Source organism: Alphaproteobacteria bacterium, from assembly GCA_016699305.1.
GTDB lineage: Bacteria > Pseudomonadota > Alphaproteobacteria.
Genome location: CP064970.1, coordinates 1,837,771 through 1,895,441 on the forward strand (window position 1 = coordinate 1,837,771; position 57,671 = coordinate 1,895,441).

Annotated in this window: 51 protein-coding genes, 1 tRNA gene, 1 pseudogene and 1 CRISPR repeat array (2 of these 54 only partly in view); of the genes and pseudogenes, 19 read left to right on the plus strand and 34 right to left on the minus strand. The window is 56.5% G+C overall.

Annotation, left to right across the window (positions count from 1 at the left end):
* On the plus strand, nt 1–247 hold the 3' portion of the coding sequence (locus IPI58_08770) for a hypothetical protein (protein ID QQR68907.1). Its footprint begins 128 nt before the window's first position; only the last 247 of its 375 coding nucleotides appear in the window; the start codon falls outside the window, past its left edge; its stop codon occupies nt 245–247.
* 129 nt (nt 248–376) lie between these two features.
* Here the strand turns inward: IPI58_08770 and IPI58_08775 are convergent, their stop codons facing one another.
* The 6 genes from IPI58_08775 to IPI58_08800 form a co-directional block, all read right to left on the minus strand.
* The gene (locus IPI58_08775) at nt 377–1,357 is read right to left on the minus strand and encodes a hypothetical protein (protein QQR68908.1); all 981 of its coding nucleotides are present in this window, start codon (nt 1,355–1,357) and stop codon (nt 377–379) included.
* Complete coding sequence (locus IPI58_08780) at nt 1,299–1,700, minus strand: hypothetical protein (GenBank protein ID QQR68909.1); 402 nt, start codon at nt 1,698–1,700, stop codon at nt 1,299–1,301. The genes IPI58_08775 and IPI58_08780 overlap by 59 nt, the downstream gene beginning before the upstream one ends.
* Nucleotides 1,701–1,831: 131 nt before the next feature.
* Nucleotides 1,832–2,629, minus strand: a complete 798-nt coding sequence (locus IPI58_08785; protein ID QQR68910.1) for a hypothetical protein — start codon at nt 2,627–2,629, stop codon at nt 1,832–1,834.
* Nucleotides 2,613–2,789 (minus strand): hypothetical protein, encoded by a 177-nt coding sequence (locus tag IPI58_08790; protein ID QQR68911.1) that lies wholly within the window; start codon nt 2,787–2,789, stop codon nt 2,613–2,615. Before IPI58_08790 ends, IPI58_08785 begins: the two co-directional genes overlap by 17 nt.
* 11 nt (nt 2,790–2,800) lie before the next feature.
* Nucleotides 2,801–3,799 (minus strand): virulence protein RhuM/Fic/DOC family protein, encoded by a 999-nt coding sequence (locus IPI58_08795; protein ID QQR68912.1) that lies wholly within the window; start codon nt 3,797–3,799, stop codon nt 2,801–2,803.
* 3 nt (nt 3,800–3,802) lie between these two features.
* On the minus strand, nt 3,803–4,228 hold the full coding sequence (locus tag IPI58_08800; GenBank protein ID QQR68913.1) for a tyrosine-type recombinase/integrase: 426 nt from the start codon (nt 4,226–4,228) through the stop codon (nt 3,803–3,805).
* Between IPI58_08800 and IPI58_08805 the strand changes: the two are divergent.
* A pseudogene (locus IPI58_08805) lies at nt 4,214–5,356 on the plus strand (IS3 family transposase). The gene IPI58_08800 and the pseudogene IPI58_08805 overlap by 15 nt on opposite strands.
* 44 nt (nt 5,357–5,400) lie before the next feature.
* Here IPI58_08805 and IPI58_08810 read toward each other — a convergent pair.
* The 11 genes from IPI58_08810 to IPI58_08860 all read right to left on the minus strand — a co-directional run bounded on the left by IPI58_08810 (nt 5,401) and on the right by IPI58_08860 (nt 19,104).
* Complete coding sequence (locus tag IPI58_08810; GenBank protein QQR68914.1) at nt 5,401–5,961, minus strand: ATP phosphoribosyltransferase regulatory subunit; 561 nt, start codon at nt 5,959–5,961, stop codon at nt 5,401–5,403.
* Between the two features lie 37 nt (nt 5,962–5,998).
* Nucleotides 5,999–7,621: direct repeats of the CRISPR family, unit length 32 nt; unit sequence GTTTCGATCCACGCCCCCGCGAAGGGGGCGAC.
* A 188-nt stretch (nt 7,622–7,809) separates the two neighbouring features.
* Nucleotides 7,810–8,100, minus strand: a complete 291-nt coding sequence (cas2, locus tag IPI58_08815; protein ID QQR68915.1) for a CRISPR-associated endonuclease Cas2 — start codon at nt 8,098–8,100, stop codon at nt 7,810–7,812.
* Nucleotides 8,101–8,111: 11 nt separating this feature from the next.
* The gene (cas1c, locus tag IPI58_08820) at nt 8,112–9,146 is read right to left on the minus strand and encodes a type I-C CRISPR-associated endonuclease Cas1 (GenBank protein QQR68916.1); all 1,035 of its coding nucleotides are present in this window, start codon (nt 9,144–9,146) and stop codon (nt 8,112–8,114) included.
* Entirely contained in the window at nt 9,143–9,820 is a 678-nt protein-coding gene (cas4, locus tag IPI58_08825) for a CRISPR-associated protein Cas4 (GenBank protein ID QQR68917.1), read from the minus strand. Before cas4 ends, cas1c begins: the two co-directional genes overlap by 4 nt.
* Nucleotides 9,821–9,823: 3 nt before the next feature.
* Nucleotides 9,824–10,777 carry a type I-C CRISPR-associated protein Cas7/Csd2 gene (gene cas7c, locus IPI58_08830; GenBank protein ID QQR68918.1) on the minus strand — a complete coding sequence of 318 codons (954 nt, stop codon included), beginning with the start codon at nt 10,775–10,777 and terminating at the stop codon, nt 9,824–9,826.
* Nucleotides 10,774–12,549 carry a type I-C CRISPR-associated protein Cas8c/Csd1 gene (gene cas8c, locus IPI58_08835; protein ID QQR68919.1) on the minus strand — a complete coding sequence of 592 codons (1,776 nt, stop codon included), beginning with the start codon at nt 12,547–12,549 and terminating at the stop codon, nt 10,774–10,776. Before cas8c ends, cas7c begins: the two co-directional genes overlap by 4 nt.
* Nucleotides 12,546–13,211, minus strand: a complete 666-nt coding sequence (gene cas5c, locus IPI58_08840; protein QQR68920.1) for a type I-C CRISPR-associated protein Cas5 — start codon at nt 13,209–13,211, stop codon at nt 12,546–12,548. Before cas5c ends, cas8c begins: the two co-directional genes overlap by 4 nt.
* 11 nt (nt 13,212–13,222) lie before the next feature.
* A complete protein-coding gene (gene cas3 / locus IPI58_08845) occupies nt 13,223–15,442 on the minus strand; it encodes a CRISPR-associated helicase Cas3' (protein QQR70095.1) in 2,220 nt (739 codons plus the stop codon).
* A 223-nt stretch (nt 15,443–15,665) separates the two neighbouring features.
* Nucleotides 15,666–16,763, minus strand: coding sequence for a Fic family protein (locus IPI58_08850; protein QQR68921.1), 1,098 nt, complete (start codon nt 16,761–16,763; stop codon nt 15,666–15,668).
* Between the two features lie 496 nt (nt 16,764–17,259).
* Nucleotides 17,260–18,444 carry a hypothetical protein gene (locus tag IPI58_08855; protein QQR68922.1) on the minus strand — a complete coding sequence of 395 codons (1,185 nt, stop codon included), beginning with the start codon at nt 18,442–18,444 and terminating at the stop codon, nt 17,260–17,262.
* 195 nt (nt 18,445–18,639) lie between these two features.
* A complete protein-coding gene (locus IPI58_08860) occupies nt 18,640–19,104 on the minus strand; it encodes an Hsp20 family protein (protein QQR68923.1) in 465 nt (154 codons plus the stop codon).
* Nucleotides 19,105–19,319: 215 nt separating this feature from the next.
* Between IPI58_08860 and IPI58_08865 the strand changes: the two genes are divergently transcribed.
* A complete protein-coding gene (locus tag IPI58_08865; protein QQR68924.1) occupies nt 19,320–19,802 on the plus strand; it encodes a peroxiredoxin in 483 nt (160 codons plus the stop codon).
* Nucleotides 19,803–19,868: 66 nt separating this feature from the next.
* Here IPI58_08865 and IPI58_08870 read toward each other — a convergent pair.
* From IPI58_08870 to IPI58_08885, 4 genes are all read right to left on the minus strand, one after another.
* Nucleotides 19,869–19,944 (minus strand) — tRNA-Ala (locus IPI58_08870).
* A gap of 56 nt (nt 19,945–20,000) precedes the next feature.
* A complete protein-coding gene (gene rpsD, locus IPI58_08875; protein ID QQR68925.1) occupies nt 20,001–20,615 on the minus strand; it encodes a 30S ribosomal protein S4 in 615 nt (204 codons plus the stop codon).
* Between the two features lie 134 nt (nt 20,616–20,749).
* Nucleotides 20,750–21,649: a polyprenyl synthetase family protein gene (locus IPI58_08880; GenBank protein QQR68926.1), complete on the minus strand. Its 900-nt coding sequence runs from the start codon at nt 21,647–21,649 to the stop codon at nt 20,750–20,752.
* A gap of 35 nt (nt 21,650–21,684) precedes the next feature.
* A complete protein-coding gene (locus tag IPI58_08885) occupies nt 21,685–21,939 on the minus strand; it encodes an exodeoxyribonuclease VII small subunit (GenBank protein ID QQR68927.1) in 255 nt (84 codons plus the stop codon).
* Between the two features lie 148 nt (nt 21,940–22,087).
* On the opposite strand from IPI58_08885, the gene IPI58_08890 reads away from it, so the two are divergent.
* Both IPI58_08890 and IPI58_08895 read left to right on the plus strand, forming a co-directional pair.
* Nucleotides 22,088–22,564: a hypothetical protein gene (locus IPI58_08890; GenBank protein ID QQR68928.1), complete on the plus strand. Its 477-nt coding sequence runs from the start codon at nt 22,088–22,090 to the stop codon at nt 22,562–22,564.
* 14 nt (nt 22,565–22,578) lie between these two features.
* Nucleotides 22,579–23,652 (plus strand): Ppx/GppA family phosphatase, encoded by a 1,074-nt coding sequence (locus IPI58_08895; GenBank protein ID QQR68929.1) that lies wholly within the window; start codon nt 22,579–22,581, stop codon nt 23,650–23,652.
* 87 nt (nt 23,653–23,739) lie between these two features.
* Here IPI58_08895 and IPI58_08900 read toward each other — a convergent pair whose 3' ends face one another.
* The 4 genes from IPI58_08900 to IPI58_08915 form a co-directional block, all read right to left on the minus strand.
* Nucleotides 23,740–24,009, minus strand: a complete 270-nt coding sequence (locus tag IPI58_08900; protein ID QQR68930.1) for a hypothetical protein — start codon at nt 24,007–24,009, stop codon at nt 23,740–23,742.
* A gap of 78 nt (nt 24,010–24,087) precedes the next feature.
* On the minus strand, nt 24,088–24,567 hold the full coding sequence (locus tag IPI58_08905) for a glycine zipper 2TM domain-containing protein (GenBank protein ID QQR68931.1): 480 nt from the start codon (nt 24,565–24,567) through the stop codon (nt 24,088–24,090).
* A gap of 130 nt (nt 24,568–24,697) precedes the next feature.
* Nucleotides 24,698–25,090: a hypothetical protein gene (locus IPI58_08910; GenBank protein QQR68932.1), complete on the minus strand. Its 393-nt coding sequence runs from the start codon at nt 25,088–25,090 to the stop codon at nt 24,698–24,700.
* A gap of 60 nt (nt 25,091–25,150) precedes the next feature.
* On the minus strand, nt 25,151–26,149 hold the full coding sequence (locus IPI58_08915) for a TerC family protein (protein QQR70096.1): 999 nt from the start codon (nt 26,147–26,149) through the stop codon (nt 25,151–25,153).
* 126 nt (nt 26,150–26,275) lie between these two features.
* Here IPI58_08915 and uvrA point away from each other — a divergent pair, with 126 nt between their 5' ends.
* Nucleotides 26,276–29,173, plus strand: a complete 2,898-nt coding sequence (gene uvrA, locus IPI58_08920; GenBank protein QQR68933.1) for an excinuclease ABC subunit UvrA — start codon at nt 26,276–26,278, stop codon at nt 29,171–29,173.
* A 348-nt stretch (nt 29,174–29,521) separates the two neighbouring features.
* Complete coding sequence (locus IPI58_08925) at nt 29,522–30,853, plus strand: CZB domain-containing protein (GenBank protein ID QQR68934.1); 1,332 nt, start codon at nt 29,522–29,524, stop codon at nt 30,851–30,853.
* A gap of 21 nt (nt 30,854–30,874) precedes the next feature.
* Here IPI58_08925 and IPI58_08930 read toward each other — a convergent pair whose 3' ends face one another.
* Nucleotides 30,875–32,350: a UDP-N-acetylmuramate--alanine ligase gene (locus IPI58_08930; protein ID QQR68935.1), complete on the minus strand. Its 1,476-nt coding sequence runs from the start codon at nt 32,348–32,350 to the stop codon at nt 30,875–30,877.
* A gap of 368 nt (nt 32,351–32,718) precedes the next feature.
* On the opposite strand from IPI58_08930, the gene rplK reads away from it, so the two are divergent.
* The 4 genes from rplK (at nt 32,719) to IPI58_08950 (ending at nt 36,432) form a co-directional block, all read left to right on the plus strand.
* Nucleotides 32,719–33,147: a 50S ribosomal protein L11 gene (gene rplK / locus IPI58_08935; protein ID QQR68936.1), complete on the plus strand. Its 429-nt coding sequence runs from the start codon at nt 32,719–32,721 to the stop codon at nt 33,145–33,147.
* Nucleotides 33,148–33,149: 2 nt separating this feature from the next.
* A complete protein-coding gene (rplA, locus tag IPI58_08940; protein ID QQR68937.1) occupies nt 33,150–33,854 on the plus strand; it encodes a 50S ribosomal protein L1 in 705 nt (234 codons plus the stop codon).
* Between the two features lie 97 nt (nt 33,855–33,951).
* Nucleotides 33,952–34,149 (plus strand): DUF1192 domain-containing protein, encoded by a 198-nt coding sequence (locus IPI58_08945; GenBank protein ID QQR68938.1) that lies wholly within the window; start codon nt 33,952–33,954, stop codon nt 34,147–34,149.
* A gap of 165 nt (nt 34,150–34,314) precedes the next feature.
* Nucleotides 34,315–36,432, plus strand: a complete 2,118-nt coding sequence (locus IPI58_08950; protein ID QQR68939.1) for a hypothetical protein — start codon at nt 34,315–34,317, stop codon at nt 36,430–36,432.
* Nucleotides 36,433–36,468: 36 nt separating this feature from the next.
* Here the strand turns inward: IPI58_08950 and IPI58_08955 are convergent, their stop codons facing one another.
* Both IPI58_08955 and IPI58_08960 read right to left on the minus strand, forming a co-directional pair.
* Complete coding sequence (locus IPI58_08955) at nt 36,469–36,870, minus strand: ABC transporter permease (protein QQR68940.1); 402 nt, start codon at nt 36,868–36,870, stop codon at nt 36,469–36,471.
* Nucleotides 36,800–38,596 carry a thermonuclease family protein gene (locus tag IPI58_08960; protein QQR68941.1) on the minus strand — a complete coding sequence of 599 codons (1,797 nt, stop codon included), beginning with the start codon at nt 38,594–38,596 and terminating at the stop codon, nt 36,800–36,802. Before IPI58_08960 ends, IPI58_08955 begins: the two co-directional genes overlap by 71 nt.
* A gap of 132 nt (nt 38,597–38,728) precedes the next feature.
* On the opposite strand from IPI58_08960, the gene IPI58_08965 reads away from it, so the two are divergent.
* Genes IPI58_08965 through polA form a run of 4 tightly spaced genes read left to right on the plus strand, consistent with a single transcriptional unit; the run spans nt 38,729 to nt 45,111 of the window.
* A complete protein-coding gene (locus IPI58_08965) occupies nt 38,729–39,370 on the plus strand; it encodes a DUF2497 domain-containing protein (protein ID QQR68942.1) in 642 nt (213 codons plus the stop codon).
* 45 nt (nt 39,371–39,415) lie between these two features.
* Nucleotides 39,416–42,100, plus strand: a complete 2,685-nt coding sequence (locus IPI58_08970) for a valine--tRNA ligase (protein ID QQR68943.1) — start codon at nt 39,416–39,418, stop codon at nt 42,098–42,100.
* Nucleotides 42,101–42,142: 42 nt separating this feature from the next.
* On the plus strand, nt 42,143–42,367 hold the full coding sequence (locus tag IPI58_08975; protein ID QQR68944.1) for a zinc-finger domain-containing protein: 225 nt from the start codon (nt 42,143–42,145) through the stop codon (nt 42,365–42,367).
* The gene (gene polA, locus IPI58_08980; GenBank protein QQR68945.1) at nt 42,364–45,111 is read left to right on the plus strand and encodes a DNA polymerase I; all 2,748 of its coding nucleotides are present in this window, start codon (nt 42,364–42,366) and stop codon (nt 45,109–45,111) included. Before IPI58_08975 ends, polA begins: the two co-directional genes overlap by 4 nt.
* Before the next feature lie 80 nt (nt 45,112–45,191).
* Here the strand turns inward: polA and IPI58_08985 are convergent, their stop codons facing one another.
* From IPI58_08985 to IPI58_09000, 4 genes are read right to left on the minus strand one after another with little or no spacing between them, the layout of a single operon-like run.
* Nucleotides 45,192–46,124: a hypothetical protein gene (locus tag IPI58_08985; GenBank protein ID QQR68946.1), complete on the minus strand. Its 933-nt coding sequence runs from the start codon at nt 46,122–46,124 to the stop codon at nt 45,192–45,194.
* A 6-nt stretch (nt 46,125–46,130) separates the two neighbouring features.
* Entirely contained in the window at nt 46,131–48,254 is a 2,124-nt protein-coding gene (gene mdoH / locus IPI58_08990) for a glucans biosynthesis glucosyltransferase MdoH (protein QQR68947.1), read from the minus strand.
* A 46-nt stretch (nt 48,255–48,300) separates the two neighbouring features.
* The gene (locus tag IPI58_08995) at nt 48,301–48,801 is read right to left on the minus strand and encodes a hypothetical protein (GenBank protein ID QQR68948.1); all 501 of its coding nucleotides are present in this window, start codon (nt 48,799–48,801) and stop codon (nt 48,301–48,303) included.
* On the minus strand, nt 48,789–50,456 hold the full coding sequence (locus tag IPI58_09000; protein QQR68949.1) for a glucan biosynthesis protein: 1,668 nt from the start codon (nt 50,454–50,456) through the stop codon (nt 48,789–48,791). The genes IPI58_08995 and IPI58_09000 overlap by 13 nt, the downstream gene beginning before the upstream one ends.
* A gap of 236 nt (nt 50,457–50,692) precedes the next feature.
* On the opposite strand from IPI58_09000, the gene IPI58_09005 reads away from it, so the two are divergent.
* Nucleotides 50,693–51,481 (plus strand): enoyl-CoA hydratase, encoded by a 789-nt coding sequence (locus IPI58_09005; protein QQR68950.1) that lies wholly within the window; start codon nt 50,693–50,695, stop codon nt 51,479–51,481.
* Nucleotides 51,482–51,546: 65 nt separating this feature from the next.
* Here IPI58_09005 and IPI58_09010 read toward each other — a convergent pair whose 3' ends face one another.
* Together IPI58_09010 and IPI58_09015 are read right to left on the minus strand one after the other, a co-directional pair.
* Nucleotides 51,547–53,007 (minus strand): hypothetical protein, encoded by a 1,461-nt coding sequence (locus tag IPI58_09010; GenBank protein ID QQR68951.1) that lies wholly within the window; start codon nt 53,005–53,007, stop codon nt 51,547–51,549.
* Nucleotides 53,008–53,139: 132 nt separating this feature from the next.
* Nucleotides 53,140–53,892, minus strand: a complete 753-nt coding sequence (locus tag IPI58_09015; GenBank protein ID QQR68952.1) for a hypothetical protein — start codon at nt 53,890–53,892, stop codon at nt 53,140–53,142.
* A 657-nt stretch (nt 53,893–54,549) separates the two neighbouring features.
* Between IPI58_09015 and serS the strand changes: the two genes are divergently transcribed.
* From serS to rpsP, 3 genes are all read left to right on the plus strand, one after another.
* The gene (gene serS / locus IPI58_09020) at nt 54,550–55,788 is read left to right on the plus strand and encodes a serine--tRNA ligase (protein ID QQR68953.1); all 1,239 of its coding nucleotides are present in this window, start codon (nt 54,550–54,552) and stop codon (nt 55,786–55,788) included.
* Between the two features lie 224 nt (nt 55,789–56,012).
* On the plus strand, nt 56,013–57,392 hold the full coding sequence (ffh, locus tag IPI58_09025; GenBank protein QQR68954.1) for a signal recognition particle protein: 1,380 nt from the start codon (nt 56,013–56,015) through the stop codon (nt 57,390–57,392).
* A 42-nt stretch (nt 57,393–57,434) separates the two neighbouring features.
* Nucleotides 57,435–57,671: the 5' portion of a 30S ribosomal protein S16 gene (gene rpsP / locus IPI58_09030; protein QQR68955.1), read on the plus strand. Its footprint extends 132 nt past the window's final position; only the first 237 of its 369 coding nucleotides appear in the window; the start codon lies at nt 57,435–57,437; the stop codon falls past the right edge of the window.

Consider the following 57,671-nt stretch of genomic DNA (forward strand, 5'->3'; position numbering starts at 1 on the left):
TGATGGAAAGGTGTTAGATTTAACATTACGAAAGAGTGTACATAAAGAATCCTTTTTTTGTTTTACAGTTGTGGATTGTGAATTCGGTAATGTATCTTTGATTGAAGATAAAAACGTGTATGACAGGGATACTCTACGAAATATCCTTGCACAATATTCTAAGGCCATGGGGATAGTATTCGAGATAAATCCAAGCTTAGAAGAATTAATTGATGTTTTGATAAAAGACGTTGGTTACACTAAATAGATTGCTGGATGGCCAGGTGGCGCAGATCAGCCTGAATGGCGCGGCTTTGATCACGGGGATCACCTATCAGCCATTCGGGTATTACCCGAATGGCTGGGTGGCTGTATCAAGCCGCGGTTATCCAACATCCTATGGCCAGAATTTTCTCCCAGAAATCCAATCCTCAAATCCGTTTTCGCGCATAACTTCGGCGATGGCATCAAGGATCAGGCGTTTGGATAACTGCTTTTCGCCCAAGCGGTCTGTGTATGTGATTTGACTGGTATGCTGTTTGGTTATTTCATCAGCAATCTGGTGATGGTATTTATCCGCAAAAAATGTGGTGATTTTTGATCGTACGAACGCTTTAAGACTTTCCTTCTGCTTTTGTCGCGGGTCATTTTGTGCCCTCGTTAACCCGGCACTTTGCTTCGCTTGATTTTTTCCAGCAAAGACATAGTCAGGCCACACGAATGTAAAATCTGCACGAGTCGACACCATGCATTCGGCAAGGTTGACGACAGTCATTTTGGGATTGGTTGTCTTTGACGGATTCCTGGCAAGGGAAAGCACAATGCCCGATCCGTTCATGGACTGGGATATGGAAGCATAGGCTTGCTTCGCCTTCTCTTGATCGGACAAAGACCGCGCCAGATAAACCTCAAACCGCTCTTGCCTCTTGGTCAAATGTCCGAGAAAGAGCGCCGTGGATGAAATAGCTTCTCTCTCTCCATCCGTTCCTGCCATGTTCTGGACCCATAGCCCAAGACTGTTCCAATCGGCACGCCATCGCCTGAGTTCTTCATCGCTGGGCTGAAAAGTGATTCCGCAGCAGGGGCATAGGGCCGAAGTCATCTTACCCTTTGCACCCTTGCGGCGCACAATTGCCGTGGCATCGCATGAAATGCAGGCAACTGAGTTCGTGTGCTCTTCCGATAACAGCCCGTGTTTCATAAGGCCGGGAAGATATGGCTTGGCGTCCAAACCAATGTCAGCCTTTGCAAGGAATACCGGATCATCCCCAGCAACATCCAGCTGCCTCAGCATATCTATGAGAAATCTCGGCCATCGTTTAGGCGGCTTGCGTGGCTGCGCCGTCGGTTTCGCTGTCGCTGTCGTCTTGTTCTTCATTGCCGCAAGCCCTCAACAATTTGATCTCGCGGAAGAACCGCTTGATGTTCTCATCCGTTTCGTCATGGCCAAGGCCCGTGTCGCCGGAACTGCTTATGGTGACTTTCACGGAAACGTCTTTCTTTTCTGCCGTGTCCCAGTACACGACGAACAGCGCCGCTTGGGTTGCTTCTACATAGCTGCGATGCCACCAGCCGCCGGGATCGGGGTTGATGTTGATGCGGCTGTTGGCGCAATCCCGAATTTCCTGAACCCAATCGCGCGGCTGTTCCTGTTCCAGATGGTTCTTGGGAATTCTGATATTCAGCGATGTTTCCCAGAAAGGATGCTTTGTCCTTTGCACCCTTAATGAACCAACAAAAGCCTGTTTGACCCCGGTATCTGACATGGGGACTGACAAAGGCTTTCCCGCGATCACGCGATCAAGGAGGGCTTGCAGGTCAAAGACTTCGTTTTTCGGTGGGCGGGCGTCTATTACCTTTTGGGGCTGGCCCCTACCTTTTTTCCATAGATAACTTCCGCGCAGACCTGATGCATTTTCAGGCGTATTTCCGGCGTGTCTGCGATGGCGTCGATGGTTTTGTGGCGTGTGTCAAAGACATATACAAGGCCCAGCGCTAATCGCGGATGTTTATCCACCGGCTTGTTCTCACCATTTTCATATTCGCGCTGATAGGACGGAAGATCGTCAAATTCCAGCATGAGGAAAATCTTGCTGCCATGGCTGAATGAGCGGGCATCGCTGTAACGGCTGCCCCTGTCACGATGGATGCGGGCAAGCAGATTGGTCTTTAACGCATCCAGCGTCTTCGTATCAGGCGCTTGAACGTCACCCCCTGTGTAATCATTTCTGCAAGAGCAATACATTTTGCTTTGCTGCGTGTGCAGGCTCATGACGAAATAATCGCCGACAAGTTTTTCCTGCTCCATGTAAAGGAGAACGACCTGTTCAGCTTCCGATTTTCCTGCGTCAATTTTTGCCCAATCGACTTGCGCCTCGTGATGGCCGGACAAGAAGGGGCGTAGGCTGGTGAATGCGCTGCGCTCTTTATGGAAGAAATGGGCGACTCTGAGAGCGCGAATGCAGCGGGGATGATCGGAAATCGCATCGGTGACCGCTTGAAGAGTGTCTTTTTTCTTTTTATTTTTGCGGATGCTTTGCAAATCCGGTTTTGGCTCATCGCAAAATTTAGCAACCAGAAGATCTATCGTTTGATCCGAGAGCTGGCGCAGAACGCGCTGGATTTTGAAATCTTTAAGCAGGTCTTTCATCGGGCGATGCCTCTTCTGGTGCAACCTCGACAATCTTCCCGTCTTTCCAAATCACGAGTTTGGTGTTCGTTTGACGCGCTTTTTCAATGGCAGCACGAGCGATGGCCGGGAAGCCCATGTCGATTTTCTGAATTGTTTCATCGGGGGATGGTTCGATCATTCCTTATCCTTCTAGGACATACTGCAAAGGTTCGAATGCGAAGGGGCCAGCATATTCATGATCAGACGGATCATGGTTTCTTTCTGGTCAGGGGCCGATTCTGCCACAAGAAGAGCCAGCGCGGCCAAGCCTATGTCATTGATAACGGGTTGGCCGTTACGCATAAAAGCGCGGTTGCGATGGAGAAAATCGATAAACAGACAGGCGGCGCTGCGCTTGTTCCCATCTGAGAACGGATGGTTTTTGATCACAAAATAAAGAAGATGGGCGGCCTTTGCTTCAATCGTGGGATAAGCAGGTTCGCCAAGAACACTTTGCTGCAAATTGCCAAGAATGGCTTCAAAAGATTCCCCTCGCTCTCGTGCGAACAGATCGCTCGCCTGCCCACGTGCGGCCAGGTCAGCTTTCAGGGTTGCCAGAATGATGCGGGCTTCAGCCAAGGTTGGAAGGGTGCCGCCGCCGGTGCCTGCTGGATCGGTAAGGGTTCCTTCGTCATAACGTTGGAGCAGTAAAAAGGTTTGGGTATAGCGGCCCAGTATTTCAACCAGTCCGCGCCCTTCATCGGCGGTGAGGGCGGACGTTCTGGTCGTGTGCTGGACAAGCCGCAATGCGGCCTCTAATTCGCGGGCGTTGTTCTCAAGGCGTTGGCGATTAAGGGTATAGCCTTTTGTCAGATGTTCATTCAGCACTCGTGTGGCCCATTGACGAAAGCGTACACCACGTTTTGAATTCACCCTGTAAGCAACGGAGATGATAACATCCAGATTATAGAGCTTTACCTTACGTTTAACCTGTCTTTTGCCTTCAGTTTGAACTACCGAGGATTCCTCGGTAGTTGCCGTCTCTAACAGTTCGCCAGCTTCGTATATGTTGGCGATGTGCAGACTTATATTATCCGTCGAGGTCTCGAGCAGGTCGGCCATCTGACGCTGAGTTAGCCAGACGGTCTCGCCTTGCAAGCGCACTTCTACATCGTGCCCCTCTTGGGCATATATCACGATCTCGCTCATGCCTTAATGCCTTCTTCCGGCAGCCATCATTGCCTGAGTTGCTTTCTCTACGGATTCGCGCACGGGATCGAGATTGAGTCGAGCGTAAATTTGCGTCGCTTGCTGCGATTTATGCCCCAGTGACTTGCCGATGATGAACCCGCTTGCGCCTGTGGATGCCTGCCAGCTTCCCAGTGACCGGCGCAGATCATGAATGCGTAAATCCTTAATGCCAGCCCGCGCCAACACACGCTGCCAAGCCCGCTTAGGGTCGGTGAAATGGCCAGATTTGCTGGTTTCGACCGGAAAGACCCATTCGCTGTTGGTTCCAAGGCGTCGCCGGTCAAGTACCTTGACCTGCTCCCCGAGAATCCATCCAAGATGAAGTAGAGTCCGCACAGGAGCCCCCCTGAGGGGGAAAAGAAGGAGCGGAAGATGAAGAAGCGTCATACGGAAGAACAGATTATCGGGATATTGCGAGAGCAAGAGAGCGGAGGGAAGACGGAGGAGGTATGCCGCCGTCACGGGATCAGTCCAGCGACGTTTTACAAGTGGAAAGCGAAGTTTGGCGGGATGGACGTCTCTGAGGCGGTTCGGCTTCGAAGTCTTGAGGCAGAGAACGGTCGCTTGAAGAAGCTGCTGGCGGAAGCGATGCTGGACAACGCGATGCTCAAGGACATTGCCTCAAAAAAATGGTAACGCCCGCTGTGCGGCGACAGGTCGTGAATGAGCTTCGAGAGGGATACGGAGTGAGTGAGCGGCGGGCGTGCAAGGTGTCGGGCCAGGATCGCAGCGTGCAACGCTACCGGGCGCGGCGGCGTTCAGATCAGGAGGCTCGCGCGCGTTTGCGGGAACTGGCCGGCCAGAGGCGACGGTTTGGCTATCGCCGGCTGGGCGTGTTATTGGCGCGAGAGGGCCTGCGCATGAACCAGAAGAAGCTATGGCGGCTGTATCGGGAGGAAGGTTTGACGGTACGCCGCCGCAAGGGGCGCAAACGGGCCTTGGGGACGCGCCGGCCTCTGACGGTGCCACAAGGTCCCGGTCAGCGGTGGTCGTTGGACTTTGTGTCGGATGCGCTGACCGATGGGCGGCGCTTCCGGATATTGTGTGTGGTGGACGATTTCAGCCGGGAGTGCCTGGCCCTGGTGGCCGGTACGTCCCTCTCCGGACATCGTCTGGCGCGGGAGCTGGATCGTCTGATAGCGACCAAGGGCAAGCCCTGCCTGGTCCGTCAGTGACAACGGCCCGGAGATGGTCAGCCATGCCATGTTGGCGTGGCAGCAGGAACGTCAGGTGGAATGGCACTACATCGCTCCGGGCAAGCCGCAGCAGAACGGCTTTGTCGAGAGCTTCAACGGCAAACTGCGCGACGAATGCCTGAACGAAACATTGTTTCATAACCTACGCCATGCGCAAGAAGTGCTGGACGCATGGCGCGAAGACTATAACGAGGTCCGGCCTCACTCGGCCCTGGCGGGCCAAACCCCCGCCCAGGTCGCGCAAGCCGCCCAATCACAAGGGGTAAGGGGGCATGCCCCCTTACCCCTTGCATCCCAGCCCGTCATGAGGCTCTCATGACATCATGGACTCTACTTCCTGATGGTAGATATTTGGGGGGCAGGTCACATGCCTTGGCGACGCAGCATTTGAGATGCGGCAATCTGCATCTGCTGGGTAATGCCGGGCGTGTAGGCGACCATCACCTGTGTTGGCGTTGGGGCGCGTTTAGGCAAGAGGTCGGCGGCGATCATGATGGCCATAAGTCGAGATAAGCCAATTGAGATGCCAACGCCGGGAAGCTTCGCATTTACCATATCGCCAACAAGATTCTCATAACGTCCGCCGGAGCAAACGCTGGCCTTAATTGTGCCGCGTTCCAATTCCGTCTCAAAAACGTTGCCGGTATAGTAAGCTAATCCGCGCGTGATGGACATGTCCAAATGGACACGTGTGTTGGCCGGAACGTCACCCAAATTACGACTAAGCTGCGCTAATTCCTCAAGCCCTTCATCCAGCAGAACATGCTTGACGCCCAAGGCTTGCACTTGACGAAGAACGTCTTCGCCAACTCCATTCACTTTACTAATATCAATGCATTTAGCAATGGCGTCATCGCTAAGATGTATTTCGTCACGCAACATTGTGGAAACACCATCTACGCCAATCTTCTCGGTTTTATCCATGACCCACCACTTCCTGCGTGGACAGGCCGCCTTGGTTGTTTCGATCCACGCCCCCGCGAAGGGGGCGACAATGCGGGGGGCTGGTGCATGTGGTTGATATTATGTTTCGATCCACGCCCCCGCGAAGGGGGCGACGGTCTCCCATGGGATGGATCAGGCCACGAGGGCCAGTTTCGATCCACGCCCCCGCGAAGGGGGCGACCGCGCCGAATAAAGTACAAATCGCGGTAAAGATGTTTCGATCCACGCCCCCGCGAAGGGGGCGACTTAAAGCCTCAGTAATAGACATCGTTCTATCAACGTTTCGATCCACGCCCCCGCGAAGGGGGCGACCGGCGGCAGCCAAACGACGAGAGTAGTCAAGCTTGTTTCGATCCACGCCCCCGCGAAGGGGGCGACACAATCCGCCGTCAGATGCCGTTCTTCTGCGAGAGTTTCGATCCACGCCCCCGCGAAGGGGGCGACGCCACGCGCCAAATCCACCGCCTACAGCCTCTTCGTTTCGATCCACGCCCCCGCGAAGGGGGCGACGCAACAAAGAAACATGTTGACTAATGCGGAAAAGCGTTTCGATCCACGCCCCCGCGAAGGGGGCGACCCCATTCCTTGGTCAAATTTCAGGGTGTTTTATTTCGTTTCGATCCACGCCCCCGCGAAGGGGGCGACCGCAGCGGCAATCCGTTGATCGTGCTGCCAACGGGTTTCGATCCACGCCCCCGCGAAGGGGGCGACCATTGCCTCGCGGAAACCTGTCGATACGTTTTCGTTTCGATCCACGCCCCCGCGAAGGGGGCGACCCCATCACCGTCTCGCGTTTGAGGCTTGTGATGGGTTTCGATCCACGCCCCCGCGAAGGGGGCGACAGTTATATTGACTGTTCTATTGATGGTTATGGGTGTTTCGATCCACGCCCCCGCGAAGGGGGCGACGCACTTGTTCGAACGCATCGCGCTCTTCTTTCGAGTTTCGATCCACGCCCCCGCGAAGGGGGCGACCACTAGCCAAACATTGAGCTAGATTGATCTTATCAGTTTCGATCCACGCCCCCGCGAAGGGGGCGACCGATGAGATCCGCTTGGTGAGCCGGTACGATATTGTTTCGATCCACGCCCCCGCGAAGGGGGCGACACTGTGGCCTTTGGTCGCTGTTGTGTTTATGCCAGTTTCGATCCACGCCCCCGCGAAGGGGGCGACCAGGCCCAGCTTAAACGGCAGATTACCGTTACCGAGTTTCGATCCACGCCCCCGCGAAGGGGGCGACGAGCAGGCAGATCATTGGTATCCTGCCTGGGGAAGTTTCGATCCACGCCCCCGCGAAGGGGGCGACTTTTGCGTAATGGACAACGAGGACCTATTCGGAGGGTTTCGATCCACGCCCCCGCGAAGGGGGCGACAGTATCGTTTCGCGCCTATTATGATAGCAGCACCAAGTTTCGATCCACGCCCCCGCGAAGGGGGCGACGAGCGAGCAACAAGCAGCCGCCCCCGCCGTTGAGGTTTCGATCCACGCCCCCGCGAAGGGGGCGACTAGATGCGCGACTTTATCAACTGCACATTTGACAGTTTCGATCCACGCCCCCGCGAAGGGGGCGACTCCCCACTTTCCCAACCGAGACCAGACCCATTGTGTTTCGATCCACGCCCCCGCGAAGGGGGCGACGGGGTCATGCTAACACTCTGGCATTGCTTATTAAAGTCAGTGAATAGCGCGAAATGGCATTTTTCGGATAGAAAAAATCAATCTTTTGTCCTCCTGACATGTTTCTTCTTTTAATTACAAATCTTTATTGGCTGCGCGAACCTGCCGGGATTTTTTCACATGCTTGGGGTTCGCGCGTCCTAAGAAATTCAAATAATCATGGGACCGTTCAAATCTGTGCTGGGCTTGGCCCCCACATGCTCCACGCGACGGAGCCAATTGGATCCTAGATAATAGTACCTTAAGCTATCGAGTTGAGCGTTAAAGATGGTCTCCAATTTGTGTTTTAAAGCTGTCCATTGTGCGGGATCCACTTCGATTTCAAAAACGGAATGTTGAACACGTTGCCCATAATTCTGACAGGCCCTGGAAATGCGACGCAAACGCTTGGCACCATCGGCATCGGTTGTGCACACGTCATAGGTCACTAATACCATCATGCAGCACCCGCCTATTTCCAGAACCATGGTGGGTATGCGTCAATATCGCCCCTTAAATGCCTGGCCAGCAACTGCGCTTGCAGGTATGGCACCAGACCTAAGGGCGCATCCTCCTCAAGAAAAAGATGCTTCCGCTCCTCCTTTTTACGATCCTGCCAAGCCGTCAAGGCTGTCTTGCGGGCTTCATCAGTCAAGAAACACGCTCCTCCATCACGCGTTTCAAAATCCTTACTTCTCAACTGCCGCCGATTGATTAACGAAAGAACCAGACGATCCGCAAATATGGGGCGTAGCTCCTCCATCAAATCCAGCGCAAGACTGGGACGTCCTGGACGATCCCGATGCAGAAAACCAACAGCGGGATCAAGCCCCACGCTTTCAAGCGCGCTTCTGCAGTCATGCGTTAGTAGTGTGTAGAAGAACGACAACAAAGCATTGGTGGGATCAAGCGGTGGACGACGCGATCGTCCTTTGAACGCGAATTCTAGATCGGGAGACCGGATAAGGTTATTAAACATGCTGAAATATAATCGAGCCGCATCCCCTTCAGCACCGCGCAACACATCGAGACCAAGAGCATGCTGATTGATGTATGACAAACTGTGTGCCATTTGGCGCGTGGTTTGCACCAGATCATTTTTCGTCGCGTCGTCATAAACATCGTTGTAATCCCGTAGGGCGCGCATCAGAACAGCCCGTTGATTGGCGATCTTGCCCATGACCAGACTTTTCACAATATCTTCCGGTGTGTCGGAGATTTTATATTGGGCGCGGCGTAACAAAACGTTACCGCTGACGGGGCCTTCGACACGCGCCTGGAAACGGCCGTTGCGATCCAGGAAGACGAGTGTGATGCCATGGTTGGCGCACGCCTCCATAAGGGGCGGTGAAACATAGATGCCGCCAAACACGACAATTGAGGACAGCATATGCAAAGGAGCGCGGCCTAACGTTTTTCCTTCGTTTTCCGCAAGGAAATTTTCTCCATCCTTACGCAGGCTGCACCCTTCCGTCGTCACATAGATGGTATTGAGAAGTTTCTTCATGCGGAAAATTCCTCCGTTTCTAACACCACATCCGCCATGCGTTTGCGCCAAGCCTTGGCAGGTTTGGCAACATCTTTGGGACGGCACAAGTCGTATAGCGAACACGCACGGCAGCGCTGAGTATGTGGTGTCGGGGGCGGCGTCAGCCGGGATGCAAAAATGGCTTTGAGCTGGGTAATGGTCAGTAAGGTTAGGTCGCGTAACTCAGCATCGAAAGGCACAACCACCCGGCGTTTTGTCTGTGCATAGAAAAGGGCACCTTCAGCCACAACTTGCCTTGTCATGTCTTCAAGGCATAGGGCTTGGGCACATAGTTGAACTTCATCGGCACGGTGAAGTTTGGCCTTGCCGCGCTTAAACTCAACCGGATACGGAATCTCGCCCATGTCAGTTGAGCGAAACTCTACAAGATCGGCGATCCCTGCCATGCCAAGTTTTGCCGAGGCCACAGGCAGTGCGGCGACCCGGCGTATCCCCTTAATCTTACGCTGTCCTGGCTGATCGGTCACATCATGCAAAACGCGCCCCTCGGCCGTGAAACGGTTTTCAGACCACAGCCGCTCCAGGTGGATAAGGGCGGCTTGCCGAAGGCAATACACGGCATGCTGCAAGGCCGAAATGGGGATGGGCTCGGTTTCCCAGGAGTCACCATCCCCCGTTCCTGCGCCAGCCATAGGCTAGATGCGCTCGATGATAGTCACTCCTTCGGGCATATTTGTCTTGTCGATCTCAACCTTATAATCGCCATAACTGCGGGCGGGCGGCTGATGATCCAATCCCGAATCCCCAATCGCTCGAAGTGCGCCGCCGACATTGCGCCCGACATGAACGCGATCAAACAACGTATGTGCTGGCGCATTACCCAGGGCGCAATCATGCTTGAACACGATCAGCTTACGCACACACATTTCACCACGTGCGGCCGAGCGATCATGTTCGAACATGTTTTCTACCGACTCGAACAGTACTTTCAGATCATCCTCGGAAAAACCGGTGCGCTCGGCCAATTTGGCCGATACGAACCCATGCGCCCGGTATAAACCGTAAGGCACAATGTGCTTGCGGCCCATGGTGCGGTTATCCGTGCGGTCATTTTCGTCACCGCCTTGCTGGCGTTCGGCTTTTTCCTTCTCATTGGTTGCAGCCATGCGCGTGATGGAGATTTCTTGGGGCACAATCGGCTCAACAGACTGCGCAAAGGACAGTTGCACAGGCCCGCGCACTTGCCCACAGTTAATCCCCGTACTCATCACGGCACCGAAGCTGCGTACATCAAAGAAATTCTTGCACATAAAAAGCCGCAGTTCCTTGGCCTCTTGATCGTCCTTTGGATTCAGCTTTTTCTCTTTTTCTGCTTTATCGTCATTGGGACGCAATGCCTTATAGGCCTCACGATGCTTTTCGTTCAGGATCGAACCATCTTGAACATAGATATTGAAGCCCTGTTGATCGGCTCGCGCCATCTCAACATAATTACGCACCTTACGCTTTAGGCATACATCGGAAACAAGCCCATGGCCGGTTTCTGGATCCAGCCTTGGCATGTTCCCGGCATCTGGGTCGCCGTTGGGATTCCCGTTGGTGACATCAAAAAGAACCACAAAGTCGTGGCGGTTGTTGAGATGGGTCATGGGGTTGGCTCCTTCATTGTTTCGTTAGGCTGCTTGGGTTTATAGAACTCGCTGTGCTGGTGGTAGTAGCCAAGAGCGAACAAGGCCTGTTCTCCGGCAGAGAGCGCTGTCGGATAGGGATCTTCTGCGGGTGACATCAGCGCGAATATCTCCGCAACCTGCTTTTCAAGATATATTTTGTGTCCTGGCGGCTTCTGCTTTCTAAGTTTGGCAAGATGTCTGGCCGATCCCTGATCCAGCAAAGCGAAGACTTTGCGTGGTTGCGCTGAAGCTGCGCTGTAGAACTTGTCTTTGACGGTTGCGTTGAGATTATCTCCAAGGGCTTCCGACTGAATACGCTCATAGAACGCGAACAGCCGTCCCAGCAGATAACCTTTGTTTCTGTTGTCGGGATCAAGTGCCACAGGGGCCTCCTTTGATTTGAAGTTACGCACAAGAACAGCCTTGAGCATTGCGATGCGCCGCGTGTTGATTTCCTTATCCGCACGGATGCGCATCAGCACATTTGTTAGAAGAGCCATGGGGTAGGCCGTCCCCGTCAGAATGGACCGCATCCACTCTCCCGCAATATGCGGTGGCACATTTTTCGACTTTCGCTGCACCGCCAATTCCAAAAGATAGTGCCACAAACTGGAAACGTCATTCCGGCCCGATGGCTCAATGCGCATATCCGCCAGGAACTTTTGATAGTTTTCAACAAGCGTGCCGAAATCATCCTCAAACCAATATCGGATGGATATACGGGCCGCATTGGGTGCCAGACCGAGAACGAAAAACCGCACACCTTCGCTTAGCTCTGGTGCTGTTTCAGTCAGGGGCTTGCCCTGCCGAATGTTTTCCAAAATGGGCTTGATTTCATCTCTAGCCACGACGGCTGTATCCACCTCAAACAAAGATGCCGCCACGTCTTCAGCCTCTTCCGCTACTTTCGCGTTCGAGGCATCGGCCCAAAATACGGTGGAAGCATCCCCGATCTGGATACGGTTATGACTGCCTTTTTCTAGATACTTGTTCAGTGCCGTTGTATAGGCAAAGGTCGCCGCTTCGGAAATGGGGGCATTGTCGCCCTTTTGATGGCCGTAGGATTTGAAGGCGTCCTCGTTGAAACATACAATCGAGCCGCCAGATGATTGGCCACCCCACACACCTTTGATGCTCGGGTGCAATCGGGCGATCGAGCCTTTTTCGCCCGACACCAGACACACCGCCTTTGTCTTATCTCCTTCAGATAACAGTTTCGCCCATGCTTGCCGCGCCGCCGGGTGGTCATGCAGGTAGATTTCGGATAATCTGTCGTTCTCTAAAGTAAAAACGATATTTTGGTCCAGCATGGCGCTTTTAAGATCATCTGGCCAATCGGCCTGCTGGAATCTCTCGGGCGTCCATTGTCGCAAGAACGCGCATAAAGCCTGAAGCCCTTCGTCGCCAGAGTTCTTCAATGCCTCCATATGGAAATCCGTAAAAGCCTGATGCTCGGCCTTGGACCGCTTGTCTTCCTTCGCCGTCACTCCCAAAACATAAGATGTTTTATCCCACAGAAACTTCGGCTTGATTCCAGAGGCACTTTTGTAGGGCTGGGGAACATACATAAATCGGGGAACCGGCTTCTTGCCTGATTGATCGCGAAGATCGCGCGGCGCACTTGCCATCGAACCGTCCGGATTCAAGGAAATGACAAAACTGACTTTCTCGTTGGAATATCCAAAGACGGGCACCTGATGATGGATGGCCAGTCTTTCATAAGCCCGGTTCAGTGAAGCCAGAATAGTCATCGGCAAATCTCCGACGAATTGGGTGCCGGAACCCTTACCACGCCCGCATCCAGCTTGGCCCGGAAGAACATGGAGGCGCGATCCCCGGCATGATTGATATCCCACAGCATAAAGCCAAGGTCGCGGGTCTCGCTGATCGCTGGCGGAATGGAGTCCTCGGGCTCTAGCAGGGAAAACCGTGCTGGAAATTCGCGCGTTCCCAAACAGGGTTGATGAAAACATTGGCCCTTGCGCGCGCGGCGATGAAAGATATCCAGATGTTTGCCGGGCGTATCTTCCGCGCCTTTGCTCGACGTAAAATCGAAATGCGCCTCGATGACATAGGCAACATCAACAAGGAGAGTCGAAGCGCGTTGCTGACGATCCTCATCGACAGCAAGATGTAGCCCTTCCAGACTGCCGCGTTTCATGGCCGTCTTGACCTTGCCTTCTTGAATTTTATGCCCCACTTCATTGCGGCGAATGGATTGGAAACGGATGGGCCTTAGCACATGAATGGCGTCAATCACCCAAGTGATGGCAGGTTTCCAGTGAATGGCCTCCAAAATCCCCCGCGCGGCTGAAGGAGTCATCACGTCATAAGATACGCGCTCCACCTTCATCTCGGGCCGCGTGAACAAGGCGCGATCACCACTGACGTGAAGCCTGATACCTTGGGTCATGGTCCGTCTCCCTAAAAGATCGTCTCGTTCAACACATCGGCATCTTCCCATATCAAGCCGATTTCCGGCTGATACAGGCTGGCATCTGTCAGCACCGCGAACTGAGTGCCCCATAAATCTTCCCGATGCAGTTGTACGCGCCCATTCCGCTGGAGATTTTCAAAATCCCGTGGCGGAACCTGAACAATAAAAGTTTGAAGTTCACGGGCCGCTTTTCCCGCCGATGCATCGGAAGAATTCAAGCGACCCAAAATATCCGCAACCGCAGGATCCCCGGGGATGATGATGGGACGTAAGCCGCTTTCGATCATTTGGAATGCCTCAGCCACGGTTCTATAGGCGCATGAAGGACGGCCCTCGCTGATGCTGAACTGTTCCAGAATCTTTTTCTGGTCCAGTTGGCCAGCACCCTTACGCCAAAAAACTTCCGAAAAGTAATCATTAATCGCATCGCGTGACAACCAGTAATTGTGTTTATCGGCAATCGCTGCGAAATCAGCCGCCAATTGCGCAATCTCAGGCGGGGGCTTATGCTCTGCAGACTTAAAGACAGTTACGATGCTTTCTTCATGTGAATGTTTTCCTTCCCGGTTACATCGGCCTGCTGCCTGCGCGATCTGATCAAGACCGGCCTCGGCCCGCCATACACACGGAAAATCAATATCCACACCCGCTTCGATCAGAGACGTGGCGATCAGTCGGCATGGAGCATCCGCTTTTAACGTATCTTTGACGCGCTGTAATATCGCGCGTCGATCTCTGGCGCATTGCCGTGTGGTCAAATGCACCACGCCGTCAAGCCCCGCTTCAGTAGCCATGCGGTGCAGTCTCAAAGCGTGCTTGCGTGTGTTGACGATAACTAAGCCTTGCTGGTGATCGCGTAGAGCCGCGATCAAATGAGCGTCACTCCATTCCCCTTCCCGAGTGATGGTGACACGTTTGAGTTGACTAAAAAGTCCATCAGGATCAGGAGCCAATTCCCGTCCCTCCAGATCAAGGCCGCCATGCTTGAATGTGCGTTTGTCGAAAGCGGGCTGAGTTGCGGTACACAGCACAACACTGACCTTGTAATTTTTGGCCAATTCATCCAGTGCCGCCAAACATGGGCGAAGATAACGCAGCGGCAGAGTTTGAACTTCATCAAGAATAAGGACGCTATGGGCCAAATTGTGCAGTTTGCGACAACGAGACGGACGATTGGCAAAGAGACTCTCAAACAACTGGACATTGGTTGTTGCGATCACCGGTGCGGCCCAATCTTCCATGGCCAGGCGCAGCTTGTCGCGTTGTTCATAATCCGCGAAGCGATCTTCCTCAATTGAAGCGTGGTGTTCCAAAACATGGCCTTCACCCAGAACATCCCTGAAGATGGTGGCGCTTTGATCAATGATGGAGGTAAAGGGTATGGCATAAATAATACGGCGCAGATTATGGGCTTTGGCATGATCCAGGGCAAAGCCCAGCGAAGCCAGAGTCTTGCCGCCACCAGTAGGTACCGTCAGCGTAAACAGGCCAGGGTCCATCATCGCCTTGGCTCGAACATGTTTTAATATATCCTGTCGCAAGTTGTTTATCGGTCCGGGGCGTTCCTGTAACTTGGACATATGCGCGTCAAACCGGCAGATCAGTTCATCAGCACATTGACGAAGATCCGGCCACGCGCGATCAATTGTTTTCTGCGCGTGTGTCGCATGGAACCGCTCGGTATCTTTGAAATCCGCGTCCACCAAACACGAAAAAATCATCCGACCGAGAAACGCCAGCTGAAAAGCCGCGCAAGTTTTGTCTTTTGATAGGTGGGGAAGACCAACCCATAAAGGGCCAACTTCATTTTTTATTTCGTGCTGCCATGCCTCGTCCAAAATCTCTGCATCACTTTTTAGACGCCGCCGCAATTCATCGGGGTCAGCAAGTCCCGCATGATGCCCAGCGATCGCGTAAGACAGCAGTTCCGCGATGACTAAGTCGCTTTGACCTTTTGTGCGGTTTCGTATCTCCCTTGCGCCGGCCGTTGAGTGGTCAACGCGCTCTTGTGAACCAGACAGACGACCCTGAAACTTAGATGTATATTTCCCAAGGTCATGCCATAGACCGGCCATCATGCCGGCATTTTCCGCCCCGAACTCTCGGGCAAATTCGGCCGCCAATGCCCCGGTTGCTTGCAGGTGATCTTGAAGCGTGTGCCATTGAGACTTGTCTGGCTGATCAACCAGACTGTGCGCATAAAACATGAAGCGTCTCCCAAAGGGTATGTTTGTTTGCAGTGTCTCATCCAAAGTATGCTTTTTGTCAAATCCACGCGGGGCGCGGCGTCGCTTCATCGCCTTGGAACGCGACGGCGTGTTTGTGCGGGCTAGATAGAAAGGTGTCTGGCAGACATTTTTGATGCAGACAAAAGACGCCGATTTGAGGCAAAATCCCATCATGCTCGCAAGAGATGGGCGGATGATCCCGCTACGGTGCCTTGACCCTATCCTTGACTCTATAGCGCGTGGCGCGGCTTTCTCCGGTGCGATCCAAGCGTTTAAGATCGACAAGTTTCTTGATGATCGCCTCGATCGTGCGCGGCGGGAAACCAAGAGCCTCCACAGCCATCTTGCGCGTGAAGGTTTTATCGGCAAGGCCGTTCGCCCACTGCCACAGGGCAAGTTGTTTTTCCGAGAGCGTATCCTCGATCCTGTCGCCTTCCAAAAGGGCCAGAGCCTTCTGGGCCTGCAGTCGCATGATGGCAAAGAAGAACGTCAGCCACGGCGTCATGTTCTCGGCATCCGACTTCCGTGTGCTCTGCGTTTTATTGAGCGCAAGATAGTAATCGACCTTGTTGTCCTCAACGAGGCGTTCATGCGATACGACTTTCGCAAAGTCGTATCCTTGGCGCAAAAGCATAAGGTTTGTCAGCAGGCGGCTCGTGCGCCCGTTGCCATCTTGAAAAGGATGAATGGCCAGATATTCGAACAGAAAATTGGCGGTCAGGATCAACGGGTGCTTAAACTTTGCTTCGGTGGCCCAGTTGTACCAGTCGCATAGTTCGTGCACTTCCTTGGGGGTCAGATGCGGCGGCGTGGGATCGAAAATGATGCCCACCAGATTGCCGCTTTGATCCTTGGCCTCGACGCGGCTCGGGCCGAACTTGTATTGCCCCAAATGGCCGCGATCCTTGTCTGAGTGACGCAGCATATCGCGATGCATCTGGAGGATCGTGGACTCCTTGACGGGAATGGCGTCAAAGTCCGTGAAGATCGTCTGCAAGACTTCGATGTAGCCCGCCACTTCCTGCTCGTCGCGGGTCTTGAACTTTTTGATGTGCATATTGCGGTAGAGCGCTTCGACTTGCGCATCGGTCAGGCGGTTGCCTTCGATACGGTTTGACGCGCCCGCCGAGGTGACGATGACCGACTGTGTCAGGCGCTCAATGGTTTGCGGGATCAGCGTATCCGTGATGCGCCAAACTTTTTTGACGGCGTCAATCTCGGCAATGGCTGAAAAGACGGTCTCGGCATCGGTGGCCGATAACGCCAATCTCTTGCTCAGACGGAAATCTGCCCAGTTCATGAATGACCCCATATGGCCTATGTGAGATTATGTGAGTAAATGTGAGAAAAATCAAGGAATGCTAACAAAACAAAGACTTGCAACATTGCAAGTCTTTGAAATCTTTTGAGTCCTTCCTGGCGGAAAACCTATATGGGCGCGGGCGCAGCGTGGGAGTTTTCTAGCGTCTGCGCGCAAAAACGGGTTACAGGCCGGACGGTTACATGCGCGCCGCATCACGCAAGGCCGCGTGTTCCCAATAGATTGACGGTTTTCTTCCATGTAACCGCAGCATGTAAAATGCCGACCGGAGCATGTTTGCCATTCACGGCCTCTCACGGCCTCCGGCAGTCGTTCTAACCGTGCCGTTGCTCCGGTCCATTCGCGCCCGAATCGCATAATCCTTCATCAACGCCTCTATCGCCCACGCATCTTGAACTCCTTGGCGTGCTTTTCTTTCGTGTCTTTGACGCTCTATGCCCCTTTCCTCTACTTTAGGGGCGAAACTCAACCTCAGCTACTGTCTCAACGTGGGGCCAGCACCCCGAGCGACTCGATGAATGCGCCTCGTGTCCCCGTCAGTGCGACTCTGCCGAGATGTCGAAATGGTCGAAACATTGCCTGCTTGTGCTGCTTGCTGCACTGCGCATTGTTCCCGCTTAAAACGCTCAGCCGCTCTTTGACGGCGTTCCACTTGATCCTTGAGAGCTTTTGCCGCATCGGCGATGACGTTTTTCTTCTGTTCTTCGGTCAGAAGGTGATTGTCTCGAACGATCAGGCCAAAGCCGCGGCACATTATTCGCTGCTTTTGTATATTTGAGTCATCGTAGCAGCGACCTAGGAACAACTCCTTCAATTCCACCATCTTATCTGCCCGTCTTTGTGCCAGAGACTTTTCATGAGCCTTCTCTGCTTCTTGCTTGGCCCGATTCTGCTGGACCTCGACTCCTTGAACTTCTCGAAAGATGGGAACAATGCTCTTATGGGTGAATTCAATGATCCGTGCACTCGCTTGGGATTGATTTCTGTCCATTTTTCCCGCCGCGTTTCGTGTCACATAACGAGCACGGAAGGCGTCCATGACGGTCTGCAGCACATTTTCAGCCGCAGGGACACCCAGTGTTTGCTGATATATTTGGACCACATGTCGCAGACCATTCCCCATCATGCGATCAAGCTGATTCATTCCATCGCCGCCTTGCCGGATCGCCTGTTCCGTCTTTCGCTCGTACAAATCCACGAAAGCCTCGGGGCTAAGCTTGAGGGTTTCCTGCGCCTGCCTGAGATTTTCTTGCTCATGGGCGGCGTCGATCTGGACGATCATCGCCTTGGACGATGATTTATTCTGATAGGTCAAGCGGTCGATGCGGTGCGCGAAACGCTCCTTCATGCTTGGGTCCAAGACCATGGCATCGCGTACGCAAGCGGCCACATCATTATAAACGCCCCTTCGAATATCCAGCGATGTCCGGCCCGGTCCTTTGGCGCGTGCTCGTTCCAAATAGGCCAACGAGCCATGCACCATCTGCTCGATCATCTCCACGCCCTTTTCGGGGCGGCCCAACATGGTCGCTGCACCCATGGCGCGTCCCAAAGTCCGGCGCATATCTTTCTTATGCGCGCGCAATGCGACTCGGGCCAAGCGGTCGCTGTGCGGGAAGATGTCCGATATCCCCACCAAAACTCGTGTCATCAAGTTCATGGTCGCTTGCTCCTTAATGCTCCGACATTTCTGCCGCTAATGTGGCAGAAATGGAAGATATTGTGAACACATACACGCATATACCATTATGCGCTGGAATCACCCCCGCTAAGAATAGCGGCATTTTATGTATGAATCGTAATTATTTTTATTTGCATGGGCGTATTGGAGATGATGTTAAGCGTCCATTCGTTTCTATAACTTGTCTCTACGCGCTTCCTCTATCGCCTTGCTCAAAGGCGTGCTGGGGCCTTTATGAATTGGCACGTTGGTGACTTTGGGCTGCGGGATGGGGCGGTCTAGGTCAATATGCAGCAGGCCGTTATCCAATGTGGCCTCGGCGATCAGAATACCCTCGGCCAGCATAAAACAGCGTTGGAAGGGCCGTGCGGCGATGCCTCGGTGCAGATAGACGCGATCTTCCGGACATTCGGGGTGCTTGCCGCGGATGATCAGCTGATTATCCTCGGCCTGAACGCATAAATCATCCAGCGAGAACCCCGCCACGGCCAAGGTGATGCGCAACCGCGTTTCGCTGAGTTGTTCGATGTTATAGGGCGGATAGCCATCGCTGGCCTTGGCCACGCGCTCGAGACTGCGTTCGAGGTGATCAAAGCCAAGCAGAAAGGGGCTGCTGAATAAAGAAATGCGTGTGGACATGGTTTCCTTCGGATTCTTGGTCAAGGGCTGTTTTTTGAAGATCATCGTCAGCCTAGGGCAAAATGCAGTAGGCCGAGGCTTGGCGTCAAGGGGCTGTATGTCCGGTGCGTTGCTTGCCAGATGGGACAAGAGGGGTTAATGAAGAAAGGGAACAATCCTCGTCCCTTTTGCAGGGATGAGCGGTATCGCTTTCATCAAGCAAAGGAGCCAAAGTCATGACCATCAAGATCGGTGACCGAATCCCCTCGACCATATTGAAATGCCTCACGGAAGACGGATTACAAGATGTCCGCACCGAAGAGCTGTTTGAGGGTAAGACAGTGCTGTTCGGGGTTCCTGGTGCATTCACGCCGACTTGCTCGGCCAAGCATCTGCCCGGCTACATCATTAAGACGGATGAATTCCGTGCCAAGGGCGTCCGCGCGATCATGTGCTTGTCGGTGAACGATCCCTTTGTGATGCAAGCCTGGGCCAAGAGCGCCCAAGCGGACGATAAGATCACCATGCTGGCCGATGGCAACGGCACTTTGACCAAGGCGTTGGGGCTGGAGATGGACGGGACGCCCTATGGCCTTGGCATCCGTTGCCAACGTTTTGCCCTGGTCGCTCAAGATGGAGTGGTTACCCAATTGGCGATCGAACAACCAGGCGGCTTTGAAGTCTCAAGCGCCGAGGCGGTATTGAAGCTGGTGGGATAACTTTCTCTAAGTCAGGTCACTCAACGAAAAAGGCCGGTCCTGCGTGGGCCGGCCTTTTGGTTATCTTGGTGGAGCCGAGGAGGATCGAACTCCCGACCTCTACAGTGCGATTGTAGCGCTCTCCCAGCTGAGCTACGGCCCCACGGGCCACAGCGGAAACGTGTTCTCTCCGCTGCGACCGTATTGTACTGACCCAGATTAACGCGAATAGAACTCGATGACCAGATTGGGCTCCATACGCACGGGATAGGGGACCTCGTCCATGGCGGGGGCGCGCACGAAGCTGCCTTTGCCCTTTTCGCCGTCCACCTGGATATAGGCGGGCACGTCGCGTTCAGAGGACTTCAGAGCTTCCATGACAAAGGCGAATTGCTTGGCCTTGCCGCTGATCTCGATCTGATCGCCTTCGCGCAGGCGATAGCTGGGCACCGTGACGCGGCGACCATTGACCCGCACATGACCGTGATTCACGAACTGGCGCGCGGCGAAGACCGTCGCCACGAACTTCATGCGATAGATCACCGCATCCAAACGCCGCTCCAACAGCTGCAGCAACAATTCGGCGGTGTCGCCGCGCAAACGCTCGGCCTCTTGATAGATTTTGCGGAATTGCTTTTCGCCGATATTGCCGTAATAGCCCTTTAACCGCTGCTTGGCCATCAACTGAATGCCGTAATCGGTGGGCTTGCCACGGCGCTGCGTGTGCTGGCCGGGACGATATTCGCGCTTATTGACTGGACTGCGCGCACGGCCCCAGATATTCGCGCCTTGGCGTCGGTCGATCTTGTACTTTGAGTGTAAGCGTTTGCTCATGAGCTGCTATTCCTGATTTTATGTTGTCCCGATAGTCCGACCCGGCGACACCGGCGGCGTGACCTCTATCCTGATTGAGATAGACGCCCACATTCTCGGGAATGACGGTTTCTAGCCGAAAACAACCCGATCCGTCAATTCTTACGCTCGACCACGAAGCTGGCCACCTGCTCCAACCCCTTGGCGCGACCGTCGAATATGGCCAGATGTTCAATGGCTTGTTGCGATAGCATATGGGCCTGCTCGCGCGCGCGCTCGATTCCCAGGATCGAGACGAATGTGGCCTTGCCGGCGGCGGCGTCGCGCTGAACGGATTTTCCAGTCTCTTCCTCGCTGCCTTCGGCGTCCAGCAGATCGTCGGCGATTTGGAAGGCCAGGCCCAGATCATGCGCATAAGCGCGCAAGGCATGCTCATAGGGCGACGAGGCGCGGCCCAGTATGGCTCCGGCCTCGCAAGAGACGGCGATCATCTCGCCCGTCTTCATGCGCTGTAGGCGGGTCACCTCGCCAATATCGAATGTGGTTTTCTCGGCGATCAGGTCCACCATCTGCCCGCCGACCATGCCGTTCATGCCCGCCGCGCGGGACAGGGCCAGCACCAGCTGACAGCGCACCTTGGGGTCGTCATGGGTTTGCGGGTCGGCCAATACTTCGAAGGCATAAGTCAGCAGGCCATCCCCCGCCAAAACCGCCGTCGCATGGTCAAAGGCGCGCCAGACGGTGGGTTTGCCGCGCCGCAGATCGGCATTGTCCATGGCCGGCAGATCGTCATGCACCAGGGAATAACTGTGGATCATCTCGACGGCGGCGGCGGCGCGCAGGGCGCGCGGCTCGGCCACGCCAAACAAGGACGCGGCATTCATGACCAGGAAAGGCCGCAAACGCTTACCGCCACCCAGACAGGCGTAACGCGCCGCCTCGAATAAAGGCCTTTCGGTCATCTCGGTTTGCGGCAACAATTGGTTCAGTAAATCCTCGACCTTATCGGCGACATCGGTCATGGCTTGGATCAGATCATTGCTGGCGGATGGCATCACGCGAAACCTCGGTTGGAAAGTGGGAATGGAGCTTAGCGGTCTTGGGTATCAGATTGGGCTTCAGGCCCGTTCTCGCCTGGGACCAGACGATCCACACGCAATTGCGCGACCTGCAGCAGATCGAGACAACGGCGACGCAGGGCATCGCCCCGCTCATAGGCCGACACGGCGTCATCCAACGACAAGCGGCCTTCTTCCATCTGGCGAACCAGACGCTCAAGCTCGGCCAAGGCCTGCTCGAAGTTTAAACTCGCCACATCGGCGGGCAAGGGCATGGATTCGTTCATGCCCAAGGGTATAAGCCCAGCTTTGGCCCAGCGCAAGACATGCGAGGAAGGTTGTTAAATGCGATGCTCCAACATGAAAGCCATTATTAGTTTCGGTATCATGACTTATGTTGAGGGTCGCATATAGCATTTGAGAAGTTCGGCCATCATGCCCCTTAATTCTTTCCCCTCCCAAGAGAAACACCATTATTCGCCGATTGCTGTAGGCGGTGATGGAGAAGATTTGCGCCGAATAATCGCCAGGGCGTTCAAGGCGGCACGCTCTTTCGATGGCTCGGATGCGGGAATCGACGCTTTGATAGAAGCGATTGATCCTTTCGATCAGTTCGCTTCGCGGCGAGGAGAAGACAGCACATTGAGCCGCGATGACGTGGAATCCGGCCTTTCGCGCCATGCGCGCGGGCGGGGCCATGAACCGGTCACCGTGACTGACTTACTGGACCTGGCGCAGCGCAGCTTTGGGCGTCTTTTGACCGAGAACAAGGTGGCGTTGAACATATTCCATGCCGATCTGGTGTTTCTGCCCACTCATGGCCAAGATCCGATACAAACGGTCAGCGGCTGCCGCCACAGCGCGTCTTTCACGGATCATCTCAGCAAGGGCTTGATTCTCCGTCTCGTATAGCTTACCGCATGGATATGATCGCCCATGCAAGCCACGCAAAGCTGCGTCGAGATAGCCCAAGGGCTAGCGGCCCGGATTCTTCCCGGCCATCTCAGCCCGTTCTGGCGGCGTTGGATCTGGGAACGAATAGTTGCAGATTGCTGGTTGCCGTGCCGCGTTCGCCGCAGCCGGAACAAAGCCCCTTTCTGGTGGTGGATTCTTTTTCGCGCGTGGTGCGTTTGGGAGAAGGGCTTAGCACGTTCCCTGCACTGAACGCCGAAGCGATGGATCGCACCATGGAGGTGCTGCGCATATGCCGGGATAAAATGGGGCGTGCCAAAGTCACGCATTTGCGCGCCGTGGCCACCGAGGCATGCCGTCAGGCCAGCAACGGATTGGCTTTTCTTGAACGGGTGCGACGGGAAACAGGCATTGGCTTCGAGATCATTTCCGGAGCCGAGGAAGCGCGGCTGGCCATGATCGGATGCGCGCCTTTGCTTTTGCCCAAGCCATTGCATGCTGTGATGTTCGATATCGGGGGCGGTTCGACGGAATTGGCGTGGCTGCGGGTTGAATCATCGTCCGCGCCGCCGCGATTATTGGACCATGTGTCGCTGCCGGTCGGGGTGGTCAACCTCACTGAACGCTATGGGGGCGATACGATCTCGTCAGAGCATTATCAGGACATGATCGACAGTGTCCGTGCCGCATTGCTGCCCTTTGATCGGCGCAACGGCATCGGGATGCAGATGAAGGCTCAGCAGGTGCAAATTCTGGGTTGTTCGGGATCTTTGACGACTCTGGCGGCGGCGATGATCGGCTTGCCGCGCTATCAGCGTTCAGCTGTAGATGGACGTATTCTTGCAACCGATGAAACGCTTCGGATGACGCGCCGCCTATGCAGCCTGACTCGGGACGAACGCAATCGTATTCCCGGCATCGGCCCCGATCGCGGCGATTTAATCGTTTCAGGTTGCGCAATCCTCGAAGCTTTATTGAGCCTATGGCCTGTCGAGCGGTTGCGTGTGGGTGATCGTGGACTTCGCGAAGGCATCTTGACGGATATTGTGTATGCCCTGGAGGTTAAAAGCCGCAGAGCCTTGGCGTGATATCTTTGTTTAAAAAATAAGGCCGTAGCGACACTTACGCCGCTACGGCCAGATTTGTCAGGATAGGAATAGCCCTGCTATCAGCGGTTACTGAGCGATTTTGGTCGGATCAGGCTGTGAGGTATAGGGGCTTTCGCTGTCCTCCGGATGTGTTGCCGACTTCGAGGTCGCAGACACGGCACCGGCATAGGAATCGCTGTTGGTGTTGACGATGGTCTCTTGGCCGTTCTCGCCATAGACAACAGACTTGCCTTCATCATAGGTGGCAGTCTCATAGTTGCGCATCGCTGTTTCCGCCATGGCAGGGCCAGCCAATGCAATGACAGCCGCAGCCGCCAATAGAGTTGTTTTCATCATGACGTCGTCCCCTTCGTCGTTGCGTGTTGAGTATGAAGCTTACTGGTCATGCCGCGAGCGGCAATAACCTTATATCAGCTATTGCACGATCTTCCAAGTGCCATCCGGCTGACGGCAGGCTGTGCCGTAACCATTCTGACGCTGGCCGCCTACAACGATGGATTGGTTAAACTCGCGGCAATAGGCACCGCTGCCATCCTGGCCGTCGCGGACCGGAACAATGACGCCCGAATTGCCGCTTTGCGGGTTGTTCCAGGTGATTTGTTGGCCGATCGGCGCGGAATAAGCCCGATTCTCGGCCTGCATCAGTGCCGAACGGTCGGCATTATCAAGCGACGAGCCGATCTCATTTCCTAACCAGGCACCAGCGACGGCACCCAGAGCGGTCAGGGCCACATTGCCTGTCCCCTTGCCGAACTGGTTGCCAAGCAAGGCACCGCCGCCGGCACCCACCACCGTGCCCACGGTTTGCTTCTGGCCCCAACTGCTGCTTTGGCAGCCGGTCAGCGCAACGCCCGCAACCAGTGCGGTTGCCGTCAGCAGGATGGTCTTGTTCATTCTCATCGTGTCGCTCCGGGTGATGCGTGATAAAGCGGCCGTGACACCGACTCAGCGTCTTTGTCTGCGGCCCAGACAATTTAGCTTGGCTGAAGATCATGTCAATTTGGTGATGTCGGAAGAACAAAAATTAGGCGCGACTGCCTTCTAAGTGCAACGAATCGTTGCGCCAGCTATTTCGCGCCACACGGTGCAGTTCAGCGGCCTCTTCATAACGGCGGCCCAGCATCTCCATATACAAGCTACGCGCCTGTTCGCCCATCTCAGCGTGGATGAAGGGGTTATCACGCATCTGAGCAAAGGCCCGCCAAGCGTTGTCTGCATGGTTCTTCAGGAAGATCAATATCTCGTTCACTCCGGCGGACTCGAGGTTCTGCACCTCCAGCAGGCTGAACAGGCGCAAGGCCACGGCCCGTCCGCAGAGGCGCTCAACCTGAGCAACCAGATGACGCAACGATGTAGGGGGTGCCGTTTCCGATGCATGGGCGAGCATATCGCCACGACTGGTCAATTCGTCCAACATGTCTGGAGGCACCCTCACGAGATTGCGCAACATCACAGCGATTCGCGCACCCCGATGTTGTCACCCATTTTTATTCGGTCGCGCCAGTGACAGAATGACGCCCCCCGCCAACAGCGACGTTGTGACGCACAAAGACACCCAAGACGGGATCGGTCCTGCGATCGGCCCGATCACGACCTTCATGCCAATGAAAATCAGCACCAAGGCCAGCGCGTATTTGAGCATGTCAAAACGCTGGATCATCGCGGAAAGGGCGAAATACAAGGCTCTGAGACCCAAAATCGCAAAGATGTTGCTGGTGTAGACGATGAAAGGATCCTGGGTGATCGCCAACACGGCGGGCACGCTGTCCACCGCGAAAATCAGATCGCTGACTTCCACCATCACCAGAGCTAGCAACAAAGGTGTGACATAAGGCCGCAAGCGTGGTTTCGTGTGTCCGGCTTCGATCACACGTACACGCGCAATGAATTTGTTGCCGTGCAACTCGTCGGTGACGGGCAGATAACGGCGCAAGAATTTGATGATGCGGCTTGACCCCAGATCATGGGGTTTCTCTTTGACAAACAGCATGCGCACGCCGGTGATCAGCAGGAACAGGCCGAACAGATACAGCAGCCATTCGAAGCTGTGCAGCAATTGCGCGCCCAGCGCGATCATCACCGCGCGCATGGCGATGGCCCCCAGAATGCCCCAGAACAGCACACGGTGCTGATAGCGGCGCGGAATGCCAAAATGCGCGAAGATCAGCGAGATGACGAAGATGTTATCCAGCGACAGGCTTTTTTCGACCAGATAGCCGGTAAAATACAGCTCAGCACTGCTAACGCCCGAAGTGAATCCTATCCAGACGCCAAACAGCAAGGCGATGGCGATATAGAATCCGCTGAGCCAAAGACTGCTGCGTACGCTGATTTCATGGTCGCGCCGGTGCAGCACGCCAAGGTCAAAGGCCAGCAGCACAACAATCAGCAGACCAAAGGTCAACCAATGGCCGAGCGTATCTCCCAGAAGGGGGCTTTGTAAGAAAGCGAATGCGGATTCCAAGGGATACTCCATCTGAAGGCTTGCCAGACCGGCGGTCGATCTTGTCACAGTTTGCTCTGCAATCAAAGGGGACGATCCCAGGGAAACCGTGTATTCTATAAGGCCGCCGTAAGGCAGGGGGGACGATAGGGGGGAGCTATGCGGGGGATCGAGCCGGATGTCATTCGCGTGCGCGGCGCGCGCGTCCATAATCTGAAGAATGTGAATGTCGAGATTCCAAGGCATAGCCTGGTGGTGATTACCGGGCTTTCGGGTTCGGGTAAATCCTCTTTGGCCTTTGACACCATCTATGCCGAAGGCCAACGCCGCTATGTGGAAAGCCTTTCGGCCTATGCAAGGCAGTTCCTTGAACTGATGCAAAAGCCGGACGTGGATTCCATCGAGGGCCTGTCCCCGGCCATCTCCATCGAACAAAAGACCGTCTCGCAGAATCCGCGCTCCACCGTGGGCACGGTGACGGAAATCTATGATTATCTGCGCCTGCTCTTCGCGCGCGTGGGCATACCCTATTCCCCCGCCACGGGGCTTCCCATTGAAAGCCAAACGGTCAGCCAGATGGTGGATCGTCTGTTGACCTTGCCCGAAGGGACTCGGTTGTATCTGTTGGCACCGGTTGTGCGCGGTCGCAAGGGCGAATACCGCAAAGAGATCAATCAGTGGCGCGGTCAGGGATTCCAACGTTTGCGCATCAACGGCACGCTGCACGAGATGGACGACGTGCCGGCTTTGGACAAAAAGCGCAAGCACGACATTGATGTTTTGGTCGATCGATTGATCATTCGTCCCGACCAAGGCAAACGTCTGGCCGAGTCGCTGGAGACGGCTTTGAAACTGGCCGACGGCTTGGTCTATGCGGAAAAGGTCGAGGGCGGCGAGCGGATCGTCTTTTCCGAAAAATTCGCCTGTCCCGTCAGCGGGTTCACTTTGCCCGAGATCGAGCCGCGCCTCTTCTCCTTCAATAATCCCTATGGCGCGTGTCCCGCATGCGACGGATTGGGCGTCAAGCTGTATATGGATCCGGCCTTGATCGTTCCCAATGGCTGGTTAAGTTTGACCGAAGGCGCCATCAAACCTTGGTCGCGCGTGGCCTCGGGCAGCACGCGCGTTGTCAGCACCCCTTATATGGTTCAAACCTTGCAGGCTCTGGCCAAGCATTATGGATTCAAGCTCGACACGCCTTGGGACAAAATGACCGAGGAAGCGCGTCAGGTGATTTTATACGGCTCGGGCGAGGAAGCCGTGCGCATGCGCTTTGACAGCGGCGAGCGCCGTTTTGAAACCAACCGTCCCTTTGAAGGCGTCGTTCCCAATCTGGAGCGTCGCTGGCGCGAGACCGACAGTCCCGCCATGCGCGAGGATCTCTCGCAATATCATTCCTCGAAGCCGTGTGACGCTTGCGGTGGACAGCGTTTGAAACCCGAAGCCTTGTGCGTGCGCGTGGATGGCCGCACCATCAGCGACATTGCCAGCCAGTCCATTTCCCAGGCGGCCGATTGGGCGGAGGGGTTGGACTCCAAGCTGAACGAACAGCAGCGCCAGATTGCCCGGCGCATCTTAAAGGAAATCACCGAGCGCTTGGGATTCCTGCGCCATGTGGGGTTGGACTATCTCAGCCTATCGCGCACCGCCGGGACTCTTTCGGGCGGCGAGGGGCAGCGCATTCGTTTGGCTTCGCAGATCGGATCGGGATTGTCGGGCGTGTTGTATGTGCTGGACGAACCTTCCATCGGTTTGCATCAGCGCGATAATGAACGCCTGCTGGAAACCTTGCGACGCCTGCGCGATTTGGGGAATACCGTGATCGTGGTGGAGCATGACGAGGACACCATCCGCGCCGCCGATTATTTGATCGATATGGGGCCTGGCGCGGGAACGCATGGCGGACATGTGGTTTCAGCCGGAACGCCCGCGCATGTGGCGCGCGATCCCAAAAGCCTGACGGGGGCCTATCTGTCGGGCCGCGCCGCGATCGCCGTTCCCAAGACTCGCCGTCCGCCGCGCGGCGGGGCCTGGCTGGAGGTGGAAGGGGCGACGGGCCATAATCTGAAGAACGTGACCGCGCGCATTCCTATGGGCACCATGACCTGTGTGACCGGCGTGTCGGGCAGCGGGAAATCGACCTTGGTGTTGGATACCCTGCATCTGGCCTTGGCGCGGGCGCTGCATGGCGCGCGCGACCTGCCGGCGGCGCATACGCGGCTTTTGGGACTAGAGAATCTGGATAAGGTGATCGATATCGATCAAAGCCCCATCGGCCGCACGCCGCGCTCGAATCCGGCCACTTATACCGGTGCCTTCACCCCCATCCGCGAATGGTTCGCCGGTCTGCCCGAGGCGCGGGCACGTGGTTACGGGTCGGGACGCTTTTCATTCAACGTCAAAGGCGGACGGTGCGAGGCTTGTCAAGGCGACGGCGTCATTAAGATCGAGATGCATTTCCTGCCCGATGTCTATGTGACTTGCGATTCCTGTCGCGGACGGCGGTATAACCGCGAAACTTTGGAAGTCACCTTTAAGGACAAATCCATCGCCGATGTGTTGGATATGACGGTCGAGGAAGGCGCGACGTTCTTTGCCGATATTCCCGCCATCCGCAATAAGCTGGACACGTTGACCCAGGTAGGGCTGGGCTATATCCATCTGGGCCAGTCGGCGACGACTCTTTCGGGCGGCGAGGCGCAGCGCGTGAAGCTGTCCAAGGAATTATCTCGCCGCGCCACAGGCCGCACATTGTATATCTTGGACGAACCGACCACGGGCCTCCATGCCGAAGACGTGCGCCGCTTGCTGCATGTGCTGCAAGCCTTGGTCGATCAGGGCAACACGGTGCTGGTGATCGAACATAATCTGGACGTCATCAAGACGGCGGATTGGATATTGGATCTAGGCCCCGAGGGCGGCACGGCCGGCGGGCATCTGGTGGCCGCCGGAACGCCCGAGGATATCGCGGCAACCCCCGCCAGCCATACGGGCCGCTTCCTGGCCCCAATCCTGGCGCAGCCCGCCGTTCCCGCCAAACGTCGGACGCGGAATTGAGAAAGGCAGAGGAAACGCCCGAGGCATGAACTGGCTTTGTGGCCTCTGATAGAGACGCGGGATTAAATGATGGGCTTCATGGGATCATAGGCGATCACTTGGCGTCTGAGCCTTGTGATCGCCGAGCTCCATCTGAGGTATTCTCGACAAGATAGACGGTGTTGGTGAGCAACGCGGTCTTATTGCCCCCTCTGTATAAAACCCTTGGTTGTTTAATTTTTATTTACCGTTGTGTGGTCTTATTTTGATTCTGTCTAGGTATGAACTGTTTCTTCCGTTTAGGAGGCCAGCCCCATGATGTCATTTGTGCACCAGAAAACCTTAAATACTGACAATCAGGAGCAACAAATGGGCAAATCCAAAGAGGATTATCTTGCCGCTTTGGTTGAGTATGTCAGCCAATCCTTGGGAAAAGAATGGAAGGTCGTTGCTCATAGCAGCGATTCCTTGGCCAAGGCCATCAGCCCACTTGCCAATGCGTTGAGACTGCGAACCAACGCGACCCTCAAGAGCGTGGTCCAAATCTGGGTTGAGCAGACGGCTCCGATTTTGGCGATTGTGGAAATGGGACAGGACATGCGCGAGCTGCAAAACCGAACCCAAACCATGGCGTCCGCTTCGGAAGAAATGTCGGCATCCATCAAGGAAGTGGCGCGAACTTCGGAATTCGTGGTCCAGGAATCCCGCGACGTCAAAGCCAGATTGGTCGGCGGCGTGCAATCTGTGGATCAATCCATTGATATTATGAACGGCATATCCGTGGCCTTCGGTGCCCTGACGGGCAAGGTGCAAGCGCTTGATAAAGCGTCGGAGCAGATCGCCGATATTCTCAAGACGATCGAACAAATCGCCAGCCAGACCAATCTGTTGGCCTTGAACGCCACGATTGAGGCCGCGCGCGCGGGCGAGGCCGGGAAAGGCTTTGCCGTGGTTGCGGGTGAGGTCAAAGCCTTGGCCAACCAGACAGCCCAAGCGACCGACGACATTCGCCAGCGTATCGCCTCCTTGCAAAAAGGCATGGCCGATATGCTGGTGTCGATGAATGACGGCACGCAGCGCGTGACGCAAGGCTTGGATGCCATCAAGTCCACGGGAGGCAAGATTCGGGATATCAGCGGCCAATTGGACGGCGTGACGCAAAGGATGGCCGATGTCTCGGCCACGGTCCAACAGCAGACGGCGGTGACCGGCGATGTCAGCGGCAATCTGGATATCATCGCTCGGATGGCGGATCAGAGCATCGGTCGCCTTGCGCAATTAACCGGCTCTATGGAGAAATCCAGCGCGGTCGTCCAAAAAGAACTGACGGATATCGTCAAGGATCCCGATGACGAGATGTTGGTCATGGTGGCCAAGGCGGACCACGCCAGTTTTAAGAAACGTGTGTTCGACGCATTGGCAGGGCGCAGCCAGACCAAAGCGGGCGACTTGCCCGATCATCACGGCTGTCGTCTAGGTAAATGGTACGACCAAATCGAGAACGCGCAGATTCGTCAGATGCCTGAGTTCTTGCGCTTGGTCGAGCCGCATCAACGTGTGCATCAGCACGGGAAACAAGCCCTAGCGGCACTGGCTGCGGGAGATATGGCCAATGCGCTCAAGGAAGCCCGTAGCCTGGATGACGCATCCATGGAGGTCATCGCCAATCTGGACCGGCTGCACCAAAGACTGACAAGCTAAGAAATCGAATGCGTTAGGCGCCTAAGACACTCGGCAGATGGCCAGGAAGTTTTCGCTGCGCTCGTTTTCCTGGGCGCGCAGACGTAAACGCTCCAGCAGGTCATGGGCGAATTCCGTCAGCGTGTCGTCGCGCGCGCCCATGATGACGATGCGGTCGTCGGGGCGGGCATGGCTTAGCAAAAATTCGCGCAGCACCACGCGTCGCTCGGCTCCGGGCGGATCGGGCAGGAAATGCGCGTCGCGTCCCGCCGCCCGCACGGCCATGACGGTGTCGCGGGACGACACGTCGCGCGTGGCCGTGCCGCCGGCATAGTAAATCTCGGGCATCAACAGCACATCGCCCTCGGATAGACCTTTGGCGAAGGATTCGGCGATCCCGGCCCCCATGATGCGCATGGGGAGGAAGCCATGCGGTTGGAACATCACCAACAAGCGCCCCGCCGTTTGGCGCAAACTGTCCAAGGAAGCGGCGATCTTGTCGGGGTTATGGGCGAAATCGTCAATCACAGTCACCCCGGCCACGCTGCCCAGAACCTCTAAGCGACGCTTGACGCCTTGAAAGCTGGCCAAAGCGGCCAAGGCGTCGGCCAAGGCCACGCCTGCCAAACGCGCCGCCGTCAGGGCCGCCAAGGCGTTTTCGATGTTATGGCGGCCAGGCACATGCAGCGTCATCTGGCCTTGATCGCCGTCTTGTTCGATGACATGCGCCTGCGACCCGTCGGCTTTAAGCTTGACGATGGTGGCGCGGATCCGCGCTTTGGGATCGTTCAGGCTGAAGCCATGCGTGTGGGGATGCGTCCCCGCCAAGGATGCGGCGGCGGGGTTGTCCAGATTGACCACGACGGCGCTGCGCGCCCGGGACAAGAAGTCGCGAAAAACGACGGTCAAGGCTTCGACCGGTTCATGATCCAACGAGATGTTGGTCAAAACGGCGATATCGGGCGTGAACAGCCGGATGCTGCGGTCGCTTTCGTCGGTTTCGATCACCATGCGCGGGGATTGGCCGATCACGGCATTGCCCAAACCGGCGGCCTCGCCCGCCTCTATAGCGCTGAGCATCGGCGCGCCGTTGATGACGGTCACGTCCTGGCCGCATGCGCGCAAAATATGCCCCAGCATGGCCGTGGTGGTCGATTTGCCGCTGGTGCCGCCCACGGCGATTCCCTGGCCGGCATGGAATATCTCGGCCAGCACCTCGGCGCGATGGCGCACCGGAACGCCAAGCTCCATGGCGCGCCGCACATCCGGAATGCTGTTTTCAACGGCGGTCGAGACGATCAAGGCCGACAGGCTTGCATCGACGCCCGAGCCGTCTTGAGGCACCAATTCGACTCCCGCGCGTTTAAGGGCGGCGAATTTCTCGGGCGTTTGTCCGGCATCCCAAGCGCGATCCGAACCGCGCACCGCGTATCCGCGCGCCATCAGCACCAACGCCAAGGCACTCATGCCGCTGCCGCCCACACCGCACAACAAGATTGTTTGATGCTCGCAAGACATGGCTTTTGCCCCTTTGTTTCGTTTTCGTCCGCCAGGAACATCAAGGCCGGCACCGTCATTTTCTCTTCGCAGATACGGGACTTGCAAACAAGGAAAAATCGAAACCATTGCGCAAAAACGCAGCGGGGGATAAAAAGAGGGCGCTCATTGGGGGAGATGCCCGTCAAAGTGTCATGGTTAACGCTGTGGCCGCCGGGTGGGGTCGAAACCTCGAAGAGACGTTGGAATCCGCATGCGCCCTGGCGTTTGCGGGGGCTGGCGACGAGGCACGATGGAAAAAGGCGGATTGTTCGGGGCCTTTCGGGGTCGCGGATGGGTGCCTTGTTGCATTGGGCCTCCTCGAGTCATTCACAGAGGAGGACGGCCACATGGCCAAAGAAGTCATCGGCTATATCAAGCTACAGATCGGTGCAGGAAGCGCGACGCCTTCGCCGCCGGTCGGCCCCGCGCTGGGTCAGCGCGGTTTGAACATCATGGAGTTCTGCAAGGCGTTTAACGCCAAGACGCAGAACATGGAAAAGGGCATGCCGATTCCGGTGGTCATCACCGCGTTCAGCGACCGCACCTTTACCTTCGTCACGCGCAAGCCGCCCAATACCTATTGGATCAAGAAGGCGTTGGGCCTTGAAAAGGGATCGCAAACTCCCGGCAAGAGCGTGGCGGGCAAGATCACGATGAAGCAGATCCGTGAGATCGCCAAGGAAAAGATGGAAGATTTGAACGCCAACGACATCGAAGCGGCCGCCAGCATGCTGGCCGGTTCCGCCCGTTCGATGGGCTTGCAGGTGGAGGAATAGACATGGCGCATAAGATTGGCAAACGCCTGCGTCAGGCTCGCTCGACTATCGATCGCGCCCGCAGCTACAGCCTGGCCGAAGCCGTTAAACTGGTGCGCGCCTCGGCCAAGGCGAAATTCGACGAGACCGTCGAAGTCAGCATCAATCTGAACCTGGATCCCAAGCAGCCGGATCAAAACGTGCGCGGCGTGGTTCCCTTGCCCCATGGCACGGGCAAGTCGGTGCGCGTGGCGGTGTTCGCGCGCGGCGCGGCGGCCGAGGCCGCCAAGGCGGCGGGTGCCGAGCTGGTGGGTGCCGAGGAATTGGCGGCCACCATCGAAGCGGGTCAGATGGATTTCGACCGCGTGATCGCCTCGCCCGACATGATGGCCATCGTGGGTAAAGTGGCCCGCGTGCTGGGTCCTCGCGGTTTGATGCCCAACCCCAAGCTGGGCACGGTGACCCCGAACGTGGCCGAAGCCGTCAAAGCGGCCAAGAGCGGCGCTATCGAGTACCGCGCGGACAAGACCGGCATTTTGTCGGTCGGCGTCGGCAAGGCCAGCTTTACGGACGAGGCCCTGATGGGCAATATCCGCACCCTGCTGCAAGCGGTGGTGCGCGCGCGTCCGTCGGGCATCAAGGGCGTGTTCATCAACCGCATCACCCTCAGCTCCACCATGGGGCCGGGCGTGCATCTGGACTCGTCCGAGGCCAACCAAGCCGCCTAACCCGCGCGCTTGGGTCTTGGACCGTAGAAAAAGCCCGCCAGGAAGTCTTCCTGGCGGGTCTTTTTTGCGCGACGCGCATCGGCTATAACCTTGCCTCATGGACTGGGACGATCTGACGCCAAAGCCGAAACCGGCGATAACCCTTCCCCGGGTCTTAGAAGGCCTGTCGGTCGAGGAATTGCGCGCCTATATTCCCCAGCTTGAAGCCGAGATCGAGCGCGTCCGCGCGACTATTGAACAGCGTCAGGGGCAACGCAGCCAGGCCGAGGCTTTCTTCGCAAAGATAGAAAAATAGGTGCATCATAAGGTCTTTCTCGGCACAAAACGCAGCTGGGTAGCGCAACTATTGCATTTCACGTGAAATCGAGCGAAAATTTCATACATCTGCATGAAAGTTAACGACTTTCTCTGATGGACTGTCTTGCATTAGGTGCTGCTTCAAAACAAGGGAATTGCCTTCATGATGGATAATGAGATCAAGGATATTTTGCAGTGCCCCACGATGCTTGGTCTCGAAGGCCGATATATCGTGAGGGATGAACTTGCCCGCGATGCGGATATATCGGCAATCTTGACCCGGCTGCCATTGGTGGAGCGCTTTCGTCTCTATGCTTTTTTGACAAACCCTCACAATCCTGAGATCGAAGGCATGACAGACGATGCCTTCTATGCCGCCGTCTCAATGGTCGGTCGCTCAATTGACTTCAAAGAAAGTGATGCCGTTAAGGCGGCGGTTCAGTCTGTCGTGGGCAGAACGCAGCTGCGCGAAAAACAAAGCATTCCTGTTGATAACAAAAACGGATTTGATGGATATCAGAATGGAAAAGAGCTTATGGAGCAATTATACCTTGCCCTTGTCGTATCTGTGTTTCTGCCAGCAGCGTTCAAAGAAACGCCAGCTTCCTTCGTGAGCACACGTCTTAGTGAAGCTGAACAAGGATCAATGCTTGCCATTCTTCAGATTAGTCGTGAGGATGGCTGTCGGGAGGTTCTGAATGCCCTTGAGTTTATTTCCCAAAACATGCGGTTTTCTCCAACAAGCTGGAACAGCTTTCAATCGACTTGCGCAGAGCTTGAAAAGAACCCAGAAAACCTCGTTAAAAAAACATCGGCATTGGTCGATACGCTCGTTGAAAGAGAGATACATCGTCTGAGTCCCAGCGATATAGCTGAATTGAGCGACCAACAGGTCTATCACTATGTGCAAGCATTGGGATGGTGGGGAGACATTACCCCATCATTCAGAATTGCCCAGCAACATCTATACAAGAATCTTGCCCCCACAAACGCCATAAGAAATCTCCGTGAACAGCAAATAGACGCCGCCGTCGAGCATTTTTCAGGAATGTCCGCAGAGCAAGTTTTGGAATGGCAAAGCATAAAGGATACCTGGTCCCAGCAATCTCTTTTAGTAAAGGAATCAGTGCTTGAAGACTATGTTTTAACATTTGGCTCCATCATCAAAACGCCTCAGGTTCCAGAAGTCTCGGTAACTTCATGGAACAACGCTCCGGATAAGCCAGAATCCCTTTCAAACGGTTATTTTTTCGGGTGGAAGTTCAATAAGGTCGGCGACAAATCAACGACTGTTTGGATCAATACCATATATTTGATTGATGATATTGACGCAAACGGAATACCTCTTTCCGTCAGTCGTTCTCTCCGGTCAGCGTTGAATGTCGCAACGCACGAAGCTCTGCATTCCGATGATGAACAAACGCGGGTGAGATTTAACAGGGGTAGCGCCAAGTTCGCCGCTTATGCAGATGCGCTTGGCGTACCAGCCAACGAATTGCAAGAAACTAAGATAAGCGATCCGATGGGATATACGGCAGGACTGTTGCATGAGGCAAGCAGTGGCAGAATGTGTTATGTGCCATCTGAAATAAGCCGTGAAATTTATCACCATCAACCCTTCGAGAAATTTGTATGGACTTTTCAGAATCAGTTTGTCGCATCGTTAAATGGGACGCTGGTCGCACGTCAGGTTGAAGCGAATCAACGTAGCCTGCGCGACGAACTGAGGCAGATGTTCAAAAAAGCCGCTCATGTTTTGACAGCACGAAAAGAGATAACCGCAACCGATGATGATATCGTTCCACTCGAGGATTATAAACGATCTGAGCATCCTTTTGGAACCTTGTCAGTACTCGATGGCGAAACGGTAGAAAAAGGCTTCCCTGCTGAGGACAATGGCGATTATGTCGCCATTGATTTCTCTAGTCTTGGCGGGAGAATGAATGTTTTGACCTATCTACAGGGTGCGCTCGATAGGTTGGAAGCACGCGAAGCAACGAAAGAAGCTGATTATTTTCCTCTTTATAGGCAATCGGCAGATTTTCTGGTTCAGATGCCAAGCGAGATATGGGCCATCAAGAAAACGCTTGGCCATGAAGGCAAGCCATTGGCGGACAAACTGGAATCTCTTGCTAGGAAAAACCATGAATTGGGTGAAGATTTAAGCGATTTCATCTTTATTGTCGGAAGGAAAGAAGAAATCGATCAGCGTAAGCAAAGCAAAGAAGCGCAACGAGCTGAACGCCGCAACGCCGTGTCGCGTTTAACTGCCGTTCTATAACTTCACCTTTTACTTTTTTCTTACGCCGCGCTTACTCTATCCGCGCAATTTATACCCCGTCGCCAACATCCGCCAGCACAAGGCCCCAAGGGCCAATGTCGCGGTCAGCATGATGCAAAGGCCCAAAGCCGGGTCGCTGTCGCCTTGGCCCAGGATGCCTTGGCGGAAACCGTCGATCATGTAAAAGAACGGATTGCCCAGGCACAGCCAGCGCCATTCGGGGGGAAGTTGTTCCAGCGTGAAGAAGGTGCCGGACAGGAAGGTCGCGGGCATGACGACAAAGTTGTTGATGATACTTCGTCCTGGAATATGCCGACACGCGCAATCCTTAGGGATTCCGCTTTTGCGAACAGTGTCTAAGAACGATTTATGAGGCTCGCTTGAGGTCTTTGCGGATGGCCGTGGCCGAACGCAGCAATTCTTGGAACGCCTCGTCACTCAGCCCGGTATCCGATGGCGCGGCCACGCCATTGACGGGAGGAGTGGCGGGTGCTGACGGGGCCTTGCTTGCCAAGGTTACGCGCGAAACGGTTGGCCTTGAACGCGTGATGGGCGGTTGTTCGGTTGCCTCTGGTACATAGGCTACCGGATTCGGCACCGAAAGCGGCGGGACCACCACTCGTTCCTCGGGTTGAGCCGTAGGGGAGATCGATTCTACCTGCGGCGATGATTCTGATTTTTCCGATTTAACTTCTTCTGTCGCGACAAGTTGTTCCTGTGGCTGCGCGTCATCGGCTGAGTTGATGGCAGGAACGGGCGTTGCCGTTTCTAAAACCTCGGCCACCACGGACGGATGGAACATGCCCTGTCGTGGCATGGGCGGTGGTGCGGGTTCAGGGACAACATCCTGTACCTCGGTCACCATAGGAACCATCGTCACGGTCGAACCATTCAGGCGGCGCAGCATGGCCGATGGACGCGCCACGCCTTGGCGTCGCGCCATAATTCCAGGCAGAGACGTCACTTGGCCGCTTGTCGTATCTTGCTCATCGGCAGAGGCCGTGGCAACAGCCGGCAATAATGCCTGGCGCGAATAGCCCACCATATGCGGTTTGGTCGCGCGACCACGCGCAGACTCGACCGCCTCCAATTCGTGCAACACCACGGCAATGCGGTCGGCCAGCACCGAGAGCCCGCGCGCCACCGCCATCGGGTCGCCATGCATGCCGGTTTGCTGTTCCTGTTGACGCATGGCGTTGAAATCCGCCATCTGGCCATAGACGGTCATCAGGCGGCGCATCATGTCAGTCCCCAACATCCCCATACGGCTGATGCAGGCATCGAAAACCATCGAGCGCAGACGCGGCCACAAGCTGCCCGGAATAGATTCGGCCTGACCGCCCATCAAGACATGCGCCCTCTGACGGCATGACTGACGCGCGGCGGCCAGCTCGGCCCGCAAAGCGGCGGCCAGAATGCGACGCTCGGCGCGTTCCTGCCAGCCCCGCCGCAACCACATGGCCAGCGGCACCATCATGGCCCCCAGCAGGAAGATCGCCGCCGCCAATAGAACCTGATATCTCTCGATCGCGTCATGCCAATTGGAGTCGGCGGAAGCATTCTGTGTTTTGGCAGGATTCTCGGCGCTTCGGGGTTCCTTGGCCGCCTCGACCTTAGAATCACGAGCTGTTGTCTCGCTAGGCATAGGCGCGACAGCGCCGTCATGCTCCCAAAGGCCTATCTTGGCCTTGCGTGCCGCCTGTTCGGCGGCGCTATAGGTATCGCCCAGATCGCTGCTGCGTACGGACGAGCGCGATACCACGGCCAGCCCCTTACGAATCATCTCTAAGGCCGGGTCCACATCCCCAGTACCCTGACATTGGGCCACCAAGCGGCCATCGCGGGCACGATCACGCACCCGGCACTGAAAAGTTTTACCCGCCAGGATTTCATCGAGCGCCGCCATAGCCTGGGCACCATAAGGGGCATAGGGCGGCGGCGCGGTCACGGCGAATAGGCGCACCTCATGCTCGCCAATCCACAGCGACTCGCCATCCAAGGCCACGGCAGGGCCTTCAAGGCTTTGCGGGGCTTGCAGAAGGGGCGCACTGGTCACAGGCGTACGCGGGGCACGCTTTGGCGCAGGCATGACATCCTGGGCCAGCACAGGCGTGCCCAGAAGGGCCAATCCAGCCGCCGCGATAGGCAGAAAACAACGCAACATGTTTTGATACCGAACCTTATATTTATCGCACTTAAGCGGTAACGCAACAATGAACCCTCAATCCCGGCTTTGCAAACGGATTCTTCACTTGTAATCTGTTCGAGTCCAACCAAGAAAGGGCATGTCCGAATCATGGCGATACCGCAGTCCGCTCAACAAGAACCATCTATGGAAGAAATTCTGGCTTCCATCCGCCGGATTATTTCGGACGAAAAGGCTCCGGAAGAGCAGCCCTTGAAAAAGGCTGAGCCTAAAGTCGTTGTGGAGGAGAGCCCCAAGCCGGTCGAGGCCGAGCCGGTCGTTCAGCCGCCTGCGCCACCATCACCGCCGCCGCCGCCAAGTTTTTCATCCCCTCCGCCTTTGCGGCAAGAAACCGAACCGGAAGATGTGGAATTAGAAATGGCCGATGTGGATGCGCCTTTGACGCTTAACACCGTGGTGGATGATTCCCCTATCATGCAACCGTCTGTCATGCCGTCTCCTATCGGCACGAATGATTCATCGCTGATGTCCGAATCCGCCGCGCGCGCCGCCGCTGGGTCTTTAGAGGAACTGGCCAATCAGTTAAAGCAAAACTTCACGCCGCCGCCATCTATGCCGTCATTCCCCGTTTCCGCGATCGGCGATGGCAGTCGGACCTTGGAAGGCCTGGTGGTCGAGATCATGCGTCCCATGCTGCGCGCTTGGATCGACGAAAACCTGCCGCGTCTTGTTACCAGCTTGGTTCAAAAGGAAATTGAAAAAGTCGTCCGCCGAGTAAAACTGGACAATTAATATCAAGCTCCAGAACTTCACAGATATACTAGGACGATCCAAGCCATGACGATTGACAAGCTCTATCACCCGACAGAAACCGAATCCCGCCTTTATCATATGTGGGAAGAGTCCGGCGCGTTGGGGGCCAATCCCGATGCGGGGCGTAAGCCCTATACCATCATGATGCCCCCGCCCAATGTGACGGGGTCTTTGCATGTCGGCCATGCCTTGGTGATGTCGATCCAGGACATTCTGATCCGATGGCAGCGCATGAAAGGCCGCGATACGTTGTGGCTGCCCGGCACGGATCACGCCGGCATCGCGACTCAAATGATGGTCGAACGCAAATTGGCGCGCGAAGGCCGTGAGCGGCGCGAAATAGGCCGCGAGGCGTTCTTAAAAGAAGTCTGGACCTGGAAGGAAGAGTCCGGCGGCACCATCACGCGCCAGCTGCGACGACTGGGCGCGTCGCCCGACTGGTCGCGCGAACGCTTTACCATGGATGAAGGCCTGTGCAAGGCCGTCAACACCGCCTTTGCGCGTCTGTATCGGGATGGATTGATCGACCGGGCCGAGCGTCTGGTGAACTGGGATCCCAAATTGCTGACCGCCGTGTCCGATCTTGAAGTGGACATGAAAGAGACGCAAGGCCATCTGTGGCATTTGCGTTATCCCGTGGCGGGGATGCCGGGACGCTTTATCGTCGTGGCGACCACGCGCCCTGAAACCATGCTGGGCGACACCGCCGTGGCGGTGCATCCGCAAGATGAACGCTACAAAGATCTGATCGGCAAACAGGTGCGCCTGCCGCTGACGGATCGTTTGATCCCGATCGTGGGCGATGAACATGCCGATCCCACCGTGGGCAGCGGGGCTGTCAAGATCACGCCTGCCCATGACTTTAACGATTTTGCCGTGGGCAAGCGGCATAACCTGCCCCTTATCACCATCCTGGATCAGCGCGCGCATCTGTTGAACGACAAACATGTGCCCGAGGCTTATCGGGGCCTGGATCGCTTTGTGGCGCGTGAGCGCATCGTGGCCGATCTTCAGGCCCTGGAGCTTGTGGAAAAGATCGAACCCCACACCCATGCGGTGCCGCATGGCGAGCGTTCGGGCGTGGTGATCGAGCCGCGATTGACGACGCAATGGTACTGCTATGTCGATCGCCCCGGCGGCGCGGACGGCAAGTCCATGGCGCAGCGTGGGATCGAGGCGGTCGAACAGGGCCGCATCCGCATCGTGCCCGAGAATCTGACCAACACATATTTCCATTGGCTGAGAAATATTCAGCCTTGGTGCATCAGTCGGCAATTGTGGTGGGGACATCGCATCCCCGCTTGGTACGGCCCCGATGGCGCGATCTTCGTGGCCGAGGACGAGGACGACGCCCAGACCCAGGCGCAAAAGCATTATGGTGCCGGCAAACCCGTCACGCTGCGCCAGGACGAGGACGTTTTAGACACTTGGTTCTCAGCGGGCCTATGGCCCTTCTCCACCTTGGGCTGGCCCGAGTCTACGCCTGACATGAAAACCTATTACCCGACAGACGTGTTGGTGACGGGCAACGACATCATCTTTTTCTGGGTCGCCCGCATGATCATGATGGGCCTGCATTTGACGGGGGAGGTACCGTTCCACACCGTCTTCATGCACGGTTTGGTGCGCGACGGTCACGGGCACAAAATGTCCAAGACCAGGGGCAATGTGGTGGATCCGTTGGAGCTGATCGACGCCTATGGGGCGGACGCTTTGCGGTTCTGCCTGGCCTCGCAATGCACGCCCGGACGCGATCCGCGCGTGTCGGGGCCGCAGGTCGAGACCATGCGTAACTTTGCCACCAAGCTGTGGAACGCGGCGCGTTATTGCCGCATGCATGAATGCCGACCGGTTGCGTCCTTCCTTCCGGAACAGGTCAGCGAAACCACCAATCGCTGGATCATCGGCGAGGTCGCCTTGCTGGCTCAGCGCGTGGACGACAGCCTGGAGGCCTTTCGCTTCGACGATGCGGCGACGGCTTTGTACCAGTTCATTTGGGGCACGTTTTGCGACTGGTATCTGGAATTCACCAAACCGCGCCTGACGGGCGAGAACGAAGCAGCCCGCGCCGAATGTCGCGCCACCGTCGCCTTCGTGCTGGACAAGGTGCTGCATCTGCTGCATCCCTTCATGCCTTTCTTGACCGAGGAAATCTGGGCCAACCTGACCGACGGCAAGGGTGGCGCGTTGATCACCGCGCCTTGGGTCAAACTGCCGGTCGATCTGGCCGATGACATGGTCAGCCGCGACATGGACTGGGTGATCCGCCTTATCAGCGCGATCCGCACGGTGCGCTCGGAACTTAACGTCCCGCCCAAGGCCCATATCTCGCTGTTGGTCAAGGACGCCGGAGCGGACAGCAACCGCCGCCTGATGCTGCACCAGGAAAATATCCGCCGCATGGCGCGTATCTCGGTAATCCGTTCGGTTCTGGAGGCCCCGCAAGGTACCGTGACCATGCCGCTGGACGAGGCCACCTTGATCCTGCCTTTGGCCGATGTGATCGACCTCGAGCAAGAACGCCAGCGCCTGACCAAGGAAATCCGCCATCTCAGCGACGAGCTGGAGCGCATCGCCGCCAAGCTGGCCAATCCGCAATTCGTCGAACGTGCGCCCGAAGAGATCGTGAACGAACAGCGCGCGCGTCAGGCCGAGACCGTGGCAGCCCTGGAGCGTTTGCAATCGGCGCATCAGCGTTTATCGGGTTAAAGGCATGTTCACGCACGCCGCGCGTTGAGGTAAGGTCACGCCATGAAAGAAACCAACGCCGCGCCGCGCCCGTCTTTGCAGACTCACTTCGTATGGTCCACGACCATAGCCTGCGAAGGCGACCCCAAGAGTTCAGGTGCCGGGCATCCGCGCGTCTATTTGAACCTGTCGAATAAGGGCGAGATCGACTGCCCCTATTGCGGGCGGCACTATGTTTTATCGACCGAATCGCAGGCAAAGCTTTCCCTTCAGGGTCATCAGTCATGAACGACATGCCTACTTTATGGCTGTTGGACGCCTCGGGGTTCATCTATCGCGCGTTCCATGCCTTGCCGCCTTTGACCCGTCCCGATGGCACGCAAGTGGGCGCGGTGTTTGGTTTTTGCTCGATGCTGCTGAAACTGGCGACCGAGCAGAACGGTCCGCGCAGCCTGCTGGTCGTTTATGACGCCGGACGGCGCAGCTTTCGCCACGATCTCTATCCCGAATACAAAGCCAATCGCACCGAAACCCCGCCCGAACTGGTCACACAATTTCCCCTGTTGCGCGATGCGGTATCCTCGCTTGGCTTGCCCGCCGTGGAAGCCGAAGGCTGGGAGGCCGATGACCTTATCGCCAGTTATGCCTGCGCCGCCGCCGCGCGCGGACAACATGTCATCATCGTTTCCTCCGATAAAGATCTGATGCAGCTTGTCGGCCCGCATGTGGGCATGTTCGATCCCATGAAGATGCGCAACATACGCGAAGAGGAAGTCCGCGAAAAATTCGGCGTATCGCCCGGTCAAGTTGTGGATGTACAGGCCCTGGCCGGCGACTCCTCCGATAACGTGCCCGGCGTGCCCGGCATCGGCGTCAAGACCGCCGCCGAGCTCATAAATCTGTATGGCGATTTGGATTCTCTTTTGGCTCGCGCGCCCGAGATCAAACAGCCCAAACGGCGCGAGTTGCTGCAAACCCACGCGCAAGCGGCACGGCTTTCACGCCAGTTGGTTACCTTAAGCGCCGATGCGCCGCGCCCTTTGGCGCTGGAGTCTTTGACTATCACGCGCCCCGATATGGCGTCCTGGGTTCCTTTTCTGGAGGCCCAGGGCTTTCACAGCCTGGTCCGGCGTCTGTCGGGTGCGACGGCGGCCAAACCGGCACCGGCTTCTCCGCGTCAGGCCAGTCTGGATATGGGGGATACTCCTGCCCCTGCTTTAAGCCAGACGCGCACTGAATATGAGCTGGTGCAAACAATCGCGCGTTTGGAACATTGGGTAGCTCTGGCCCAAGATGCGGGATATGTGGCCGTGGATACCGAGACGACTTCCCTCACGCCCAGCACCACGCGACTGGTTGGCATCTCCTTGGCCGTCGCGCCGGGGCAGGCTTGCTATATCCCCGTCAGTCACGCGGTGGACGAGGCGCAATTGCCTCTGGCCGATATCGTGCAAACATTACGGCCCCTGCTGGCCGATCCGGCCGTTCTTAAAATCGCCCATAACGTCAAATTCGACGCCCAGGTCTTGGCCCAACACGGCCTGACCATCACGCCGCATGACGACACATTGCTGCTATCCTTTGTGCTGGATGCGGGAAAGCACGGGCATGGGTTGGACGAGCTGGTCCAACTGCATCTGCATCACAAGATGCTCTCGTTTGACGAGGTCACCGGAACCGGGAAGGCGAAGATCACCTTTGACCGTGTCCCCCTGGATCAGGCCTGCGCCTATGCCGCCGAAGACGCCGATTACGCGCTACGCCTATGGCAAACATTGCGCCCCCGCCTTTTGGCCGAGAGCATGGAGACCGTCTATGAGCGGCTTGAGCGTCCCCTGGCACCGATCATCGCCGCGATGGAGACGGCGGGCATCTTGGTGGATCGGCAGGTACTGCGCGATCTAGGCCGCGACTTTACCGCCCGTATGGCGGTGTTGGAGCAAGACATTCATAAACTGGCGGGACACCCTTTCAATATCGGTTCGCCCCGCCAATTGGGCGAGGTGTTGTTTGGGGAAATGGGCTTGCCCGGCGGACAGAAAGGCAAATCGGGGGCCTATACCACCGACGCCGATGTGCTGGAGGCCATGGCCGCCCAAGGCGTCGATATCGCCGCCCGCATGTTGGATTGGCGCGCGTTGGCCAAGCTGACCTCGACCTATACGCAAAGCCTGGAAGAGCAGATAGACGCCAAGACGGGCCGCGTCCATACGTCATTCGCCATGACCGGTGCCATGACGGGCCGTCTGTCGTCGAGCGATCCGAATTTGCAGAACATTCCCATCCGCAGCACGGATGGCCTGGCCATTCGTCGCGCCTTTATCGCCGCCCCGGGAAACGTCCTGCTTTCGGCGGATTACTCGCAAATCGAATTGCGCTTGGCTGCCGAGATGGCCGATGTGAAGGCGCTGGTCGAAGCCTTTCAGACAGGCCAAGACATTCATCGCCTGACAGCCAGCCAGGTCTTTGGCATACCCCTTGAAGCCGTGACCGGCACGCAGCGGCGCAACGCCAAAGCCATCAATTTCGGCATCATTTATGGCATCAGCGCCTTTGGCTTGGCGCGGCAACTGGGATGCAGCCACGAACAGGCTCGCCAGTTTCTACGCGCCTATTTCGAACGCTATCCCGAATTGCAGGCATGGATGGAGTCGTGCAAGGCCTTCGCCCGTCAGCACGGCTATTCGCGCACATTGTTCGGGCGTAAATGCCATATGCGCGATATCAACGACCGCCTGCCCGCCCGCCGCGCCTATGCCGAACGCCAAGCCATCAACGCCCCTGTCCAAGGCAGCAACGCCGATATCATCAAACGCGCCATGATCCGCCTGCCCCAGGCTCTGACACAGGCGCAACTGTCCGCAAGTCTTCTGCTGCAGGTGCATGACGAACTGGTCTTTGAAGTCCCCGAGACCGAGGTCGAGGCTACCGCACAAATCGTCCGTCAGATCATGGAGGGTGCTGCGAGCTTGCGTGTGCCGCTGATTGTCGAAACCAAATGGGGACTCAATTGGGCTCAGGCCCATGGGTGAATGATCCGTTCCGCAAGAAATTAACCTGGTTCTCATGATGCGATAACTCCGCAAAGGTCGAATCAGAAACTCACCTGAGCTTAATAACCCAAACCCGCCATACTGAAAAAAGCAGGGATGATCGCTAGCGCCAGTAAGGTGCTCAGCAACACGGCCAGCGCCATACGTTCGGGATGGATATTGACCTGCGCGGCATAGACTGCCGAATTGGCCGCCACGGGCACCAAGGCCGAGATCATCAGCAGGACATGAATGGGTCCGCCGAAAAGATGCAACACATGGGCATCCAGCAGCACCAAACCGCCCATCAGCAGCGGCCATAGGATAAACTTGCTTGTCATCAGTAGAGCCAGCAGAGGCATATCCCAATCGCGCGTCCGGACATAGGCAAAGCTGATTCCCACCATCATCATCCCCAGCACCACATAAGCGCCGCGAAAATTCTGCCAGACTTCGACAAAGCTATCCGGCAAAGCCAGGCCCGAGATCGAATAAGCCATCCCGGCCGCCATGGCGTATAGCACGGGCAAACGCCGCACCCGGCGCAGGCTTTCTCGTACCGAAAACGCCCCGCGCGCCAGCAGGTAATAGCCCAAGCTGGCCTCGTAAAGCATCATGCCCAGATTGAGGATCAAATAAACGCCCAGCCATTCTCCGCCCAATACCGCCAACACGACAGGCACGCCGAAATAGCCGGTATTGCCCGTGCCGCCCGCGAAACTGACCAATCCGCGTATGCGTGGGGTAAAGTTCATCACCCGCGCCAAACGCAAGGTGACAAAGGCCATCAGCATGCTGACCCCCGCCAAGATCAAGGGCAGTGCCAGATATTCCATCTGAAATTTAAGTCGGGCAACCGCGCCGAACACGAAGACCGGCGCGATCAGATAGATCATCACATCGGCCAGCGCCACGCGATCCGTCTTCAGGAACCGTCCCCCCAACCAACCCAGTGCCACCAATCCGTAAAGCGGCAGCAGCTTGATAAGCAGTGAGGCAAAGACGCCGCTCATCGCGCTTTATGTATTCTCGACCGGAACAGCCGCATAGCGATGCAAAGTTTCGGCGTCCCACAGCAAGGCCATGGCCTCGGGCGCGGTTAAAGGCGGGGGGGCATAGCCACGGGCGGATAGTTCAAGCTTGGCGCGCGCGCCCGCCAAAGCAGGCAAATCGGGCGGATCGTCGGGGCTGGGCTGCGTGGGCAGCAAAGCGATATGCAAAGCGCGGAGTTGTGGATCGTCCAACAGCGCATCCACGCCGCGCGCCAGGCGCACGGGCCTATCCAGCGCATTGGCATGCGTATCGAAACTACGTTCCAGAGCGCGGGCGGCGGCGAATTCGGGCGGCGGGGTCGTCTCTTCGGGCGTTACGAATAAACCGGCGCGGCGCGCCCTCTCGCCCAATTCCGCGCGGGATGACAACACGGAAAGCGGGATGGATAGCATCAGGCCTAACGCCACGATGGATATCCAAGGCAGCAATTCGAAGGCCAGAGTAGCCGTGATGATCATCAGCACCACACCAAAGATGGTATGCCCTGCATGACGCTGCACGGCCTCGGCCCATATCGTCTCGGCCCCGCCGCGCCGTTGCTTGCCCCAGCCGGAGTCGCGTCCGGCCAGAATGTCGAAAAAGAACCCGCTGTGAAACAGCATCAAGATCGGTGCCAGCAGGATGGTATAAAGATGCTCCAGCACCGCACCCGCCGTGAGCTTCCAAGCATCCCCCCAACCGGTGCGCCGCGACCCCGCCTGCAAGGCTAAGATCAAACCCAGCAGCTTGGGCGCAGTCAGCATGAACACGCCGCCCACCAGCAAACGCCGCGCCAGGTCGCCGTCAAAGACCGGCCATTGCGGAAACAATGTGGGATAAGGCGGGAAATAGGCGGGCGGCGACAATGTCGCCCACGCCATCGAAGCCAGACCCGTCAGAATAAAGGCCAGACACAAGGGCGAAGCCAGATAGGCCATGATGCCCATGATCATATGGAAGCGACTGAGCGGATGCAGTCCGGTGGCCGGAATCAAGCGCAGATGCTGCAAATTCCCTTGCAGCCAACGCCGATCGCGCAAGACCGAGTCGATCAGGGTCGGGGGCGATTCCTCGTAACTGCCGCCCAGATCCGCGACCAGCCAGATTCGCCATCCGGCGCGGCGCATCAACGCGGCCTCGACAAAGTCATGGCTGAGGATATGTCCGCCAAAAGGCGGCTTGCCCGACAAGATGGGCAGATTGCAATGCTTCATAAAGGCATGGGTTCGCAAAATGGCGTTATGGCCCCAGTAATTGCCATCGCCCAATTGCCAGAAATTCAGACCCGCCGCCAGCATCTGGCCATAAAGCCGCGCCGCGAATTGTTGAAGCCGGGAATACAGGCTGACTCCGCCCAACATCGCGGGAAGTCCTTGGATAATCCCTGCTCCGGGATTGGCCTGCATCATGCGCACGAATTTTACCATCGTCTCGCCGCCAATTAGGCTGTCGGCGTCTAAGACGATCATATACTCATAGCTCTTGCCCCAGCGTCGGCAGAAATCGGCGATGTTGCCGCTTTTGCGCGCCTCGTTGCGGCGACGCTTGCGATAAAAGATGCGCCCTTGCGCATTCAAACGGCGCACCAGATCGGACCAGCCCTGTTCTTCTTCAATCCACACGCCCGGATCGGTCGTATCGCTGAGGATGAAGAAATCGAACGGTGCCAACCATCCGGCCTTTTCCAGCGACTGATACATCGCGGCCAGATTGGCGAAGACGCGCGCCGGTTGCTCGTTATAGATCGGCAAAAGCACCGCCGCGCGCGCGGCACCGATATCCTGAGGTAATTGCCCCGGACACAGCGGCTCGGACGGATAGACCAGTCCCGGAGTCATTCCGCCGCGCCAGCAGCGCAAGAAACCCGCCAGCGCCGTCCAAAAGAACAAAGACACCCACACGAAGTTCAAGGCGAACAGAATGACCTGGGCGATATCAAATCCGGACAGGCCGTTTTGAGCCAGCAAACGTGCCCATAGCACCGTGCAGATCAAGGTGGATAAAGCGGCCAGCGAAAAGACCACCGCGCGCCGCAAGACGACAAGAGGACCACCCTCCGGGGCCACAGCCGAGGCAGGCGGAATCGCCAAACCAGGATCCGATGCGCTCATTACTTAGACAAAGCTCCTTATGGCAAAGAGTCGTAACCACCTCGTCCTAGCGCAGATTGACTGAGGCCGGGTGACGTAGATCATCCACGATACGCCGCACGCGCGCGGCCACGCCTTCGACCACAGCTTGCGTGCTCGGCACATCCAGATTCGGGGCCGGCAAAACTGTCGGCGTCTCGCGCGGCAAAGCGGTGACCGTGCGGCGGGCCTCCATCACGGCCTTTTGAAAGGCTTGCCAGGTCGCCTCGTCCACATCGCCCGTTTCGGCCAAAAACGCATCGGGCCAACGCGCCGTAGCGCCGCTAATCTCGCACAAAGCCGCCAGATGCGCCGCCGCCTTGCCCGGTGTTGCCGCGCGAAGGTCCAGCCGCACCGCAGCCCAAGCCGCGACCAGCGAATCATAGGCGCCTTCGATGTCCTGATCGTCCGGACCCGGCCTCGCCGCCGTTAAACGCGCAGACATATGATCCACAGCGATTTCGGGCAAGCCATAGCGCCGCAAATAGCGGGGAAGATCGTCCGTCATTGGCTTCTTTATCGGCTCCATTGATAACTCCATGTCTCACTGATGGGCTGATTGCCCATTTGTAACGTCGCACGCAATTCCGTCACTTCGCGCCCGGGCGGCGTGAAGAAAAAGAACGCGCGCCATCCGCCCTGCGGCGACAAACCCGGATTGCGTTGGACTACCACGGGCGAGACTTGCCCTCCGCTTGACCAGACCGAGAGGCTAGGCGTCTCCCCTGCACTCAGGTTATCCAAGGCCCCACCGGCGAAATCAAGAATAAAGCGCATATTGCGGGGCGAATCGCCCTTTCCGATGCGCGTGGCCTCGACCCGTGCCAAATTGGGCGGCGCGGGCACATCGTTTCCCCAATACAAGCGATAGGCCAGGTTATACTCCGCCTTTGCCGAGATGGGCTTTTCCGGGACCCAATAGGCGACGATGTTGTCATGAATCTCGCTATCGGTCGGTATCTCCACCAACTGCACAGATCCCTTGCCCCATGCGCCTTGCGGCTCGACCCACAAACTGGGCCGCTTATCGTAATGGGCCTCCAGGTCCTGATAGTTGTTAAAATCGCGATCGCGCTGCATCAGGCCAAAGCCGCGCGGATTCTCATCTTGGAACGAACTGACGCGCAGCTCGGGCGGATTATTCAGAGGTCGCCACAGCCATTCACCCGCGCCGGTCGCCAGCTCCAGCCCATCCGAGTCATGGACTTCGGGCCTGAAATCATCAACGCCCACGCGCTGGTTCTCGCCGAATTGATACATGCTGGTCAAAGGCGCAATGCCCAGACGTTCGATCGGCTTGCGTGTGTATAGTCGCGCCAGCACATCCATCACCGTGGTCTCGCCCGGCGTGACCTCAAAACGATACGCCCCAGCCACGCTGGCGCTGTCCAGAAGAGCGTAAACGGTAAAGCGGCGATCCCCCGGCTCGGGCCGTTGCACCCAGAATTCACGAAAAACGGGGAATTCCTCGCCCTTGGCCAAGGCGGTATCGATGGCCAGCCCCCGCGCCGATTTGCCGTAATGCTGTCCGCGTCCCAAAGAGCGGAAATAACTGGCGCCCAGGAATACCAGCACCTCGTCCAAACGATCAGGACGCAGGAAACGCCCATGCACCCGCAAACCGGCATAGCCCAGATCCTCAGGCGCGGCGGAGGGCGGACTGAGTCTGCCGTAGTCGAACAATTCGGACAAATAAGGCACCGGACGCGCCAAGCCGCCCACCACCTCATGGACTATGATTTTTTGACGATACAGGCCGCCGCGATGGAAGAACTGCATCTGATAGGGCAAGTCTTCCTCATGCCATAAGGATTTTTCTGGGCGATAGCGCAAGTCGCGGTAGCCGTCATAATCCAAATTGGCCAGCCATTCCGGCAGGGCCTCGGACGGAGGGGCAAAGGGCTTGCGCGCCAAAAGCTTGGCTTTATCGATCAGTTGATCGTAGGAAAACGGCACGCCGCCTTCGGTCTTGCGCCGGGGGACGGAGGCGACCGTCGCGGCGGCGGCGGCACCCTTGCGCGGGCGGGCTTGATCGCCTTCCGCTGGAGGGGCGGCTTTGATCGCCGGAGTCTTAGGCGCGGGGGCAGAGACGGGAGGCGGCGTCTGGGCCATGGCCAGCGAAGCCAGCCCCATCCATGCCACCAGCGCACCCACACCGATCCTTATGCGTTTTTGCATCGCCATCACGCCCCATCTCCTTGAATTTCTGACAGAGTTGATCCCAGAAGGGGCCTATCCGACATAGTATGTTGAACCTGCCAGATAGGTTACGAAACCCGTGTGTCATTCCTCGGACGATCCGATGGCTTTTTCATGGCACAGACCGATAAAACCATGCACAATTCCAAGTGGCAAGGAAACCGATTCGCGTTTCCGTTATTGTCGTTGCGACACCCACTTTCGAAAAGGAACCCCAAGCGATGAGCTATGAAACCTTGAATGTGGAAACACTGGGCGAGGGCATGGCACGGGTGTGCCGCATCACCTTGAACCGCCCGGCGGCCTTGAACGCCCTGTCCGACCAATTGATGACGGAATTGGGCCAGGCGGTGGACGCCGCCGAAGCCGACGACACCGTTGGCGCGATTATCCTGACAGGCAGCGAAAAGGCCTTTGCCGCCGGCGCGGATATCAAGGAAATGGCTGGCTTGTCGTTTCAAGAGGCCTATTCAGGCAATTTCATCACCCGCAATTGGGAGCGCGTGTCGCGTTGCCGCAAGCCAGTGATCGCCGCCATATCGGGCTTTGCCTTGGGCGGCGGGTGCGAATTGGCGATGATGACGGATATCATCCTGGCCGCCGACACCGCCAAATTCAGTCAGCCGGAAATCAATCTGGGCATCATCCCCGGCTGCGGCGGCACCCAGCGCCTCACGCGCGCCGTGGGCAAAGCCAAGGCGATGGACATGATCCTAACCGGCCGCATGATCGACGCCACCGAGGCCGCCGCCATCGGCCTGGTCAGCCGCGTGATCCCCGCCGCCGACTTACAAGCCGAGGCGCTCAAGGTCGCCCAAAAGATCGCTGCCTTCTCGCGCCCCAGCGTGATGATGGCCAAAGAGGCCGTGAACCGCGCCTTTGAAACCACCTTGGCCGAAGGCGTCACCTTTGAGCGCCGCTTGTTCCACGCCACCTTCGCCACCGCCGACCAGAAAGAAGGCATGGCCGCCTTTTCTGAAAAGCGTCCGGCAAAGTTCACGAATAAGTAAAAATCAATCTCTAAGAACCCAGCCCCGGACGAACATCAAAGCGCCCGGGGCTGGTTTTTTTGTATTTATGGCTGGGCCGTTGCGTCGAATTTTTGCATAAACCGACCATATGTCAGAATCGGTGGACGTTTGGGCGCAGATTGCGCTTGTGCCGATAGCCGCAAACTGAGTACCCGCCGGGTATGTTGCATCCAGTTACACGCCGTGGACTGCACGATGGACAGACCCGGAATGTCAGCACATGCATCTGTATTACTTTCGTTGCGCAAGACATGTGCGGCAATCCCGCCTACGAGGTCGCCATAGGAGGCATCATTCATCATGTGCCACAGAAGACGGACCGCCTGGCTCGGGCGATCAACGATGTAGCGTTCCGCTATTTCTTGAAACGTGGTCGCGAGAAACATCTTCTTTCTCGAAGAGCTCAGCGCGCCATACACATATTCGAAAGCTGACTTCGGATCGATCTTGTAATATTCCAATGTGAGGTTTTGGAAGAGTTTCTTTGCTGAATCTCCCGCCGCAGAATTTTCGTCTGCCCACGCCAAGACGCCCCGGACGCCCTCAAGAGCCGTGGTCATAGGGGCCGCCGGATCTGCCGCAGCGTGTTCATTCCTATCTTTCGTTATCTTTCCTGTCTGCCGACTGTGTTCCGCAACGAACTGTTCGGCTTGTGAAGAGGCATCGCGCGAATCCGTTTGACTGGGTCGAATCTTCGCCAACTGCGGGGCCAGTGTCAGGATAGAGCTGATTGCTAAATTTTCCGCCGCAGTACCAGGATCGGCACATTTTCCAATCAACGTGACAACCTCGTAGGCAGCATGGGGATCGGTATCAAAAAACTGGCCAACATAGTCTTGGAACCGCGTCATGATATCCGCCTGCATCTTTTCACCAGGCCGAGCCCTGTCATACGCCACCGCCAATCCATGCAGGGCGCTAGCAGGTCTCACCAGAAAGATGCCTTCAGAATATTCGTAGAGTTTTTCGACCACCAATTCTTCATATTCAGGGTCATTTTCCACATAACCCACCGCCTTCGCCAAACGATAAAAGGTCTTGATCGGATCAAAGCCAAATACGCGATTTGCATGGCCCGCCATCCCCTCTACGGCGCGCAGCCGCATTCGAGATGGCGTTTTCTGACCGCCCGAGACTTCTAGCAGTTTAGCAAAGGCCTGTTTGGGCCTGGCGTTCATATAATCTGCGGTCAAGGCGGAAAAGCAAGATTCCAACTGGGATGATACATCCCCATCGTCGACACAAGCAGCCCGAACCAAGGCATCAACGGCGGGTTCGAAATATCCGTTATCCTGCATCTGGTTGATCACCAGCATCAATGGCCTAATGGCCTTAAGATTACCTTTCTTGATCTTCCGGCCCAATAGATCGGCCGCCGATGTCAGTGCCGTTTCATCTCCGCTTTCCATGGCCTCCGCTACTTTGGGCAAGATCGGCAACAGTGCCACCTCATGAACCGTGGCCATCATGGCGTTGAGAGAAAAAATTTCGGTGATCCCGCGCATATTCCTGGACTCCTTGCGATCATTTGTTGAGCCAACCATACGGAGTTGGAATAGAATATCCGTCATGGCAAGGCAATTGTTTCAATTGCCACTTTTCGAGTGGCTGGAATTACAGAAGATTGAGGAAACCACCTACATGCTATTTTTAGGAAGAGCGATGGCCGCCCCAGAGTATTGCGGTCGTTTTGCAGAGCCATTCTGGTGTATAGCATTCATGATCAATGAAAGCCGCGCTGTCTCGCGAACGCCATGCGCCACACTCATATTGTCATGCACTTTGTGCAAAGTTTGCGCAATCTGTTGTGCGCGGTCGGGGTGATGAGAACCCGCATAAGGCAAAGAGTCACATGCTGTCCGACGAACATCGTCATGCACATCATGTAGCGCGGCAGAACAGATCATGTCGATGCTATCACCAGCCAGGTCGTCAGACATATAACGAGCGGCGACACCCAACATTTGTATGGCGCGGACACGGAGCATCGGCGATTCTTCGGCCAGGGCTTCTTGAGCAATCTCTTGGACCGTTTGCATATGTTGTGGACATTTTTTAATCGCCACAAACAGCAAGAGCGACGCGAAGAAGCCTTTTTGTGCATTCGAGCGATCCGAACACGCATCTTCGCCCTGATCCGTTAAATCCCAGATACAAAAGGATCTGGCGATATCTTCCATATCCGAACGATGCATGCGCTCGCCCGGATTGTCATACATGATGTGCAAATGTTCCGCATAGCAATCTTCTTCTGATGTGAAATATTCTCTATCTAGCCGCTCTCTGGCAGCCAGGGATGTCTCATACAAACGCGACACTGATTCCGCCGCCTGACGAGCAGAGCGAACAAATGACGAGGGCTGGGATTTTGCGAGCATCTCTTTCTCCATTATTGAAGGATTGATTTATATCGATAAAGAAAGAATGTAAAGCCCCCTTATATTCCATCAAAAAGGCGCTTGATCAAACCATGCCGTTGATGGCCCGGGGGGAAGTCGTCCATAGTCACGAAAAGCTGGAAGCCGCATTTCAGGTAAAATCCCTGCGCCTCCTCGCTCACTACCTCATCCCGGAAAACTACGCCTTACGACAAAATCAGTTCTTATCTATCTTTAGTTAAGTGTCTTCTTTTTTTTACGGTTGATTACCGTATTTTTGTATAAGAGCACTTCTCAAAACCGGGATTTTAGAAGGCGCGGGTGGAAGATAAGGCCAGTCGCGGAGTCCGATCACATCAAGAACGTCAATCGTGAGATGTTATAGGCGATATTGTCCATACCGAATTCTTGAGGGATGCAATGAAACCTGCTACATTCAGGGCTATGCCCTATTTACAAACTTGTATGTTCGTCAACACGGTGCGTCCTCTATGTGTCCGTAAGGGGTGCATGGGTGTGCGTTTATCGTCGTCGTCGCGTGGCGGGGTTTTGGCTCCGTGCGGCGTGGCGAAGGGTGCGCGTTAAAGACTTCCTCTCCTTCAATACGAAACGGCACGCAGCGAACCCCGTTCCGCTGGCTCCGTTCCCTATGACTCTAGGAGAGATGACATGATTGACATCAACATTCTGCGTGACGATCCGGCCCGTGTGCGTGGCCTGTGCGAAAAACGTGGCTTGCCTGTAAATGTGGACGAGCTGCTTGCTTGCGATGCTCAGTGGCGCGCTTTGCAAACACAAATCCAGCACGTGCGCCACGCCCAGAAAAAAGCAAGCGCTGCAGGCGATATAGAACAGGCCATCATCTTGAAACGGCAAGCAGATGCACTGCAACAGCAGTTTCAAGACGTCGATCAACAGCGCCGTCACGCTTTGGACGGGTTGCCCAATCTGTTGGCGCCGGATACGCCAGGTGGCGTGAGCGATGCGCAAAATGTCGAGATTCAACGCTGGGGAACACCTCGGAATGTCGATTTTGTGCCCCAGACCCATGATGCGTTGGGGATAGCGCTGGGTATCCTAGACATCAAACGCGCCACAAGGATATGCGGTAGAGGGTTTTACTATTGGATCGGTGACGGCGCGCGCTTGATGGCGGCTGTCTATCGGTTGGCCGAAGATTTCCTGATGGAACGCGGCTTCACGCCGATGCGAACGCCGTTGCTGACGCAGGATATCTCTTTCTATGGAACGGGCTATCTTCCTTTTTCCCAGGATGATCTATTTCGTCTGAAGGAGCACGATCTGGCGCTGATCGGCACATCCGAACAAACCATGGTGGCCTATCATCACGACGAGGTGCTGGAAGAAAGGGTTCTGCCTTTATGTTACACGGCCTACAGCCCGTGTTTCCGGTCCGAAGCAGGCGGCGCGGGGCGCATGACGCGCGGCGCTTTTCGGATGCATCAATTCCATAAGCAAGAGCAGATCGTCTTTTGCGCTCCCGAGGATTCCGAGCGTTGGCATGGCATATGCCAGCAAAACGCCCAGGATTTTGTCGAGCTGTTGGATATTCCCTATCGCACGGTGCGGGTATGTGCGGGTGATATGGGCGCGCCTGGCTATAAGAAATATGACATCGAGGCTTGGTTCCCAGGCTTTGACGCCTACCGGGAGACCCATTCCAACACAAATCTGCTGGATTTCCAGACGCGCCGCCTGAATATCCAAGCCGTGATAGGCAAGCGGCGGGTATTCCCCCACACCATCTCTGCCACCCTGGCCACCGACCGCTTAATCCTGGCTTTGATGGAAAATAACCAGGATAAACAAGGTCATATCCGGATTCCTCAGGCCTTGCGCGCATATATGGGGGGACACATGGAAATAAGCCAACGGGGTGTCCCCTAGGGGACGTTGATCGGTCATGAAGCGGGGCAGAAGCGTGTGCAAGCCTTGACGCGGGCTATTCGTTTCCCCTAATCTGCCTTTGTTCATGAACCATGTTTTGGCATGACGGCACGGCCCCTGGAGGGACGTGTTCCCGCCGGTCCGCGAGTGTCGCGCACCGGCGCGCTGGCGTTTGGGGCATGACAACGAAGGATGAAGGCAGGAAAGGGCAAGGCACAAGGCGCATGTTTGACACTCTATCGCAACGCTTAGGATCGCTGTTCGAGCGGCTGACACGTCAAGGCGTGATCGGCGAGGCCGAGATCGACGCCGCGCTGCGCGAGGTGCGTATTGCCTTGCTAGAGGCCGATGTGGCCTTGCCGGTGGCCAAAGATTTGATCGCCAAGGCGCGTGAGAGGGCTTTGGGCACGGATGTGCTGCGCGGCGTGGCCCCGGGCCAGCAGGTTATTAAGATTTTCCATGATGTGCTGGTCGAAACCTTGGGCGAGGCCGCCCAGCCTTTGCGCCTGGCGGGCGAGCCGCCCATCGTGATCCTGATGGCCGGGTTGCAAGGTTCGGGCAAGACGACCACAACGGCCAAATTGGCCGTGCGCCTCTCTCAACGTGAGGGCAAAAAGGCCATGGTGGCCTCGCTGGACGTCACCCGACCGGCGGCGCAAGAGCAATTGGCCATTCTGGCGCAGCAAGGCGGTGTGCCCAGCCTGCCCATCGTGCCAGGCGAGGGGGCCTTGGATATCGCCCGCCGCGCCCTGGTTTGGGCACGTCAAGAAGGCGCGGATGTCCTGTTCCTGGACACGGCAGGGCGCATGGAGACGGATGACGGCCTGATGGCTGAAATCGCTGCCGTGGCGCAATTATCGAATCCGGCCGAGATTCTGTTGGTGGCCGATGCCATGATGGGCCAAGCCTCGGTGGGCGTGGCCCAGCGCTTCCAAGCAGCTGTCGCATTGACCGGCATTGTGTTGACGCGCATGGACGGCGACGCGCGGGGCGGCGCGGCCTTGTCGATGCGCGCGGTGACCGGTTGTCCGGTCAAGTTTCTGGGTTTGGGCGAGAAACTGGACGCGATTGAGCCGTTCCATCCGGATCGCCTTGCATCGCGCATTCTGGGCATGGGCGATGTGGTCAGCCTGGTCGAAAAGGCGGCCGAGAACATCGATCAGGAAAAAGCCGAAAAACTGGCGCGTAAACTGAGCCAGAACAAAGGCGACTTTGATCTGGACGATCTGGCCGACCAGTTAAAGCAGATGAAGCGCATGGGCGGTTTGTCCGGCCTTTTGGGCTTTCTGCCCGGTATGGGCGGCATGATGGATCAGTTGCGCGACGCCAAGCTGGACGAAGGCGTGTTGCGTCGCCAAGAGGCAATCCTTTCCAGTATGACCCCGCGCGAACGCCGCTATCCCGATCTGCTGAAGAATTCGCGCAAATTGCGCATCGCGCGCGGTTCGGGCGCTTCGGTCGAGGATATCAATCGTCTGCTGCGCCAGTTCGAACAGATGCGCCGCATGATGAAAAAACTTCACAAGCTGGGGCCTACGGGCCTGAGCTTACCACCGATGGCCGGGATGCCAGGGGGCATGGCACCCGGACGTCGTTTTCGTTAATCACTCTGACCCCAACCTGTTGATCCTAGGAGAGAACCTCGCATGTCACTGAAAATCCGCATGACCCGCACCGGCGCGAAGAAGCGCCCCTTCTATCACATCGTTGTGGCCAACAGCCGCAGCCCGCGTGATGGCAGCTTCATTGAGAAGATCGGCTTTTATAACCCGATGGTCCCTCACGACCACCCGCAGCGTCTGCGCATCGATGCGGATCGCGCCAAGCATTGGCTGGCCATCGGTGCCCAGCCCACAGAGCGCGCCTTGCTGTGTCTGCACCAT

Coding starts and splice junctions, on each gene's coding strand:
- IPI58_08775 (QQR68908.1), bottom strand. CDS start 1,357: ATGAAGAACAAGACGACAGCGACAGCGAAACCGACGGCGCAGCCACGC.
- IPI58_08785 (QQR68910.1), bottom strand. CDS start 2,629: ATGAAAGACCTGCTTAAAGATTTCAAAATCCAGCGCGTTCTGCGCCAG.
- IPI58_08790 (QQR68911.1), bottom strand. CDS start 2,789: ATGATCGAACCATCCCCCGATGAAACAATTCAGAAAATCGACATGGGC.
- IPI58_08795 (QQR68912.1), bottom strand. CDS start 3,799: ATGAGCGAGATCGTGATATATGCCCAAGAGGGGCACGATGTAGAAGTG.
- IPI58_08800 (QQR68913.1), bottom strand. CDS start 4,228: ATGACGCTTCTTCATCTTCCGCTCCTTCTTTTCCCCCTCAGGGGGGCT.
- IPI58_08810 (QQR68914.1), bottom strand. CDS start 5,961: ATGGATAAAACCGAGAAGATTGGCGTAGATGGTGTTTCCACAATGTTG.
- cas2 (QQR68915.1), bottom strand. CDS start 8,100: ATGATGGTATTAGTGACCTATGACGTGTGCACAACCGATGCCGATGGT.
- cas1c (QQR68916.1), bottom strand. CDS start 9,146: ATGAAGAAACTTCTCAATACCATCTATGTGACGACGGAAGGGTGCAGC.
- cas4 (QQR68917.1), bottom strand. CDS start 9,820: ATGGCTGGCGCAGGAACGGGGGATGGTGACTCCTGGGAAACCGAGCCC.
- cas7c (QQR68918.1), bottom strand. CDS start 10,777: ATGACCCATCTCAACAACCGCCACGACTTTGTGGTTCTTTTTGATGTC.
- cas8c (QQR68919.1), bottom strand. CDS start 12,549: ATGACTATTCTGGCTTCACTGAACCGGGCTTATGAAAGACTGGCCATC.
- cas5c (QQR68920.1), bottom strand. CDS start 13,211: ATGACCCAAGGTATCAGGCTTCACGTCAGTGGTGATCGCGCCTTGTTC.
- cas3 (QQR70095.1), bottom strand. CDS start 15,442: ATGTTTTATGCGCACAGTCTGGTTGATCAGCCAGACAAGTCTCAATGG.
- IPI58_08850 (QQR68921.1), bottom strand. CDS start 16,763: ATGAACTGGGCAGATTTCCGTCTGAGCAAGAGATTGGCGTTATCGGCC.
- IPI58_08855 (QQR68922.1), bottom strand. CDS start 18,444: ATGAACTTGATGACACGAGTTTTGGTGGGGATATCGGACATCTTCCCG.
- IPI58_08860 (QQR68923.1), bottom strand. CDS start 19,104: ATGTCCACACGCATTTCTTTATTCAGCAGCCCCTTTCTGCTTGGCTTT.
- IPI58_08865 (QQR68924.1), top strand. CDS start 19,320: ATGACCATCAAGATCGGTGACCGAATCCCCTCGACCATATTGAAATGC.
- rpsD (QQR68925.1), bottom strand. CDS start 20,615: ATGAGCAAACGCTTACACTCAAAGTACAAGATCGACCGACGCCAAGGC.
- IPI58_08880 (QQR68926.1), bottom strand. CDS start 21,649: ATGCCATCCGCCAGCAATGATCTGATCCAAGCCATGACCGATGTCGCC.
- IPI58_08885 (QQR68927.1), bottom strand. CDS start 21,939: ATGAACGAATCCATGCCCTTGCCCGCCGATGTGGCGAGTTTAAACTTC.
- IPI58_08890 (QQR68928.1), top strand. CDS start 22,088: ATGCCCCTTAATTCTTTCCCCTCCCAAGAGAAACACCATTATTCGCCG.
- IPI58_08895 (QQR68929.1), top strand. CDS start 22,579: ATGATCGCCCATGCAAGCCACGCAAAGCTGCGTCGAGATAGCCCAAGG.
- IPI58_08900 (QQR68930.1), bottom strand. CDS start 24,009: ATGATGAAAACAACTCTATTGGCGGCTGCGGCTGTCATTGCATTGGCT.
- IPI58_08905 (QQR68931.1), bottom strand. CDS start 24,567: ATGAACAAGACCATCCTGCTGACGGCAACCGCACTGGTTGCGGGCGTT.
- IPI58_08910 (QQR68932.1), bottom strand. CDS start 25,090: ATGTTGGACGAATTGACCAGTCGTGGCGATATGCTCGCCCATGCATCG.
- IPI58_08915 (QQR70096.1), bottom strand. CDS start 26,149: ATGGAGTATCCCTTGGAATCCGCATTCGCTTTCTTACAAAGCCCCCTT.
- uvrA (QQR68933.1), top strand. CDS start 26,276: ATGCGGGGGATCGAGCCGGATGTCATTCGCGTGCGCGGCGCGCGCGTC.
- IPI58_08925 (QQR68934.1), top strand. CDS start 29,522: ATGGGCAAATCCAAAGAGGATTATCTTGCCGCTTTGGTTGAGTATGTC.
- IPI58_08930 (QQR68935.1), bottom strand. CDS start 32,350: ATGTCTTGCGAGCATCAAACAATCTTGTTGTGCGGTGTGGGCGGCAGC.
- rplK (QQR68936.1), top strand. CDS start 32,719: ATGGCCAAAGAAGTCATCGGCTATATCAAGCTACAGATCGGTGCAGGA.
- rplA (QQR68937.1), top strand. CDS start 33,150: ATGGCGCATAAGATTGGCAAACGCCTGCGTCAGGCTCGCTCGACTATC.
- IPI58_08945 (QQR68938.1), top strand. CDS start 33,952: ATGGACTGGGACGATCTGACGCCAAAGCCGAAACCGGCGATAACCCTT.
- IPI58_08950 (QQR68939.1), top strand. CDS start 34,315: ATGATGGATAATGAGATCAAGGATATTTTGCAGTGCCCCACGATGCTT.
- IPI58_08960 (QQR68941.1), bottom strand. CDS start 38,596: ATGTTGCGTTGTTTTCTGCCTATCGCGGCGGCTGGATTGGCCCTTCTG.
- IPI58_08965 (QQR68942.1), top strand. CDS start 38,729: ATGGCGATACCGCAGTCCGCTCAACAAGAACCATCTATGGAAGAAATT.
- IPI58_08970 (QQR68943.1), top strand. CDS start 39,416: ATGACGATTGACAAGCTCTATCACCCGACAGAAACCGAATCCCGCCTT.
- IPI58_08975 (QQR68944.1), top strand. CDS start 42,143: ATGAAAGAAACCAACGCCGCGCCGCGCCCGTCTTTGCAGACTCACTTC.
- polA (QQR68945.1), top strand. CDS start 42,364: ATGAACGACATGCCTACTTTATGGCTGTTGGACGCCTCGGGGTTCATC.
- IPI58_08985 (QQR68946.1), bottom strand. CDS start 46,124: ATGAGCGGCGTCTTTGCCTCACTGCTTATCAAGCTGCTGCCGCTTTAC.
- mdoH (QQR68947.1), bottom strand. CDS start 48,254: ATGAGCGCATCGGATCCTGGTTTGGCGATTCCGCCTGCCTCGGCTGTG.
- IPI58_08995 (QQR68948.1), bottom strand. CDS start 48,801: ATGGAGCCGATAAAGAAGCCAATGACGGACGATCTTCCCCGCTATTTG.
- IPI58_09000 (QQR68949.1), bottom strand. CDS start 50,456: ATGGCGATGCAAAAACGCATAAGGATCGGTGTGGGTGCGCTGGTGGCA.
- IPI58_09005 (QQR68950.1), top strand. CDS start 50,693: ATGAGCTATGAAACCTTGAATGTGGAAACACTGGGCGAGGGCATGGCA.
- IPI58_09010 (QQR68951.1), bottom strand. CDS start 53,007: ATGCGCGGGATCACCGAAATTTTTTCTCTCAACGCCATGATGGCCACG.
- IPI58_09015 (QQR68952.1), bottom strand. CDS start 53,892: ATGGAGAAAGAGATGCTCGCAAAATCCCAGCCCTCGTCATTTGTTCGC.
- serS (QQR68953.1), top strand. CDS start 54,550: ATGATTGACATCAACATTCTGCGTGACGATCCGGCCCGTGTGCGTGGC.
- ffh (QQR68954.1), top strand. CDS start 56,013: ATGTTTGACACTCTATCGCAACGCTTAGGATCGCTGTTCGAGCGGCTG.